Below are 57,671 nucleotides of genomic sequence, written 5' to 3'. Positions count from 1 at the left end.
ATTTATAATGATCCAGAAAATTGGCTTAAAAAACCTGTTTATGCCGCTATTCTTAGCGCTGAAGACACAGATGAAGTAGAGTGGACCATTCATAATATACCCCCGGGTTCCTACGCTTTAGCCTGTTTTCATGATCGGGACATGAGTGGCGATTTTTATATGGGAATTTTGGGGATTAATAGAGAAAGATACTGCTTTTCCCATAATGTACAAGCATTTTTTGGTCCACCCCATTGGGATCAAACTAAATTTGATGTAGAAGATCATATGATCAAAGAATTTAATATACGGCTACGCTAAGTTGTGTAATTTACTTTAAATACATTTAATTTATGGATTGGGAAGGAAGAAGACAAAGCGATAATGTAGAGGATCAAAGGGTAAATCCGACCGGTGGGTTAGTCACTGGAGGTGGTATTGTTGGGTTGGTTATCTATTTATTAGTTACTTTCCTTGGGGGTAGTCCTCAAACTGCTAATCTAGCTTCCCAAGTTGGAGGTAAACTAGCAAACGAGTTTATTACGACCCACGCTAATCGTCAGCTTACTCCTGATGAAAAGAAAATAGGGAAGCTTGTAGCTACTGTTTTTGCCGATACAGAAGATGTGTGGACTGAACTACTAAAAAACACTAAAACTCCTTATAGGTATCCTAAATTAGTATTATTTACTGGACAGGTATCTACAGGTTGTGGGGGGGCTAGTTCAGCAGTAGGTCCTTTTTATTGCCCAGTAGATGAAAAAGTATATTTAGATTTAGATTTTTATAATGAGCTAAAACATCGATTTGGTGCCATAGGTGGGGATTTTTCCATTGCCTATATTATTGCTCATGAGGTAGGTCATCACGTGCAAAATATTTTAGGCACTAGTAGCCAAGTCAGAAAAGCACAGCAAGGAACCTCCCAAATAGGTAAAAATAAACTCTCGGTAGCTTTAGAATTACAAGCTGATTTTTACGCAGGCATATTTGCCCATTATGAGCAAAAATACCTTGATGCAGGAGATATTGATGAAGCTTTAAGTGCTGCCCAAGCGGTAGGTGATGATGCGATTCAAAGAAGAGTACGAGGGCAAGTAAATCCTGATTCATTTACCCATGGCACCTCAGAGCAAAGGAAATATTGGTTTACTAAAGGGTACCAAACGGGAGATATTAATCAAGGCAATACATTTGCACAACTTAAATGACTGCTTTCCTGTTCTAGTTATTGATTATAATAATTTTCTGTCCTTGGAGAAGTATGTCTAGAAATAACCAACATTGGGACCCTCAAAGCTATAAAGAACACGCCTGCTTCGTGCCTACCTTTGGTGCCTCTCTTATAGAATGGTTAAATCCAAAACCAAAAGAACATATTCTTGATTTAGGTTGTGGCGATGGTATCTTAACAGAAAAAATAATCTCTTTGGACTGTACTGCTGTTGGAATAGATAATAGCCTAGAATTTGTCCGTGCAGCTTGCTCTCGAGGTATTAATGCAAGACTAATGAATGGAGCGGATTTACAATTTAATGAGGAATTTGATGCTGTCTTTAGTAATGCAGCATTACATTGGATGAGGGAGAGTGATTCCGTAGCAAAAGGGGTGTGGAATGCACTTGTTCCTAATGGGAGGTTTGTTGGGGAGTTTGGTGGAAAAGGAAATATTCAAACCATAGTTATGGCACTATACGAAGTGCTAGAGGAGTATAGCGTTAACGCTCACTCTCTTAACCCTTGGTATTTTCCTAGTGTAGAGGAATATCAAAATGTACTCGAATCGGTCGGATTTGAAATAACAAGAATCATCCAATTTGAACGCCCTACGGTGCTCACAACAGGTATCCAACAGTGGATTAAAGTCTTTGCTCAATGTTTTATTTCTGCTCTTCCAAAATCTGATCAAATAGCTTGTATTAATACAATACAAAGTAGACTCTATCCTTTATTGTATAAAAATAATCAATGGGTAGCTGATTATGTGCGTCTACGATTTGAAGCTAGAAAAATTTAGATGTAAATGTCACTAACACCACTGATTAGCACTTACTCTATAAGCAAATCTTATGGATCCCGTGCTTTATTTTCTAATATTTCCCTAAATTTTTTCCCTAATGAGCGTTTAGGATTAATAGGGCCCAATGGTGCTGGCAAATCCACTTTATTAAAAATTCTTGCAGGGGTAGATAGCTCAGATTCTGGGAAGATTATTCAAAAAAATAGCCTCTTTACTACCTATCTTCCTCAAACCGATCAGCTCGATTCTAACCAAACTATTGAAGAAGTTTTGCTTACCTCTCTACCTAAAGAGGCAGAAAAGAGTGATTATACTCAGCGTATTATCCATATTACCCAACAAGCTGGATTTATTTATTTAAATCAAAGAGTAGCAGAATTATCGGGTGGTTGGCGTAAAAAATTAGCAATTAGCAGAGGATTACTGCAAAAACCGGATTTATTACTCATGGATGAACCCACTAACCATCTAGACTTAGAAGGTGTATTATGGTTAGAGCAAGTGCTACAAACAGCATCTTTTGCCTTTATTTTGATTAGTCATGATCGCTATTTTTTAGAAAATGTAACCAATAGAATTATTGATTTGAATCAGCAATACCCTGAAGGATATTTAAAAGCAGAGGGTAGCTACAGTACTTTTCTTGAACAAAGAGAGGCAATTATTCATCAGCAGCTACAAAAAGAGGAGATACTGTCCAATAAGGTACAAAGAGAACTAGCTTGGTTACAAAGAGGAGCAAAAGCCAGAACTTCAAAAGCTAAATTTCGCCTTGATGGTGCAGAGCAACTTAAAAATGAATTAAAAGATGTTCAAACCCAAAATCGACAGAGTAAAACTGCTGCCATTGATTTCAGTACTACTGAGAGAAAAACTAAAAAATTATTAGAAGCACAGAGTGTTAGTGTAAGCCGAGGAGAAAAAGTTCTTTTTAAAAATATAAGCCTACAACTCTCTCCAGGGCAATGTTTAGGCATCCTAGGGCGTAATGGCAGTGGAAAAACAACGCTGATTCAAATTTTAAGGGGAGAACTTAGTCCTGAATCTGGTCAAGTAATTCACGCTGAGGGGTTAAAAATAGTTACTTTCGATCAGCGAAGAGAACAACTAAACCCTACCGATACATTAAAACAAGCTTTATGCCCCTTAGGGGATAATGTCTTATTTCAAGGTAATTCAATCCATGTCACAGCTTGGGCAAAACGCTTTTTATTTTCCGAAGAAAAGTTAAACCTTCCCATTTCTCAGCTATCTGGTGGGGAACAGGCACGAATTTTAATTGCAAACTTAATGTTAAAGCCTGCGGATATTTTACTACTTGATGAACCTACTAATGATCTAGATATTCCCACTCTTGAAGTATTAGAAGAAAGTTTAAAAGAATTTTCAGGAGCTATCGTTTTAATTACCCATGATCGTTATTTCTTAGATCAACTCAGCAATCAAATACTTTATTTAGATGGCAATGGAAAAGCAGAGTTTTTTGCAGACTATCATCAATGGTTCACACTAAATAATAATCAACTTGTTAAGAAGAATAATCTAATTAGTAAATCATCCAAATCTCAAGAAAAAAAGATAGCACAAGGCCTAAGCTATGAAGAGAGAAAGGAGTTGAACCGGATAGAGCAAAAAATCACTAAAGCAGAGCAAATAATTACTGATCTACAGCAACAGCTCTACGGATCAGAAATTAACAATGACTCAGAGTATTTAGCAGGCTTGCACGCACAGATCCAACAAGCACAAGCTCAAACAGATCAACTTTATCAAAGATGGGAAACTCTAGAAGCATGTAATAAAGATAGTTAAATACTAGGTAGCATAACGTACTACTCTAAGCTAAGTTATAATAATAAGTTCAATGATAATGAGAATAGATGTAGATTGATATAACAACTGCTTTTTTAGGAGGAAAATGAATGAAAAAACGGGTACTTTACCTAGCACTTGCTATGAGTGCTGTTTATAGTAGTACTTCTTTTGCTGAAGATACATTAATGGAACAAGCTCAGTCCCAATTTAAACCAATTCCTAATAGTCCTCCAGCATTACGTAATGGAAAAACGATTACTCCAGAGAAAATTGAGCTAGGGAAATGGTTATATTTTGACCCAAGGCTTTCTAAGAGTTGGCTTATTAGCTGTAATACTTGCCATAGTATAGGCCTTGGTGGCGTAGATTTAGAACAAACCTCTATTGGTCATGGATGGGCAAAAGGACCTCGTAATGCACCAACAGTGCTTAACTCAGTATTAAATGCTACTCAGTTTTGGGATGGGCGAGCAAAAGATTTAGCTGCCCAAGCACAAGGACCTGTACAAGCAGGGGTAGAAATGAATAATACACCAGCACGAGTAGAGCGTACCCTAAGAAGCATGCCAGCCTATGTAGAGAGCTTTAAAATAGCTTTCCCTGGAGAAAATAACCCTGTCAATTTTGATAATATGGCAAAAGCGATAGAAGCATTTGAAGCAACTTTATTAACTCCAAATGCTCCTTTTGATCAATATCTTAAAGGAGATAATAGTGCTTTAACCGATAATGAGAAATCAGGCTTAAAACTTTTTATGGATAAAGGTTGCTCAAGTTGCCATAACGGAGCAAATTTAGGTGGAGATAGCTATCGTATTTTTGGAGTGGCAGAAAAACCAAGTAATAAAATTCTTCCTGAAAAAGACAAAGGGCGCTTTAATGTGACTAAAAAATCAGAAGATGAGTATGCTTTTAGAGTATCTCCTTTAAGAAATATTGCCCTTACTCCTCCTTACTTTCATTCAGGACAAGTATGGGATTTAAAAGAGGCAGTTGATATTATGGCAACTACTCAACTTGGGATTCATCTAACTGATAAAGAAAACACATCTATTGTTGCCTTCTTAAAAACGCTCACCGGAGATCAGCCAAAAGTAGAATACCCAACTCTACCTCCTCAAACTAAGGGAACACCTCTACCTATTACTAACTAATAAAGTATGTAGAAGGCTAGGTGGCAATGGATTGCCACCTTTAACCAAAGGTGGTTATGTCCCTATTTTTTTATAAAAACTCTAAGCGAAACCAAAAAAATTCGCTAGACTTTCCAGATTATGATGCAGATCTCTGTGTTATGTGTGGATTATGCTTGCCCCATTGCCCTACCTACCAATTAACTGGTGATGAAAATGAATCTCCTCGAGGGAGAATTGCTTTAATGCGGGCAGTTACTCAAGGGAAAATATCTCCTACCCCAAAATTGCTAGGACACTTAGATCGTTGTTTAACATGTAGAGCTTGTGAATCTGTATGTCCTTCTCTTGTACCTTATGGGAAGCTTATTGATTCAGTGCGTAGTAAGCTTTATACGTATCAATCAGTAAAGAAGAAAATAAGTAAATATTTTATTCATAAATGGGTTATTTCCTACCCAATAGTGTTACGTAGTCTTGGGAGATTAGCAAGAATTTCCCAAATTATAAAAGCAGATAAATTACTGCAGTTTTCAGGGCTAAAACCGTTGATAACACTTATGCCTAAACTCTCTGCCTTGCATCCTTGGCAAGAATTTTACCCAACCCGAGAGGTAGAACAAGGAAAAGTTGCTTTATTTAAAGGCTGTATCGCAGACATTATAGAGCAATCTTTACTATTAGATAGTGTGCAGCTTTTGAATCAATTAGGATATAGTGTTTATGTGCCCAAAAAACAGGTATGCTGTGGTGCTTTAGCAAAACATGATGGAAACACAGAACAAGCCTTATCTTTAGCACTACAAAATACAGAGGCTTTTAAAGATTTTGCTACTGAGAAGATTATCTGTACTGCAAGTGGTTGTACTACAAGTCTGATAGAATATCCTCAATGGGCTGGAAAAGCACAAAAAGGGACTCAAACTAATATTCATAAATTCTCTACTAATATCCAAGATATTAACCAGTTTTTATCTGAAATACATTGGGCTACTAGAGTAAAAATTAAACCACTTGCAAAACGTATTGCAATTCATGAGCCTTGTAGTTTACGCAATACTCTTAACCAACAAGGGGTAATCCATAATTTATTAAAACATATTCCTAGTGCTGAAATTTTTTCATTGCCCAATAATCACCGATGCTGTGGTGCTGCGGGAAGCTATATGATTACTCAGCCTAAAATTGCCCACACTCTTCGTCAAGATAAAATCGATTCATTAAAAAAAATGAGTCCTGATATATTAGTAACAGCAAATATAGGCTGCTCTTTATACTTATCTGCAGGCATAAAGGCTGCTAATCTACCTATAGAAATTATTCATCCTGCACAATTATTAGCTCGCCAAATTAGTTTGCAGTAGAATCTATATCTTATACAAACAAATAATTCCCTCGAGTTTTTATATATCAAATACAGACCATCTTCAACAAGGCAAATTTATAAGGTAATTCAATGGAAGAGATAAAGTTCTCACAAATTGACCAATTTATTATTAGTTTTGATAATGCACTGAAAACAATTTTTGGTCCACTTAAACCTACAGATCGCCCTAGTCCAGCTATGAATATAGAGGAGGGAGTATTAAGTGAAGCAGAAAAAAATATCTCTGGGAAATTAATGAGAGTAAATCATGCAGGAGAAATTGCGGCACAAGCTCTATATCGGGGACAAGCACTCACTGCTTATCTTGAAGAAGTAAAAGAGGTCATGGATCATTCTGCTCAAGAGGAAAATGATCACTTGGTGTGGTGTAGATATCGGGTACAGGAGCTGGGTACCCATACTAGCTATTTAGATATTTTTTGGTATAGCGGATCATTTATGATCGGTGCACTAGCAGGGATTGCTGGAGATAAATGGAGCTTAGGTTTTGTTACTGAGACAGAATATCAAGTAGTAAAGCACCTAGAGGAGCATTTAAAAAAACTTCCTGTCCACGATATGCGTACCCGAGCAATTGTAGAGCAAATGAAAGAGGATGAGTTTGAGCATGCTATTACAGCAATAGAATCAGGTGGTGTAGAACTTCCTGCTTTTATAAAAAAAATAATGCAAATCACCTCAAAAATCATGACGCAAACCGCTTATTGGGTATAGTATTTTAATATTTGTTAAACAGCCATCTAATAAACTATAGGAGTAAACTATGAGTCCTAATGAGAATAACCCACAAGAAAGACCTGAGTATAGTAAACGCCCCATTCCTAACCGTCCAAGCTATAGGCAAGTAAAGAATAAGAGTCGTTTTATGTCTATGGCCTTGCTTACTCTACTTGTTATTGTAGCTTTAGGTGGTGCAGGGTGGTGGTATTTAAATAAAGGAAATATTGGAAATAACGAATCCTTAATTGCCTCTTCCGGAGAAGAAGATACCTCGTGGAGTGATGATGAAGAAGTAGCTATTAATAGACAAGTTCAAAATGATACTAATGAAGTAGAAAATAATCTCTCTAATGATGATTTTTATTCCCCTGCTATTAGTGCTCAATCATCTACTTCTGATGAGGATGATTTTAAGAGTATTATGGATCAATTAGATAATCCTAACCTAAATAGTGAAGATAGCACTGATACTCTAGTAGATTTAGATAAAGAATTAAACGAATCTAATATAGATAGTGGTATTAGTAGTACTGCCTCATTGCAAGATAAAGTAAAAGAGCAGGGACTGAACGCAGTATCAGATGCTAAAAGTATAGCTTCTAAAACTAAAGAATCTGCTCAAAATAGCCTTTCTTATTTGAAAGAACAAGGAGAAAAAGCAAAAGAATCCGCACAAAATTTGCTTACTAAAAAAGAAGCTGAATCTAAACCTATACCACCTATTTCTGTACCAGAAATGGGAATCACATCTACCTCAAAATCAGCCTCTAATAAAGTGAGTAACCAATCGACATCTAATTATCAGAATAGCTCTTCCACAGATATAGTTACTGTAATGCCCGGGGATAGCTTATCTTCTATTGCTCGACAAGTTTATGGCGATGGTACGAAATGGAAGATCATCTATGAGGCTAACCGAGATAAGTTAAAAAGCCCTAATGCTATATTTGCTGGAATGAAATTAGTTATTCCTGAAAACTAATTTTTTAAACCTAAATAAAGAAGTAAAAAAATAAGGGTAGATTAGGATAAATCTACCCTTATTTCTCTTATGTAATAAATTAATAAGTTAAGGAACCTGCTGATTAATTACTATAGCTACTGGATCGGCTGGAGTAGCTGGAAGCGTTCCTTCTGCATACCCTTCAAAATCTCCACTTTGAGAAACTGGATTTCCTGAGAAAGAAATTCTTGCCCCAACTTTAAATTCATTAAAATTCGACATTTTAAAGTTAGGTGCCATAGATTTAGAATCATCTAGAACTACGGTTAAAGGTAGATCTTTAACTTGCTTACGTACAGCAGCTAGGGGTATTGGAGGTCCTTTTGCTGCTTTTGCAAAAATAAATACAGTAGCAGAATTATCTACTTTTTTACCAATTTCGGAATCCAAAGAGACCTGAACTTCGATTCTTGGTGGCTCAGTACTTGCGGTTGTGCTTTCTGAATTCCCTTCACTACTCATTAGGTTACTATTTTCCATATCTCCTATTTCAGAATTGGTAAGCTGTACTAAGTGAGCGCGCACCATTTTTTCTTCTTCACTCCCCGGGGTTAATTGAGAAGCTAATTGTTGTAAATAACCCTTCGCTTCTTCTTTACGGTTAGTTTGAAGTGCACTGATTGAAGCAAACCAAAGTGCTTTCGGATAATCAGGTGCTACTATTAAAGCCCGCTGAATTAATTTCTGCGGAGCTCCTTGGAGGCTTCTACCTTGATTTCCCGCTAGCGCTTCTGCTAGATCTAAAAGAACATCTGGGTTTTGATCATCTAAAATATAGGCATGACTTAGTGCTTCTGCAGCATTTGAAAATTCATTGGTTGAGAGATAACTGCGCCCTAGCATTCGCCATCCTTGGATATCATCAGGATTTTCAGCTAGTCTATCTTGAAGACTGCCAATAGCGTGGTGCATGGAATTCATTTCCTGCTTAGAGTTCTCTTCTATTACAAGTTGTTCACCAACTTCGTCACCAGATCCTAACTTCCAATATATTAAAGAAGCTAGGGAAGGGAGCATAAACACAAGCATCAATGCTACTAACCAATGACGCTTCACCTCTAAATGAGTTTGAGGATGAGTAGCAGCCAAATCTGATGCCATCGCTTCTTCTAGCTCATGGCGAGCTTGAGAAAATTGACTTTCTGTTATGGTACCGCTTTTTAAGTCAGCTTTTAATTCTTGCAACCGCTTCTTGTAAATAGCGATCTCTGCAGTTGTTTCATCATCTTCCTTTAACGTACTGCGTCGCAATAGAGGAGTAAGTAAAAATCCTAATGCCAATAAAGACATTACCCCTGCAATAATCCAGAATGTTGAAAAAGGGGTCATTAATTAATCCTCATCCTCTAAAATTTTAGCCATCCGCTGATGCTCTGAATCAGACAGGGTTGGCGTTAACATTTGGTTACGTTTTCGCATCGTAACAATAAATACTCCAAATCCAAATAAAAAAAGTAGTCCTGGTCCAAACCAAAGCAAATATGTGTTCCATTGAACAGGAGGGCGAAAGAGTACAAAATCACCATAGCGATCGACTAAAAAATCCACAATTTCTTGGTCGCTTAATCCTTTCACCATTTGTTGATAGACTTCTCTTCGCATATCTCCTGCTAAATCAGCATGGGAATCTGCAAGAGACTGATTTTGGCACACAAGACACCTTAACTCACTGGTTAATTCCCTAAATCTAAGTTCTTGCTCTGGGCTTTTAAAATCATAAGCACCTAAATCAGTTGCAGCAAAGATTAGATGATTTATCCCTACTAGGGTAAATATAAAGAATAGTATTCGTATCATCGCTATCCCTTATTTGTATTTAACGATTCAATTAAAGGAAGTATTTTCTTCTCAAGAACAGGCCAAGTTAAAGGACCAATTTGTTTATACCGAATGACCCCCCCTGAATCGACAATAAAAGATTCAGGTACACCATAAACACCCCAATCCATACCTACTCGTCCATCAATATCTACCGCAATCATAGTGTAGGGATTACCTAAATCAGCGAGCCAATTTAATGCTGCATCTCGTTTATCTTTGTAGTTTAAGCCAATAATGGGTAGTTGGGGTCTTTCTTTTGCTAGTCGAAGCAAAACTTCATGCTCTGCTCGACAAGCAACACACCAGCTTGCCCACACATTAACAATACTTATTTTACCTAAAAGAGTACTTCGAGATATATTCTCATTAGAAGCGTGGAGTCTAGGTACTGTAAACTCGGGAGCATCCTTTCCAATGAGAGGAGAGGGAATCTTACGGGGATCTCTCTGTAACCCGAAAGCAAAAAATACAACTAAGATAACAAAAATCACTAAAGGCGTAGTATAACGTAACATTAAGCTTTTGCTGCCTCTATCGGTTGTTGAACTTTTAATTTAGCGTGCTTTTGCACACCTATCCGATATCTTCTATCGCTAATTGCAATTACACCACCTATAGCCATAAATAAACCACCAAACCAAATCCAGCGGACAAAAGGCTTATATTGGACTCTTAAGCTCCATTTTCCTTCTCCAAGGTCTTCCCCTAAAGCAACAAATAAATCCTTAAATAACCCACCGTAAATACCAGCTTCAGTCATAGGAGAAGTTTGTACTAGATAAGTTCGTTTTTGCGGTTTAAGAGTAGTTACTAATTCGCCATTTTTTAGAATAGAAACATCACCTTCAATTGCATTATAGTTAGGACCTCTCACTCTATGAATCGAGTCAAGGCGAAATTCATAAGCACCCAGCGTTGCTGATTCCCCTTTATTCACACTCACATCTCGCTCTAATCCATAAATAGAAGTAACGGTTACTCCAATGATAGACATAGCAAACCCTAAGTGAGCTAAAGACATTCCTGCAAAACTTCGTGGGATTGCAAAAATTCCTGAAGAGATTTTTTCTCTATTTTGAATCCGATTCCAAATGCCAAGAAAGGTTGTTAGTATTACCCAAATAGCCACAGTAATTCCGGCTATTCCGGTTAGTGTATTTATTTCGTGGGCAAGGTAGGGGACTAAAGCACCAATCCCAATACTCACAATAAATAATAGACTTCTCTTTTTTAAGATTTCCACCATTTCTTGCTGTTTCCAACGAGCAAAAGTACCAATGCCCAGAAAAAAAGCGAGAATAATCATTAGTGGAATAAAAATAGTATTAAAATAAGGCGGGCCTACTGAAATTTTACCTAGATTTAAGCCTTCAAGTAGCAATGGATAGAGGGTGCCTAAAAAAATACTGCCAGCAGCAACTATTAAAACTACATTATTAGCTAATAGAAATCCTTCTCTTGAAATCAAATTAAATCGCCCTGTATCTAAGATCTTAGGGGCACGTACTGCATAAAGTAGAAGAGATCCACCTACTGCAATTCCTAATAGAACTAAAATAAATATTCCACGGGCAGGATCAGTTGCAAAGGCATGTACAGAGGTAAGTACCCCTGATCGAACTAAGAAAGTTCCTAGTAAGCTTAAGGAAAAAGCAAAAATAGCTAATAATACAGTCCAACGCTTAAAGGCATCTCTTTTTTCAGTAACAGCCAAAGAGTGAATCAATGCTGTACCTACTAACCAAGGCATAAAAGAAGCGTTTTCTACCGGATCCCAAAACCACCAGCCACCCCAACCAAGCTCATAGTAGGACCACCAGCTTCCTATAGTAATTCCGATAGATAAAAATAGCCATGCAACTACAGTCCAAGGGCGAGACCAACGTGCCCAAGCAGCATCTAATCTTTTACCAATGAGAGCTGCAATTGCAAAACTAAATACCACCGAAAAACCTACATAACCCATGTAAAGCATAGGAGGGTGCATAACTAGCCCTGGGTCTTGTAATAGTGGATTTAGATCTTGCCCATCTAAGGGAGCAGGGAATAAGCGTGAAAATGGATTTGAAGTAAAAATAATAAATGCTAAGAATCCTACATTTATCATCCCCATTACTGCCAGTACTCTTGCAATATAGACCAAAGGAATACTACGACTAAATAAGGCAACTGCTGCTGTCCAAAAACTTAAAATAAGACTCCAAAGCAGTATAGAACCTTCATGGGATCCCCAAATGGCTGCAAAGCGATAATGAAGTGGCAGAGCAGAGTTAGAATTACTTGCTACATAAGCAACTGAAAAATCATTGGTCATAAAACTAATCGCAAGACTAATAAATGCAATGACTACAAATAAACACTGACCATAGGCTGCAGTGCGTGCCACATTCATCCAACCTACAATACCACGTTGGGCACCAATTAAAGGCAGTGAAGATTGGGCAAGCGCCAAAGTAAGTGCTAGAATTAAAGCAAAATGACCAAGCTCTGGAATCATAGTTTGTTCTCCGTCTTATTTTTAGTTTTAACCAAGGAATTAGCTACTTCAGGAGGCATATATTTTTCATCATGCTTTGCTAGCACTTCCGTTGCCTCAAGTATCTTGTTTGGACCTAGCTTTCCTAAAGCTACGATTCCTTGACCTTCACGAAATAAATCAGGAAGGATACCGCTATAGACTATAGTCATTGACTTATCGTTATCAGTGATCTCAAATTTCATATCTAACTTACCACTTTCTCTTTTCACACTGCCGTTGACCACTAAACCTCCTACTCGAATCATAGTGTCCATAGGGACTTCTCCGGCAGCGACTTGACTTGGGCTATAGAAAAAAAGAATATTTTTATTAAAGGCTTTTAAACTAAGTCCAGTAGCTATAGCTACCCCAACAACTACTAGTGCGATCATAGCAAACCGTCTTTGGCGCACAGTCATGATTGTTCCTCCTCCTGCCGTATTTGGCGAATTACCTGACGATGCCGAATTTGAGCATGTATAATATTGCCTATAAGTATGAGGGCAGCAATTCCATAGGCTGTCCATACATAAAAGGCATATCCACCCATGTGGATAAACTCTTGTAATGCATTCATAAATCTATATTAAAAACTATTTCGTGCTAATTATTTAGAAAGTACTTAAGATAGAAAAAATCTATGAAGAAATTATTCTCTTGACCCACTCACTCTTACGCTCTCGCTCTAGAATTTCAGACTGAGTCCGAAATAATGCAAAGGCAGCATAATAAACCATAAAAGCAATCGCCATAATTAGTAGGGGGATTAACATTCCCCAATAAATAGAGGGGGCTCCAAATTTAGTTACAGTAGGACCCTGGTGAAGAGTATTCCACCACTCTACTGAATAATGAATAATGGGTAAATCCACTATGCCTACTAAGGCTAAAATGCCTGCTGCTCTTGCTGCTTGCCGAGGATCCTCTATCGCTGACTCTAATGCCATATATCCTAAATAAAGAAATAAAAGTACTAGCTCTGAGGTAAGGCGTGCGTCCCAAACCCACCAAGCACCCCACATGGGTTTTCCCCATAAAGATCCTGTTACTAATGCTAAAAATGTAAATGAAGCACCCATAGGAGCACTGACACTGGCTATAATTTCAGCAATCTTTACTCGCCAAATTAATGCAATAGCTCCGCAAGAGGCGATGATCATATAGATAAACAGCGACATCCAAGCACTAGGTACATGAATAAAAATTATTCGATAGCTATCTCCTTGCTGGTAATCGGTAGGTGCAATTGCTAATCCCCACACAAGACCAACAGTTGTAAGTAATAATCCAATACGTTTTAACCATGGGATTAGACGATTAGCCCATATATAGAAATATTTTGGCGATGCCAAGTGACGATAGTAGCGATGAAAAGGTAGGTAGTGCATTTTTAAATTAACCTATTCGAATACATAAGGCTGATGAGGTTGCCATTGGTGCTAGACTGATAGCAAGCACTAATAGAGCACTTAGAAGGTAAATTTGACCATCAGTAGGTAATCCTCTAGCTGCGGTTTCTACTGCCCCTGCACTAAAAATTAAAATAGGAACATACAGAGGAAGTAACAATAAAGTAAGCAATAAGCCACCTTGTCTTAATCCTACAGTTAAAGCAACACCTACTGCACCTACTAAACTAAGTGCTGGTGTACTAATTAAAAGAGTAATTAAAAGTATGACAAGAGGCCAACCTGAAATACCAAACAATAACCCAAGTAAGGGGGCAAGTAAAATTAAGGGTAGTCCCGTCACTAACCAATGTGCGAATATTTTTGCAAGAATTAGAAATGATAAAGGATGTGGGCTTAAAATAAGTTGTTCCAAGCTGCCATCATTAAAATCAGATCTAAATATAGATTCTAAGGAAAGTAAGGTTGCCAATAGAGCTGAAACCCAAATAATCCCTGGTGCAATTTGCTTTAATACTGCTGCCTCTGGACCAATTCCTAGAGGAAAAACACTGGCTATCATCAGGAAAAAAAGTAATGGGTTTGCAGCATCGCTGCGATGCCTAAACACTAAAAGCAAATCGCGCTTTACAAGCCACCAGCAAGCTTCAAATAAAGTGGACTCATTCATGAAAGTTTATAAAAATTATTATGATGAAATTGCTGAGGAAATATTCAATGCCCGAGCTCCAGCAACATTAACACTATGATGGCTTGTAAAAATCACCATTCCGCCGTTTTTTCCATGGGTTTCTAATAGAGAGGCTATTGTTTTAACCGCTTCTTTATCTAGTGCAGTAAAGGGTTCATCTAAAAGCCACAATTTTGCACGATTAACTAACAGCCTAGCTAAAGCTAGACGCCGTCGTTGCCCTGCGGAAAGAAATCGACCTGGTAGAGATCGCAATTTAAGTAAGCCAACTTGATCTAAGGCTTCTTTAATCTCTATTCCTCCTCCATTAAGGGCTTTAGCAATGGTTAAGTTTTCTAAAACAGTGAGCTCAGCTTTAATAGCATCAGTATGTCCCACATAAGTTAAAGTACTATGATAGGTTGGTTTTACTTTATTAATAGGTTGGTTACACCAAAGTATATTCCCTTTTTCTGGGATAAGTAGACCACAAAGCAAGCGGAGTAGGGTTGTTTTTCCAGCTCCATTTTGCCCAGTAACTTCAAAAATATCTCCAGAATTGAGAGTAAGAGAAATGTTTTTAAATAGCAAGCGATCCCCTCTATGGCAAGAAAGCCCTTCCACTTTTAATTGAATTTGATCTCGCTCTTGCACTTCATTGTCCATAAAGCATGGCTTGCCATTTTTACAATTTAACCTAATAAATGGGTTATTCTAGCATTTTTTAAATTTAGCTGATGTACTTTTTATTATCATAACAATGCTTAGATAGAGTGCTGTTATACTATGGCAAGAAAATTAACCTGCGCTAAATAATCACGATCTATGCACCATTCGGTTCTTACTGATTTAGTTAACTTAAAAGCTCAAATAGATACAGACTCCTCTTTAGATCTTGGGAGTATTCGCCAACGGGATCGTAATATTGGAAAAAAACTTTTCTATTTAAAAAATAAACCTCAACAGCAACTTCGCCATTGGCTATGGGCAATACAGGCAGATTTTTCAAAAAACCTTCCTGGCGATCGTATTAGTAAGATTTTCCGTCTAGCTATTTTTATCCTTTTCTTTTTAGGAATTTGGATTGGTTGGGCTACTTCCTCTAGCGTACTTGCCTATGATGGTACTCAGCCAGTTAATATATTTAATGTACTTTTAGTGTTTGTAGGACTTCAGCTTTTTTTGCTGTTGATGTCAACAATTTTAATGTTGCCTCCTAAATTATTACGTCTGTTGCCTGGTGCTTTAGCATTTCAGGAAATGCTTAGCTTATTTAGCCCAGGGAAGTTAGTACCTATAGCGGCAAAATTACTTTTATCAGAACAACGACAGGTTCTTGAAGGTATCTTGGGGGAGCAAAAAATAAATCATGTGCTTTACGGTCAAGCAAGAAAGTGGTTAATTTTACAAACCTCTCAAATATTTGCTGTGGGGTTTAATCTTGGCATACTTGCTAATTGTTTATATTTAGTCATTACGTCTGATTTAGCTTTTGGCTGGAGTACTACCTTAAACTTATCCACAGAAAGTTTCTACCAGATAGTTCAGAAATTAGCATTTCCTTGGCATTTATGGATCAAAGAAGCAGTTCCTTCATTTGATTTAGTAGAAGTTACCAAATATTATCGCCTTCATAAAGGTATTCTACCTAATGCAATCAAACTAGATCCAAAGGATGTAGCTTTACTTGGTCAATGGTGGCAATTCTTATTTATGGCAGTGAGTGCATATGGGCTACTGCCTCGCTTAGGCATGCTTGTTTTTACTTATAAGCAAGCACAGCTCGCATTAGATAATGCTCTGATCCGTATACCTGGAACACAACAGATCCTAGATCGGATGAATCATGCAGTTATAGAAACCACAGCAGATACTAGTGATACCGAAGTTGGATGGCTTCCAGAAATTATTCCATCTATCAATCGAGGGCATTTTTCAGAAATAAATAAGGAAGGATACTTGATTAACTGGAGCAGTATAGATGTTGATGAGCAACAATTTAAACAAGTATTGCATCAGGCTTTAGCTCTGGATATTAAGCATATTATTTCTGGGGGAGGTAAAAATACCATTGATCAGGATCAAAGTATCATTGAAGAGTTAAAAAATACCGCTACTCAATTAGCAATTATAATTGTTGTAAAAGCATGGGAACCACCTCTATTGGATTTCTTGGATTTTTTAGAAATGCTTCGTGCTGATATAGGATCAGAGCGACAGATTACTGTGATTCCTATTGCTTTAAACACTGATCAAAAGCTTACTCCTGCAGATGATAAAGATTTAGATATTTGGGGCAGAAAACTCCAAAGCCTTGGTGATCCTAAGCTTGTTTGTTATTCATTGAATTTTAAAGTTGCCTAATGTCTACTCCTACTTTTGTTGTTGTTGGTCACCCTAATAAAGGAAAATCAAGCATTGTTGCTACGCTAACTCAGGATGAATCAATACATATTTCACCTATTCCGGGAGCTACCGTAAAAAGCCGTTATTTTCCTATGAAAATAGATGGGCAAGAGCAGTATATTCTAGTAGATACCCCAGGATTTCAAAGAGCCCGTAGAACCTTTGCATGGATAAAATCTAAAGCTAATACTGCCGCTGAGCGTGCCAATGCAATCTCTCAGTTTATTGAAACTTATCAAAATACGGATCAATTCACAGATGAATGTGAATTACTAAGTCCTATTGTACAAGGAGCGGGAATTTTATATGTAACTGATGGTTCTCACCCCTATGGAGAAGAATATGAAGCAGAAATGGAAATCTTACAATGGACAGGGCAACCGAGTATCGCTTTAATTAATATGGTAGGGAAAGGAGATTACATTGAACAGTGGCGTGCTGCATTAAGTCAGTATTTTAAAATTGTGCGTGTATTTAATGCAGTTACAGCAGAATTTAATAAGCGTTTAGATCTACTCAAAGCATTTGGTCAGCTCAGAGAGGAGTGGCAAAATCCACTTAATAAAGCAATTAAAGCTTTAGAAGAAAGGCGAGAAAATCAAACCCATCAAAGTGCTTTGGCTATTGCTCAAATGCTGGCAACTATGATTTCTTTTAAAATTACTAAGAAAATATCCTTAAAAAAAGAAGCACATACTTATGAAGAACCTTTAGCCCAAAAATACAAAGATAAATTGCGAGATTTAGAAAAAAAAGGTCGTAGTACTATTGAAGGAATTTATGACTATCATGAATTAGAACGTAGTGAAACAGAGCTAGATATTCTAGATATTGATTTATTTTCTTTAGATAGTTGGAATATTTTTGGGCTAAACCGACAACAGCTTATCACTACAGGTGCAGCTAGCGGTGCATTAGCAGGCTTAGGGTTTGATGTAGCAGTAGGGGGTTCTTCTTTTTTGTTCGGTGCTGCCGTAGGATCAGTTGTAGGCGGAGTTACTGCTCGATTTTCTCATAAAAAAATCGCAGATGTAAAAACATTTGGTATTCCCTTAGGAGGGGTGGAGCTTCGGATAGGACCGGCTGCAAATATTAATTTCCCCTATGTAGTTTTAGGTCGTGCTCTTTATCACTATAAGGCAGTTAGCCAAAGAACCCACGCCCAAAGGGGATCTCTGGATTTAGAATCTCAAAATGAGAGTATGAGCTATATTTCTCTTATCTCTGATACACAGCGGAAAAAATTGGAAAGGCTATTTACTCAAATTCGAAGAAGCGACAATGAAAATTTTCACTCAGAAATGATAGATTCTCTTACTGATCATATTAAGGCTATTATGAAAAATTTAGAATTTTTTTAATCATCTACATCTGGTATGTTTCTACCATAGAATATTTCTAAGGTCTCTTTTCGCACTCGATCAGTAATTTCTTGTTGCTGGCCAAGACTTAGATCAGAACTACTCCCACCAAATAAATAATCATCTAAATCAAAATTTTTTAGCATCATTTTTGTGTGGAAGATATTCTCTTGGTAAATATTCACATCAATCATGTGATACCTATCTTTGGTATCTTCAGCGATAAAATTTTGAATGGAATTGATTTCATGATCAATAAAATGCTTGCCTCCATCTATGCTGCGGGTAAACCCCCGTACTCGATAATCCATCGTAACAATGTCTGACTCAAAACTATGGATTAAGTAATTGAGTGCTCTTAGAGGAGAAATACGCCCACAGGTTGATACATCAATGTCTGCTCGAAAAGTACTAATCCCGTTATCAGGATGACTCTCTGGATAGGTATGTATTGTGAGATGGCTTTTATCTAAATGACCTATCAAGCTTTCTGGTAAAGGACCTGGTGCTTCTGCGTTAGAGAGAATTTTAATATTATCATCTTTGTCTTCTGCAATCAGAATAGCAACACTTGCCCCTTGAGGATCATAGTCTTGCCTTGCAATATTTAGAATATTAGCACCAATAATTTTGGTAACTTCAGTCAGGATATTGGTAAGGCGCTCTGCATTATATTCCTCATCAATATATTCAATATATTCTTGACGCTGCCTTGAGGTTTGAGCGTAGCAAATATCATAAATATTAAAGCTCAAGGTTTTTGTAAGATTATTAAAACCATGTAGTTGAATTTTTTTATTGAAAATATTTGCCATTACCCTTTATTAATTTCTAATTATTTTGTAACTACCTTGCTTTACAGCGAATTACTAAATGTTTATAAGTCTAATTTTTCTACGGTGAAAATAAGATCATCCTGCTTAAGCAGGCGTACTCGAGTACCTTCAGGTAAATCTTCGGAGCTTGTGACTTGCCAACGTACTCCATCAATCATGACATAACCAAACCCATTAGCTATGGGTTCTTTAAGAACTGCTTCACGCCCTATCAAGTCACTGCCACGGCGATTTAAAGAACTATTTTTTGAATCTATGGTCCAGCGAAAAAATCTCCACCAAATAAACACCGATAGAATACAACCAATCGCAAAGATTACAAGCTGTAATTCCCAATTAAACCATGGTAATATAAATACTACTAACCCTGTACTTAAAGCAGAAAATCCTAGCCACATGAGGAACCCACCACCAGCAAGTACTTCAATTACAAGCAATAATAAGCCCAATAATAGCCAGTGGTGATAATCTAAGGCTTGTAAAAAGCTCATGGATTATTCTTTATTTCCTTGATGTGCCATAGCATCTTTAACAAGTTCACTAATACCACCAATAGCACCTAAAATACCTGAAGCATCAGTAGGTAGCATAAACACTTTGCTATTAGGGCTAGCGGCAAGCTGTGCAAGTGCATCTACATATTTTTGTGCTACAAAATAATTAATGGCTTGTATATTACCACCTCTAATGGCTTCAGAGACTACTTGAGTTGCCCTTGCTTCAGCTTCAGCTTGTCGTTCTCGAGCTTCAGCATCAAGAAACGCAGCCTGTCTTTCTCCTTCTGCTCGTAGAATTTCAGCTTGTTTTTCCCCTTCTGCTTTAAGAATAGCACTTTGTCGACTACCTTCCGCATCAAGCACAGCCGCTCTTTTTTCTCGCTCTGCCTTCATTTGCCTTGCCATAGATTCTACTAAATCAGTAGGAGGTTTAATATCTTTAATTTCAATTCGTGTAACTTTTGCCCCCCAAGGATTAGTTGCATAATCAACAATATGGAGTAACCTTTCATTAATCTCATCTCGCTGACTTAACATTTGATCTAGATCCATAGAGCCTAAAACGGTACGGATATTCGTCATTGTCAAATTTCGAATAGCATTTTCTAATCCACTCACTTCATAAGCTGCTTTTGCAGAATTAATTACTTGAAAAAAACAAACAGCATCAATTTTTACCATAGCATTATCTTTAGAGATAACGCCTTGGGGAGGAATGTCTAATACTTGTTCCATCATATTAACTCTATGACCAACTAGATCAATGAAGGGCACTAGAATTCCTAAACCGGGAGGTAGACTATGGGTATAGCGACCAAAGCGCTCAATGGTATATTCATACCCTTGAGGGACACGCCTGACTCCCATAGCCACTACAGCAATGACTAGACATACTAAACCAAATATCCACATAGATTCCATAGCTTTTATAACTCCAAAATATATCTCTATTAAGGTTTTTAATGATTCAATGCAATAAATTGCACTGTAGTTCCACTAGGATCGGTACAATAAAAACTACGTGCTCCATCTCGATGGGTATGTGGCTCCGTCTTCATTGTAACTTCATGGCTTTTCAAATACTCATACCAATGATCTATGAGTTCATGAGTAGATACTATAAAACCAATATGATCGAGTTTTTGTATACCGTAAGGTGTTTGATCTTTGGGCAATCGGTGCAGTGCAAGATTGTCATTTCCTGAGCTAAGATATACATTATCTGGATCTGGTCGCCATTGCACTTGCATTCCTATAATATTTACATAGAAATCTTCACAAACTTCGAGATCATTTATAAATAACGCTACATGATATAAGCCAATAACGGATGGAGTATTATTCAATAGTTATATTCCTTATTTTTCTTGATTTGTATCTACGTGAATTATTTCATAATCATGACTTATTGTAGCTACCTTTCCTAGCATAATAGAGGCGGAGCAATATTTTTTGCTAGAAAGTTCAATAGCCCGAGCTACATGATGTTCTGCTAACTGATAACCAAAAATTTTAAAATGGGCATGAATATGAGTAAATACTTTAGGATCACTTTCTGCTCGTTGTGCTGAAATTTCTACGGTACAATCTGTAATAAATTGTCTGCTTTTTTTTAAAATTTGTACTACATCAAAAGCAGTGCATCCCCCCATGCCTAGTAAGAGCATTTCCATAGGACGAATACCAAGGTTTCGTCCTCCACTTTCAGAAGGACCATCCATAACCACAGAATGCCCACTTCCAGAGTGGCCTAAAAAACTACATGCTTCAATCCATTTAACCTGTGCTTTCATAGATTCAAATATTTTTAATTTAGAAGGTTAAAAATTCTAAATTATTTTATCCTGAATAACTTTGGTATACTCTACATTTAAAAATAAACAGAGAATTTTTTAATCCATATAAGATATATAGAAATCCGATAAAACGATTATAAATTTTTAAAGGATCTACTAGGAGTATCTATTTTGAATAACAGAAATATATTAGCTTCAATTTTTTTCCTTATTCCTTTTCTTGTTACAACTGCAATCTACGCACAGGTAGAAATTAAAGATCCTTCAGAAATGGCTGGTGCCTGGTTAATGGAGATGACTGCTTTAAAGCAAGATGGAGGTGGTAGTAATAAAGAAGAGCAAACTTGGGAATTTGATCCTTCTGATGGGATAGTTATTCAATCTGGCTATAATAAATTTGTACGGAAAAATACTAAATTTACTAAAAACTATAAAATTGTTAATAACACAGTAGTTGAAATCTCTGATGCTTCAGATACCACTAAGTATAAAGTGATTGAAAAAACTCCTACTAAAATGGTACTCAAAGGTCCCTATGGTTATCATTTCTTCAAGAAAAAATAAGTAAGTTTAATTTTTAACTATACAGGTATTGGTAAGGCGATATATGAATTTTTTTATTACGGACGCTTGGGCAGAGGGTAGTAAGCAAGCAGTAAATAATGCGGATTTTCTCTTGCCTATGATTGTTTTTGCCACATTTTTTCTTGTCTATTATTTCTTTATTATCCGCCCTAGGTTAAAGCGGCAAAAAGAGCGCCTTACTATGCTTGGAACAGTAAAAAAAGGGGATGAAATTATTACTTATGGAGGGTTACTAGGAAAAGTACTTGAGGTAGGTAATAACTTTTTGCAGGTTGAACTTGCAGAAGGGATTCAAGTTAAAGTTGAAAAACATGGAGTATCAAGAGTAGTACCTAAAGGCACTATGAAAAACCTATAGATTAGGTATCTCTCAATTTTGTAATAAATAATTAAGCCAGCTTTAATCTTTGCTGATAAAAGGATGAGTATAAAATCTGATCAGTGGATCAGAGATATGTCAGAAAAATACGATATGATTGCTCCATTTGCGCCTTATCAAGTCCGAGAGATAAAAAATACGCCTGTTATTTCTTATGGCACTTCTAGTTACGGTTATGATGTGCGTTGTGCCGACGAGTTTAAAATTTTTACGAACATCAATTCAGCAATCATAGATCCTAAAGATTTTGATGAAAACAGTTTTGTGACGGTGCAATCTGAGGTGTGTATTATTCCACCTAACTCTTTTGCACTAGCTCGTACTGTAGAGTATTTCAAAATCCCTCGTAATATACTCACTATTTGTTTAGGAAAATCCACCTACGCTCGCTGTGGTATTATTGTCAATGTTACGCCATTAGAACCAGAATGGGAGGGACATATTACCCTAGAATTTTCTAATACTTCCTCGCTCCCTGCTAAAATTTATGCTAGTGAGGGAGTAGCTCAAGTCGTTTTCTTTGAGTCCGATGAATCTTGTGAAGTTTCTTATAAAGACCGTAAAGGGAAATATCAGGGGCAAACTGGGGTTACTTTACCGAAGGTGTAGTTCTAATAACTTGCCCATCCTTACTAAGGCATATCTCTTTTTTAGCAAAAGCCAAAATAGCCTGAGGATAGATTTTATGCTCTTCTTCTAAGACCCGATCTGCTAAAATTTCCGGAGTATCATGTTTATATATAGGAACTTTAGCCTGTAAAATAATAGGCCCTCCATCTACCTCCTCCGTTACAAAATGAACAGTAGCTCCATGTTCGCAAACTTTAGCTTCAAGTGCTCTTTGATGAGTATTTAGCCCAGGGAATTCTGGCAGTAGGGAGGGGTGGATGTTCATTAATCTTCCAATATAGTACTGAACAAATTCTGCAGTTAAAATTCTCATAAATCCTGCTAATACCACAAGCTCTGGAGTATAAAAATCAATAATTTTGATTAATTCTCGATCAAATATTTGACGTTGCCTATATTTACGATGGTCTAGTATATGAGTTTTTATTCCTGCCTGTTGAGCATAATGAAGCCCTTGTGCTTGAGAACAGTTACTAATCACTGCTCGAATATCTACAGGTAATTTTCCAGCCTGGACCTGTTCTAAGATAGCAAAAAAATTACTTCCTCGACCGGAAATTAAAACTACAATAGGAAGCAGTTTAGTACTCATAGTACTAAGTATTAACAAAGAGTTATTCTAGGCATTTCAGCTTGATGCTCGATTATCTTACCGATAACCCAGGCAGTTTCTCCAGCACCTTCTAAGCAGGCTAAAGTTTTTTCAGTTTCTGCTTCAGAAACACACACCACCATTCCAATACCGCAATTAAAGGTACGGTATAATTCTTCTTTAGAAAGATTCCCTTGTTGTTGCAGCCAGCGAAAAATAGAGGGGATAACCCATTTAGAAATGTTAATTTCAGCACTTAATTGTATGGGTAAAACCCGAGGCAAATTCTCTAATAATCCGCCTCCAGTAATATGGGCTACAGCATGAACTTGTACTTTACTAAACAGTTCCAATAAGGGTTTAACATAAATTCGAGTTGGTGTGATCAGTACAGAGCCTAAAGTTTGATTATCAAAAGAGGTATCTAAGCTCCAATTACCTTGCTCAATAATTTTACGAATAAGGGAGTAGCCATTTGCATGGGGGCCAGAAGAAGCAATTCCTATTAAATTATCTCCTAGCTGTACCTCGCTACCGTCAATCAAAGCATTTTTTTCAACAATACCTACACAAAATCCGGCTAAGTCATAGTCATTACCTTGGTATATACCCGGCATTTCCGCAGTTTCTCCACCTACTAAGGCAGCACCTGCTAGGGTGCAACCATGGCTAATTCCATGAATAACTTGACTAGCCTCATCTATATTTAACTTACCAGTCGCATAATAATCTAGGAAAAAAAGAGGTTCTGCCCCTTGAACAATAATGTCATTGACACACATAGCTACTAAATCAGTGCCAATAGTATCGTAAACACCTAGCTGGATAGCAAGTTTTAGCTTTGTACCTACTCCATCCGTACTTGCCACAAGAATAGGGTTTTGATAGCGATGAATAGGTAGCTCAAACAGACTAGCAAATCCTCCTAGACCTGCTAATACCTCCGGGCGCGTTGTTCGTGCTGCAGCAGGTCTAATCTGATCTACAAGGCGATTACCTGCGTCAATATCAACGCCAGCAGATCGATAACTTAAGGAAGGAGAAGACACTTTTTTTTCATTCATAGAAAGACAACTATAATTAATGGGTATTATTTTAAATGTAGCTTTAGTTACCCTATAAACAATACAAAATACCCTTGTTTTAAGGGTAAAGCTAGAGCGAACTATACAACATGATAAACTAAAACAATGAAAAAAATTCTAGGGATATCCCTATTCTTATTCACTTTAGTAAAAATACAAGCTGCTGAAATTACAAACTTATACGAAGCAGAAGTTCCTGTGCGTAGTAAGAACTTAAGTACTGCTGAACAAATCAATGCAGAGCAGCAAGGATTACAAGATATACTACTGAAAGTAGTAGGAAATAGAAATCTGCTCAATCGAACTTATCTTAATCCTATTCTCAGAGAAGCGTCTAATTTAGTACAGCAATTTCGTTATAATATTTCCGATGAAAATGTACCTATTTTTCATGTAAATTTTGATCCTCAAGGGGTAAAAAAGCTATTAGTCCAAAATAATTTGCCTGTATGGGGAGAAAACCGCCCTACTTTACTCCTATGGATTGCCATTGAAGATAGTAGAAAACGCTATCTACTCACTTCTAATCAATCTTCTCTATTCATAGATAGATTAAAAAAGCAAGCTGATATGAGAGGTATTCCTATTATTTTCCCTCTTTGGGATTTAGAAGATCAAAAACAGCTTACCTTTGGAGATGTGTGGGGCAATTTTACTACACCAATACAAGCAGCATCTCATCGCTATCCAGCGACAGTACAAATAGTTGGCAGGATATTACGTCAAGGAGGAAATACTTGGAAAGGAAGATGGAATCTTTATAGTACAGAAGAAACTCAAAACTGGAATGTATCAGGAGGGATGACTCAAGTACTCGACAGTGGATTAAACAAATCTGTAGATATTATTGCGAATCATCTTGTATCTGGAAGTAGCACGCTACAATCAGTTATTATTCAGGTAAGCAATGTGAATTCATTTACAGACTATGCAAAATTATCCAACTATTTTAAGACTCTTAGTCAAGTAAGCAAAGTACAGCCTATCCAGCTATCTCAAAAAAATGCTAAATTTTTCTTGGAAATACATAGCTCTATATCAGATCTCGCTTCAGCAATTTCCTATGGAAGAGTACTTACAGAGGATACTCAAAAGAAATATGATACTGATAATATTGATGGTAATCCTAATAATTCTATAGAATCCAAAAAAAATGAACTATTAAATTATCAATTTATTCATTAAATCAATTCTTTAGGTAGAGGTCTTTTGATCAAAAAACTATTTTTAAATCTGACGATAGTTGTTCCTGGACTGGCTGAAATACTACCAGAGATAATATCCACTGATAATACACAGTTCCCTTTTCTTAAGAAATTAATAAAAAAAGCAATCCAAAAACAAGTTAATATCTATTCCTACGAAGCCTTACTGCTAAATTTATTTGGTTTTTCTCAAAGCGAATCTAGAGATGTTCCTATCGCTACTATCATGTATCCTTGGGATAAGGGGAAGCCACAACCTCAATCATCTTGGATAATTAGGGCAGATCCAGTACATCTACGCCCAGATCGGGATGAATTAGTACTATTTGGTTCCCATCAACTAGCATTAAATCAAACAGAAGCTCAAGAACTAGCTAATCATATTATTCCCTTATTTACTGAATATGGCTGGAATCTCGAAGTACTTATACCTGATCGATGGTACCTTATATTACCTCAACTAAGTCAGGTCAATTTTACCTCTCTAAGTGAAGTTGAAGGAAAATATATTAGTGCTGCTTTACCTACAGGGGTAGAGAAATCCCGTTGGTGTACCTTACTCAATGAAATACAAATGACTTTATATAACTGTCCTACTAACAAGAAAAGAGAAGAAGAGGGAAAATTATCGGTGAATAGTTTATGGTTTTGGGGCGCTGAAAAAAGCCCTGCAGTACTTGCACCTTCTTCGTGGGATACGATCACTACAGGTAAAGAACCTTTTGCTCAGGCACTCACAAGCTATAGCAATATTCCTTACCAAATTTTAGCTGAACAAGACATTGGCGATCGATGGATAGAACAGCTCGATATACCCGGTAATCACCTACTTATTTTGGATCAGTTACTCTTAATAAAGGATCAACCCTCTGAGCTCTATCAAGCACTTCTTCACTTAGAAGAGCATTGGTTTAGTGTCTTATATAAACTACTGCAAAAAAGACCTTTCACTCAATTAAATCTATATCCATTAGGATCGTATTACTATTCTACAAATTGGTCGCAGACTTGGTATTTTTGGCGATCTTTTAAAAAATATCGAACTTTGCTTTAACTAGATATCTATGGACATAGGTGGAAGAGTATTAAAACAAAGGAGGATTGTACACCCTTCTAAGCTACCTAATACAATACATCCTGTGCTCAGAAAGGTATATGAGGCACGCAATATTCAAAGTATCAATGATCTTGATTATAGATTAGTCCATTTACCTTCTCCATGGTTATTTTCTAATATCCACGCTGCAGTTGAATTACTTATGGAGGCACTTACTCAGGATTGGCAAATTTTAATCGTTGCTGATTTTGACGCAGATGGGGCTACCAGTTGTGCAGTTGCGGTACGTGCTCTAAGGTTAATGGGGGCAAGTCAAGTAGATTACCTTGTTCCTAACCGTTTTATTCATGGCTATGGACTTACGCCAACGATCGTGGCAGAAGCTCTTCAGGGAAACAAACCAGATTTAATTATTACTGTAGATAACGGTATCGCTAGTGTTGAAGGGGTTCAAGCGGCAAAAAAAGCAGGTATTCATGTTTTAATTACCGATCATCATCTTCCTGGGAAAGATTTACCTAATACAGAGACAATTATTAATCCCAATTTACCAAACGATTCTTTCCCAAGTAAATGCCTTGCTGGGGTAGGTGTGATTTTTTATGTCATGCTGGCATTACGTTCTCATTTAAGAGATCAGGATTGGTTTAATCTTCAAAATAGAAAAGAGCCTAATTTAGCTCAGTTATTAGATTTAGTGGCATTAGGTACGGTGGCAGATGTCGCCTCTTTAGATAAAGTAAATCGTACTTTAGTTTCTCAAGGTCTTAGTCGGATTCAGAAAAATTATAGTTGTGCTGGGATTCAGGCATTAATTTCTTGTGCTAATAGATCTTTTGAAAATATTACTTCAATGGATCTAGGTTTTTCTTTAGGACCAAGATTAAATGCAGCAGGTCGTTTAGAAGATATGCGTCTTGGTATTGAGTGTTTACTTACCGATTCTTTGGAAGAAGCACAACAATATGCAACTCAGCTTAATACACTCAACTATGAGCGCCGTAAAATTGAAGCCACCATGCAAGATCAAGCGGCTGCCTATCTAGAGGATTTAAATTTTTCAAATGAGAGAAATTTACCTTTGGGGTATTGCCTATTTAATGAAGCTTGGCATCAAGGGGTGATTGGATTACTTGCTTCTCGAATTAAGGAACAAGTGTATCGCCCAGTGATTGTTTTTGCTCCCGATGAAAAGCCGGAAAGATTAAAAGGTTCAGCACGCTCTATTCCGGGTCTTCATATTCGTGATGCTTTAGATCGAGTAGCTACAGAATATCCAGCATTATTGGATTCCTTTGGCGGTCATGCCATGGCAGCAGGATTAAGCTTAAAAAAAACAAATTTTATTTCTTTCCAAGAATCTTTTTTAGCCGTATTAGAATCTCAACTTAATGAAGAGCATCTGAAGCAGGTTATTTTAAGCGATGGTGCTATTGATAACTGGGATTTAAATCTTGCAGAGGCAATCCATGCCGGTGGACCTTGGGGCCAAGGATTTCCAGAACCACTATTTGATGGTGTATTTTGGCTTGAAAGCTTCCAAGTAGTAGGTAAAGATCATCTTAAACTTGCTCTAAGCTCACTGGATAGAAAAAAACAACTCAGTGGAATTATTTTCCGCTATGCTCCTCCAGATTGGTTTGAGCCTAATATTAAAATAAACTTGGTTTACCGGCTAAGTGTTAATGTATATAAATACTTCCGTAGTGTACAACTTATCATAGAGTATATTACTCAAGTGTAATTCTGTAATTCATGATGAAGAGGACAGGTATTATGATCAGTAATTATCCCGATTTTTTTGATTTAGCTCCTACCATTCGTATGTATGATAGCCTTGCTAAATTTTTAGGTAGCTCAGAAGATGGCTATATTGAATATCACTATAAAGATGCAGTTGCCTTAGCTGGTCATTCATGTCCTACGGTCGCATCCGCTTATCTAATGACTCGCGTAGGATTGAATGTGCTTTATCCTGATCGAATACCAGAACGAGGAGGCGTTTCGGTTGCTTGGTCTGAAGATAAAGATCAAGGAGTTACTGGTGTGATGGCCAATGTTGTACTACTCATTACTGGTAGTGCAGATGAAGGCGGATTTAAAGGTCTTAATGGGGATTTTACTAGGAATAATAAGCTCACTTTTGGTGCACCTATTCGAGGCAACGTGAAATTTACCCGCCTTGATAATAACAATAGCGTTGAAGTAGCTGTTAATGTGGGGTTAATTCCTATCCCTTTGGAGATGCGTGCTTTAATGCCAAAATGTATGGCAGGGATTGCAACTGAAGATGAACAAAGAACTTTTGGGAATGCTTGGCAATCTCGGGTAAAGTCACTACTCTTAGATCATGCAGATGATCCAAATATTATTACTGTATTTGCTTAATTTAGGATAAAACCAGTTAAATTTGTGGATAACCCTTTTTCAACGATTGGATTAATTGGTAAGCAAACAGAAAGCCACGAGGTTACAAAATCACTTATTTATATTGCTAGCTTTTTAGCAGATAAGAAGTTAAGTTTAATTATTGATCAAAATACTGCTGCTCTTTTTCCAAGTAATCAATACCAAATAGCTTCTCGAGAAAAATTAGGGCAACAGTGCAATTTAGCTATTGTAGTAGGTGGGGATGGTACCCTTCTCCATGCTGCCCGTAGTTTAGTTGATTTTCATACTCCTTTACTTGGGATTAAGCTAGGTAGATTAGGGTTTCTTGCTGATGTACTGCTTGATTCTTTAGAAAAAGATTTAGCACAAATTTTACAAGGAGAGTACCTAGAGGAATCTCGTTTTTTACTTCAGGCTGAATTATCAACCCATAACCAGCCTTACTCATTGATTGGCACTGCTTTAAATGATGTAGTAGTACATACTACTGCAGTCTGTATGATTGAATTTGAAACTTACATTAATGGAGTTTTTTTAAACAGCCAACGAGCGGATGGATTAATTATTGCTACCCCAACGGGATCTACTGCCTATGCTTTATCTGCAGGAGGCCCTATTTTAGATACTAACCTTGATGGTATGGTATTAGTTTCTATCTGTTCTCACGCTCTAAGTGATCGACCTTTAGTGTTTCATGGGGATGGAATTATCGAAATTAAGATAAATACACCCTCTATTGCAAGCCAAATAAGTTGTGATGGGCAATCTAGTATTAAGATTCATGGAGGAGATCAATTAAGAATTAGTAAATACCCAAAAACAGTTCGTTTAATTCATCCTGTAACCCATAACCACTATGATATTTTACGTACTAAGCTCCACTGGGGAAAAAATTTTGAATGATTAAAGAGCTATTTATTCGAAATTTTATTATTGTTCGAGAACTAACGATTTCTTTGCATTCTGGTATGACTGCTCTGACAGGAGAGACTGGTGCAGGAAAATCTATTCTAATTGACGCACTTGAGTTAGTGTTAGGAGGAAAAGGGGATACTAAGCTTATTTATCAAGGAGAAAAAGAGACAGAAATAAAAGTTATTTTTAAAATTAGTGGGTATACATCTCTTTTTTCCTGGCTAGAAACTCAGAAATCAAAAATTGAAATAAAGCAATCTAACTTAATTTTAAGGCGAATTTTAAATAATAAAGGGCGATCCCAAGCCTATATTAATGATCAACCTGTATCTATTAAAGCTTTACGGGAAATAGGGGAATATTTAGTTTATATTTATGGACAAAACAGCCATCAATCTTTATTAAAGATTAAGATACAAAGGGGAATAGTAGATATTTATGGTAGTCACGAATCCATTTTAAGGGATCTAAGTATAATTTATCAAGATTATCGATCTCTTATAGAAGAGCTTATAAAACTAAATCAGGCGATCCAAGGAAAAAACTCTAGGATAGAATTACTACATTATCAGCTTCAAGAACTTAATCATTTTCAGCCTAATACGGAGGAGTTAAAATCTTTAGAACAAGAACGGAAACAATCGTTTAATTTAGTAGAGCTCGTTCAAACCTCAGAAGAAATACTTAATACGCTTTATCAGGAAGATCAAATATCTATTTCTGCTCTTCTTGAGCAAGTGCATAAGCGGTTAACTCGTCTTTCCTCTCTTGATCCCATATTAAAGGAAATAGAAAACCTTGTTACTACTGCAGCTATTCAGATTGACGAAGCCACTAGCCAATTAGGTCACTATCTTACATCAATAGATGGAGACCCTAATCGTCTTGCCTGGATTGAAGATCGTTTATCTGGCTATTATGAGTTAGGGCGTAAACACCAAATTGCACCAGAAAATCTTCCTCATTTAGTTGGGCAAATAAAGGCTGAATTAGCTTCTCTAGAAAACATAGATGCTCAAATTGATCAGATAAAAACTAAATTAACTACGGTTACTAAAAAATATTTGAGCCTAGCAACTACTTTAAGCCAAAGCCGCTATAAGGCTGCTGCTGAGTTCTCTAAAAAATTAAATGAAATACTACCCAGTCTTGCTTTAACTGAAGGGGTATTTCATATTAAATTTGCTCCCGTAAAAAATGAGGAGCTCTCTTCTTATGGTATGGATCAAATTCAATTTCAAGCTAGCCTAAATCCGGGCCAACCTCTACAGTTACTAAATACAATCTCAGGGGGAGAATTATCTAGAATTGGGTTTGCTATTCAAACTCTTATCTCTGAGAAAAAGGAGTATTCTTCTCTTATCTTTGATGAGGTAGACACAGGTATTGGTGGATTGATTGCAGATACTATAGGAGCAAGACTACGGGAGCTTGCTACTCATAAGCAAGTACTTTGTATTACCCATTTACCTCAAATAGCTGCTCAAGCTCACCATCAGATTAGGATTAATAAATATTACACGGATAAAAAAACAACCGTTGATCTTGTAGAATTAAATAAAGAACAAAGAGTAGAGGAACTTGCTCGCATGTTTGGAGGAAAAGAAGTCACTAAACAGTCTCGTGCACATGCTGTTACTATGCTAGAGACTGCTCAATAAACTTTTTAGGTTAAGTGAGTTTAAATCCGACTAGCGTTTGTATTCTTTTGACATGCCGCACAAATTCCATAAATATATAGATAGTGATCAGTCATTTGATACCCAGCCCGATGTGCTAATTCCCTCTGACGATCCTCAATTGTTTTATCTACAAACTCCTCAACTTTGCCACATTGTGTACATAATAGATGATCGTGATGTTCACCACTATCCATTTCAAATACAGAATGACCTGCTCCTGCTTGCCAGCCTTCAAAATGATGGCGAGAGACTAGACCTGCAGCTTCAAATTGGGTAAGAACTCGATATACAGTAGCTAATCCTATTTCTTCACCTTGTTCGAGCAATACTTTATAAACATCTTCAGCACTCATATGCCGGTGATCACTATTTTCTAAAATTTCTAGTATCTTAAGGCGAGGTAAGGTTACTTTAAGCCCAACTTTGCGTAAATCTTGACTTTCCATAGTGCACTCTGAATTAATTAAAGATTATTTCTGTCCAATAAAAATATTTCATTATCACTACTATATTATAGGATAGGAAATATGTATAAGCTTTACATTTTTATAATTACTTGTATCAGTTTAACTCTAGGAGCTTGTAGTGTTACAAAGCATATACCTAAAGTATACAAAATTAATGTCCAACAAGGCAGTGTTGTAGATCAAGAGATGATAGAGAAACTAAAGCCAGGAATGACAAAACAGCAAGTTAAATTTGTATTAGGCACACCAACAATTATTAATAGCTTTGAATCTAATCGTTGGTATTATATTTATAGTTACAAACCTGGGCGTGGTGATCGAGAACAGCATACCATAGTAGTATGGTTTAAAAATGAGTTACTTAGCTATGTTACTGGAAATGTTAAAATAAATACGGAATTAGCAGATAAAGGGTTACAAATAGAACAGGTAGAATCAGTAACTGTACCTCCACACCAAGAATCTAAGGGCTTTTTAAGTAAAGCGAAACGCTTATTGCATATGGGTAAGGACTCTATCCAATCTCCTAAAGACAAGTCTACAGGAAGCTATGAAAGCCATGGAAAATATGATTAACTCTTACTTGCACGATCACGGCGGGCTTGCCTAGGATCAATCATTAAAGGGCAATAAATTTCTATCCTATCTAGATGGTGAAGTGGTGTGCTTAACTCTATTATTTTGCCAAAAACACCGATTTCTGCACATTCAAGGTTAATTTCTGGAAATAGATTTAAAATACCAGATTTTTCAATTGCCTCTCTAACGATTGTATTTTCCTCTACAAGAATATTGATTAACGTAAGTTTTCTTGGGTGACCATAAGCTATAGAGACACTAAAATGATTAGCGCTGTCCATAGTAATTTCTCGCACGATTACAAAATGCATCTACCATAGTAGAGGTAATCTCATTGAAAATTGGACCTAAAGCAAGACCAATCATTTTGCTGGAAAATTCAAATTCCATCGTTAAAGAAACTCGGCACCCTTGATTTTCTCCAATAGGGTTAAAACGCCATGTACCTTCTAAGTGGCTAAAGGGCCCTTCTACTAATTGCATAGTTATGGTTTTATCTTGTTCTAACTTATTATGAGTAGTAAATGATTTATGGATAGGACCTTTAGCAATTTCTATGCTAGCACGCACATGTTCTTCATCACGGCTATAGACTTGGGTAGAGCGGCACCAAGGAAGAAATTGAGAATAAGCTTCAATATCATTTACTAAAGCATACATTTCTGCTGGAGTATAAGGTACTAATGCACTGCGATCTATTTTAGTCATAGGAATAATCAATCACTTTACTAAATTTAAAGTTTGTATTTAAACTAGTTACCAATTAAGTTTAACTATAAATAACTCTTATATTTTAGCCTTTTAAACTAATAATTTTCTAATTTTTTAAAATAAAGCTACTATTGAAAACAAATTTAGCTAGCTAAAATACCCAGCATTTTATAGCATTTATTACTTAATCTACTACAGCTATTGTTCGAATTGCTTTAGGTTTTACTTTAAATTTAAGTAGATTTACTTTCTATTTCAATAGTATGATAAAAGCAATAGTATATTTAATTAAAAAATTGAGATGGGTAAAAGTAAACCTAAACAGCCTACAAAAGGTACTAATAGTACCATTGCATTAAACCGCAGGGCATACCATGAATATTTTATTGAAACTAAATATGAAGCGGGTTTAGTGCTTGAGGGCTGGGAAGTAAAAAGTTTAAGAGCTGGTCATGCTCAGCTCAATGAAAGTTATTGCCTCCTTAAAAAAGGAGAGGCTTGGTTATTTGGTGCTCATATTAGTCCACTTACCAGTGCATCTACTCATATTCACCCAGATACTCAAAGAAACCGCAAACTTCTCCTTAATTCAGAGGAGCTTAGAAAATTGATCGGCGCTGTAGAGCGGCGAGGTTATGCGCTTATTCCACTTGCTCTTTATTGGAAAAAAGGTCTAGCAAAGCTAGAAATTGCTCTGGCTAAAGGTAAGCATAAGTATGATAAACGAGCTGATGAAAAAGAAAAAGAATGGCAACGGCAAAAGGAGCGGCTTGCAAAGGTTACAGCTTATTAACGTGAGTAGCTTATAAAAAATTCTATCTTCATATAGCAATTCTTACAGGTTATGTTATTAAAAAAGGTGAGATTTGGTTATTTAGTATCCAGATTAGACCTCTAACACGGCACATCTATCTATGTTCATTCAGATTCTCAAAAGGGCTATACACTATCTTTTCCTGTAGAAGAACTGAAAAAGATAATTAATGCCGTTGAAGAAGGTAGCTATGCTCTTGTTCCTCAAGAAACCTCTTGGAAAGAAGGTCAAAACTAGAAACTGCTCTGACTAAAGATAGAAATGAATACGATGATTAGGATTACTTACTATTACTCAGTTTTGCGGTGCGTCACTATCGTTATTTAGTAAAACATCTATTATGAAAATAAAAACATGATAATGCTTATAGTGAGCAACGATATAACTTCTTGATTCGATTTAATCTCTTTTTTAAGTTAGAATAGCTTATATATCTCTTTTATACTACTTGGGGGCGACCTGGCTTCGACGTGGATCGCAAAACCTGAGGGGCATGTCGAGGTGCAGAGCCCTCGTTAATCACCCTGCAAAAATTATAGTTGCCAACGACGACAACTACGCACTCGCTGCTTAATACCCAGTAGGGTGCCGTCTAGCTGAAGCCGTGCTTGTGCGTTCAGATCTCAGGCGTCATACTCACAAGATCGCAGGAAGGTAGCCTAGGGCTAACCTGCTAAACCTTTACTAGGATCGCTAGCTATTGCCTTGCCCATCAGGCTGTAGTCTAGTTAAATTTAAAGATTGGGATAAGCATGTAGAACCAAAGGCGGAGGATTTACGGACGCGGGTTCAATTCCCGCCGCCTCCACCAAGCCTCATCAATGATTCCATTTCTTTCTATGCAGCACTAAAATTCCACTTAAGGTCATTGCAATAAAATTGCATGGCTATAAAACTGATGTGCAGATAAAAATTACCATTTATTTAAAACAACCCATTGTTGCAGAGAGTTTATCCATAAAATTAGTGTAACCCGCAGGGATTTAATCAAATAGATAAGCGATGGGTAGATAAATATATTGTACTTTGAGAAATGCCAGAGGATGTTACAAAAACTCTAAAATTCTTTACTGGTGAAATTCCTCCGATAAAATCAAACTGTCAAGATAAAAGACGGATGCTTTTAAATGAAATGAATGAAGAGGATCAAAATAAAATCGTTAATTGTTTCAAATACTTTAAACTGATTATTATGCTTGGGCATATGAAACAGCAGAAAAGCTACGCCAAGGAAAGCTTAATGAAGTGGATGTGAAACAAGTTGCCGAGGAATTACGGGAATCTAATTTATCCATTACAATATTTCCAGCAGAATTTTTTCAAACAGGCTGGACTATGGTATAAATATTAGATAGTGAATTTTATCCAAGCTTGGATAGTATATTTCCTTGAAAGCCAAATGAAGTAAGGGCATCCCTTAAATAAACAACACCCTTACTCTAAAATACTTATTTTTTCCTATTTATTTGGATTAATATGATCTGTCCATTTATCCATGGTAGTAACCGGGTGAATATTTCCTGTTTGAGTAGGTGCTAAGATTTCAAAAAACTCAAGCATGGTTTGGTAGTCTTTAGCTTGGACGGCGATATAATAAGTATGTTCTGTGGCAGCTACATAGGCACTTAGAATTTTTACCCCTTTCTTTTCAGCCTGTTCCCGTCCTGCCCAAAAATCATTGAGCATAGTAGCACCTTCTTTGCTTCTACCGGGGCAATTTTCAGGGGTATGAGTCCAATGGACCATAAATATCATTCCGTCATCTTTTGCCATAACTTACCTCCTATCTAATGGGAATTTTCTGTCTATTACAATCAATTCTATTGTACCTAATTAATATAATTCAGGTATAATTATAGATAGTTTATATGGTGAGCGTAGCTCAGTTGGTAGAGCGCAGGATTGTGGTTCCTGTGGTCGTGGGTTCGATCCCCATCGCTCACCCCACCCTTGATTTAATAACTTTGGGCCATTAGCTCAATTGGTAGAGCAGCTGACTCTTAATCAGTAGGTTCAAGGTTCGAGTCCTTGATGGCCCACCAAGTGTATCTTCCTTTTTATTTTTACCTAATCGAAGCTAGCGAAAAAAGATTTTAAGCTAGATAACTTGTAAACGTATATTTTATAGAGAAAAAATTGAAGTGCAGAGTTTGAAAATGAACAAATAAGGAAAGATGGTTCTCTCTGGCGATCATAAAGCGTTAAATAGTTTCTTATTTTTAAATGAATTTTAAGCGATAAAACTAGGCTCTATAGAGCCTCGGCTAGAGCGATAAATCCAACCTAGGCTGAATAAGCCGATACTAAATAGCCAAACAATATTGGGTTCAGGAACATCCGTAAAAAAACCATAAGTAGTACCTTCACAACAATTACTGCTGGTCACTAAACTATCAGAATGTAGGGACATGAATATATCAGATTCAGTAACGGAAAATCCAAAATTCTCAAACATGCCATTAAATGTAAAATAACCTGTTAGTTTATCTCCAAAATTAAAATCCATACTGAGACCTCCACTAAGATAGATAAGAGAATCTCCTCCTATACCTCCTCCTACTGTATTTAATCCTATATTAATACCATCGAATCCCACTTTTATTTTGTCTACTACTCCAGATCCTGTTATTAAATCATCGATATTTGACCCATGAGGATTATAATCATGGCCCCAATCAGGTACATAAACCTCAAAATTAAATTTTATTTCAGGGGCAAGTCCTAAAGCAGCTACTTTGGGCATACTAACAGGACCATCGACATCATAGCTCATAATATTTGGATTATCATAATATCTTGGATCATAAGCGGATAGTACTTGCTCAAGATCATAGTTATAGTTTCCCTGTTTAAATATTTCATCAGGTACTATAATTTCGCCTGCTACAATTTTTATATTTCCTAAATTGCTATTGCCGAGACTTGGCGTCCAACGATAAATAGTTGATCCGTAGGCTAAATTAATATCTAAAACTGTAATTATAAAAATAAATAATAGTTTTTTTATTGTCATAAGGTTGTGCTCCATAGAGAAAGAACTTCCCTGTGTAAAAAAAATAAAATCTTTCCTTGAAAGATAAAAATAGAGTTTGAAAATGAACAAATAAGGAAAGATGGTTCTCTCTGGCGATCATAAAGCGTTAAATAGTTTCTTATTTTTAAATGAATTTTAAGCGATAAAACTAGGCTCTATAGAGCCTCGGCTAGAGCGATAAATCCAACCTAGGCTGAATAAGCCGATACTAAATAGCCAAACAATATTGGGTTCAGGAACATCCGTAAAAAAACCATAAGTAGTACCTATACAACAACCATTAGAGGTGTTTAAACTATCAGAAAATAGGGATGTAAGCGTACTAGACTCAGTAACGGAAAATCCAAAATTCTCACTCATGCCATCTAATGTAAAATCACCTGTTAATTTATCTCCAAAATTAAAATTCATACTGTTAAAATAGAAAAAAATCTCTTCACTAGAATAGAAAAGAGTCCCTCCACTAGATCGAACACTATAAACAGTACCATCGAATCCCACTTTCATTTTGTCTACTCCAGGCCCTGTTATTAAATCATCGATATTCGAAGCCCCAAAATCTGCGCGATGAGGTATATAAACCTCAAAATTAAATGTTATTTCAGGGGCAAGTCCTAAAGCAGCTACTTTGGGCATATCAACATAACCACCGGTCATAATATCTGGATTATCATAATATATTGGATCATAGGCGGATAATTCTTGCCCAAGATCATAGTTATAAATTCCCTGTTTAAATATTTCATCAGGTACTATAATTTCGCCTGCTACAATTTTTATAGTTCCTGAGTTGCTATTGCCGAGACTTGGCGTCCAACGATAAATAGTTGATCCGTATACTAAATTAATATCTAAAACTGCAATTATAAAGATAAATAATAGTTTTTTTATTGTCATAAAATTACGCTCCATAGAGAAAAAACTTCCCTGTGTAAAAAAAATGAAATCTTTCCTTGAAAAATAAAGATTATGTACTACATTTATCCGATTAACTAAATGATAGCATTTTTTTATTTTTAATCGTGTAGCTAGTAAATTCTTAAAGTATTTAAAGGAGCTCTTTTTTTTACAAATTAGTTGCTTTATATTTAATGAATCCGGTTTATTTTGAGACTCATTTTAAAACACCTACTTATATAAAAAATTGGCCTAATGAATTTGCTATTATTACCGCCTATGCCACCACAGGAGAAGTATGGACTGAAGAAAGAAATAATCAGGCAGATAATAATCTTAAAAGTGAATTACTAAAACAATCAGGCTGGGTGGAGAGATTAATAGGTTATTCGCCTACTACTGGACATGCAGAGCCGGGCTGGGCTACAGCGATAAGCTTTGATATTGCCTGTAATATAGGGCAGTTATTTTATCAAGATGCGATTTATTATGTAGAAAGTAATCAGCTTTATGTGAGTTTTTGCGATCACAGACGCTTTAAAGTGTTTGTAGAGAGTTTTCAGGCTAGAATAGAAAGTAGGCTATAAAAATAGTGCTAAGGAGCTACTCAAAATACTTGAGTGCTCCTAGAGCATAGGATATGGAGAGTAGCGTTTCTTATATTACTTAATAAATTCAAATAAAGCTGGGTTAAACCAACTTCTCCCTTCACGAGAAGCAAGTAATTCAGCTGATTCCGGTCCCCAAGTACCAGCAGAGTAGTTTGGGAAATTAACTGCTTGATTATTTTCCCAAACATCAAGAATTGGCATCAATAATTCCCATGCTGCCTCTACTTGATCTGATCTCACAAAGAGGGTAGCATCGTTTCGCATAATATCCCATAACAGGGTTTCATATGCATCGGGAGAGGGTGTTTTAAAAGAATCGCTATAACTAAAACGCATATCTACAGGGCGTAAAATTAATTCTTGACCTGGTTGTTTTGCTAAAAACTTAAGAATGATTCCCTCATCGGGTTGCAACCTAATTACCAATTGAGCAGGCCGTGCATTTAATCCTGCTGAAGCAGGAAAGGCTTGATGGGGTACATCTCTAAAGCGAATCGAAATTTCTGAAACTTTAGCAGATAACCTCTTTCCTGTGCGTAGATAGAAAGGCACGCCTTGCCAGCGCCAATTGTCTACATGAAGTTGTAGGGCACAGTAAGTTTCTGTATTTGAATTAGGGTTAATTCCTTCTTCCTCTCGGTAACCCGCTACTTTAGCACCATTAATCCAACCAATCCCATATTGTCCACGAGCAGCATAACGATTCACTTGATCTTTTGAAATGGATCTCAGTGAATGCATTACCCCCATCCTACGATCTCGAATGTCATCTGCGCTGAAAGTAACTGGTGGTTCCATAGCAACTAAACATAGGAGCTGAAGTACATGATTCTGTACCATATCCCGCATCGCACCTGCTGTCTCATAAAAAGCAGCCCGATGTTCTACCCCTAGAGTTTCTGCTACAGTGATAGTAACACTATCAATATAATTCCGGTTCCAAATAGGTTCAAAAATGGGATTTGCAAAACGGAAAGCAAGGATATTTTGTACATTTTCTTTACCCAGAAAATGATCAATACGATAAATTTGCCTCTCTTTAAAATGAGTTCTTAATACATTGTTAATCTCATTAAAAGTTTCTAAATTACGACCTAAAGGTTTTTCTACTACAATTCTTGAATGTTCCCGATCCCGAGAAAGACCTGCAGCACCTAACCCTTTAGCAATTCCTGAGAATAAAAACGGTGGTGTAGCAAGATAAAAAATCTGCTCTTTGTGCTGCTGATGATGACCCCAGTTTTTATTTTGCTTTGCAATAAGATCTGCTAACTCATCATAACAAGGTTGAGCAGTAATATCTCCTTTATGATAATGAATTAGTTGAAAAAAAGATTGCCAAATATCCTCGCTACAAGTTCCATAGCGAGAATATTGTTGTATGCTTTCTCGATAATGCTCTGCTAGAGATTGATCCGTATAATCTTGACGATCAACCCCAATAATTGCAAATTGCTCTGGGAGATGCTTACCCACATGGAGATTAAACAGTGCTGGAATAATCAATCGCCAAGAGAGATCACCACCTGCACCAAACAGTACAAAGACTGTAGGTGGATGTTGAGCATTGGAATTCTTGGAATTCATAATTTACTCCGTTGTAGACCATTGAATATGAAAAGTACCTTCCTGATCTACCCGTTCAAAGGTATGGGCACCAAAGTAATCTCGTTGAGCTTGAAGTAAATTAGCAGGTAATTGGGCACTGCGATAAGTATCGTAATAACTTAAAGCAGAAGTAAATCCTGGAATAGGTAATCCCCAAGGGGTAGCGGTGGTAATTACTTTGCGTATATTTTCTTGAGTATTGACTATCTTAGCACTATAATTCGTATCTAGAATTGGGTTAATCAGATCTGGGCTATTTCGATAAACATTGCGTAAATCTTTTAGCAACTGGGAGCGGATAATACATCCCTCACGCCAAACTGCTGCGACTGTTTCTAGTACTAATCCATAATCATAAGCTTTGTTAGCTACCTGAAGCAGATGTATACCTTGAGCGTACGTGAGCATCATTGCCCCATAAAGTGCATTACCTAACTCAGCAATAAATGCAGTTTTATCTCCATTAAAAGAAATACTGGATTTAGGTCCTGCTAGCTTTTGACTTGCCTGTAGCCGTTGATCTTTAGTAGATGAAAGTACTCGTTGGGTAACTGCTGCATCAATAACGGGAGTAGGTGCTTGCAAGGTTAAACTCTCCTCTGAAGTCCAAAGCCCTGTTCCTTTTTGGTGTGCTGTATCTAAAATTTTAGGAAGAATATAACCATCCCCTAAAGGATCTTTTTGTACTAATACATCAGCAGTAATTTCCATGAGAAATCCGCCCATTGGGCCTTTGGTCCACTCCTTATAAACCTTATGAAGTTCCTCTAAATTTAAACCAAGCCCACGATGCATAATATCGTAGCTTTCAGTAATCAACTCCATTAAGCCATATTCAATACCATTATGTACCATTTTTACATAGTGACCGGCAGCACCTCTACCTAACCAGCCTACACAAGGCTCTCCATCTGCTTTTGCTGCTGCTGCTTCTAGTATAGGTTTTGCATGTTCCCAAGCAGTACGATCCCCACCGGGCATTAAGCTAGGTCCATGACGAGCACCTGATTCACCACCAGAGACACCCATTCCCATAAAATGGATATTTTTCTTTGCTAATTCCTCAACTCGACGATTAGTATCCTTAAAAAAAGAATTGCCCCCATCAATCATAATATCACCTGCTTCAAGGTGAGGAGCAAAATCATGGATAACTGCATCTACAGGAGCCCCTGCAGGCACAAGCATCAGAATAGTTCTTGGCTTTTTTAAAGCAATAATAAATTGAGTAATATCATTATAAGCATTGATTTTACTTGGATCTGAGAGCTGTTCTTGAGCCATATTTGTAAGGTGAGAACCTTTGCTAGAATCCCGATCATAGGCAACTACAGTAAATCCATTTTCAGCAATGTTCAGACCTAAGTTAGCTCCCATTACACCAAGACCTACAATACCAATATCTGCCGATGTTTTTTGTGTTTCAGCCATATTTCTCAACTCCAATTAATATTTATGAAGCTATTAGCGTATTACTAATACATATTTAATACTATTTAATTAAATTAAACCCTTAGGTTGCAAAAAGCAACTCTAAGGGTTTTAGGTAGTTTGATTTTTACCCCCTAGAAAAGGGGATGGCAGGTTATTTTAACCGAGAGTGATCGGATACCCTGTGGTTATATCTAATTCTGATTGATAGAGATTATCTCCTTCTATTTGAACCTTTAAAGTAAGCGGCCAATTTCCCTCGTCAGGTACTTCCAATACGCCTCCATAAACCCCTGGTTTTACTTCTTTAGCATCCATACGAATTTGTTGCCTAAATTCACTATCTTGAGATGATACCTGAATCCTAGCATTCTCTACAGGATGGCTCTCTTCATCTTGAAGATAAATCACCATGATATTTTTACCTATAGTAGCTTGCTTTGATTTCAAAGCCACTTTAAAGCGATAGGGACCTATATTGTAAGGTAATGCTGATTCACTTTTTGCTGAAGATTCGTTAGAAGAAGAAATTTGTTGATTATGAGCTGTATCTTTCTCTGATCCTGAGTTTTTAATTGGAGAGATGATATAACCCTTTGCAGGGTTATTTACAATGTGTACCTCATCTCCTTCTAATAAGGCAGCACTGGGGTTATCTATAATTCGATCATTTTTAGAAATTCCTTCAATTTGGAATGTTGTAGGATAAATTCTTTTGATTTTAATAGGTTTATAGTGAACTCGATTATCATCAGTAACTACCGCAACAGTAGCTCCATTCTCTACAAAAACCATAGAAGTAGTAGGGATAACTAGTGCTCCCTTACGGGTAGGTGCGTTGATACGTACAGTAGCGTAAGTACCCGGCCAGAGTAAATGATCCTTATCATCATTGTATATAACGAATTCAGTAATAGCAGTACGAGTGCTGGTATCAAATCCTTCAGCACTTGTTAAGAACTTAGCTTTAAATTGCTTATCTGGAAATTGTGGTACCATAACATCAGCAGTAAGTCCTGGCTTAAGAAAGGGACCAAATGCTTCTGGGACACTGACAAAAAGTCGCATTTTACGAATATCAGCAACCGTAAAAATATTAACCTCGCCATTTTCTCCTTCCTTTAAACTTAAACTTCCTGTTTCGTTTACATAGTCTCCCATATTAACGTTACGGGAAATGATAACCCCGTCAAAAGGAGCAATAATATGTTTAAATTGTCTTCGTGCTTGAATATTTTCAAGCTCTTGTTCTGCTTTTTTAAGCTCTGCTTTTTTTACTTTTTCATTAGCTTGTTGAACTGTTACCGACTGAATAGAAACAGCGTTAGTATTACCCAAACCTACATAACGATCCTTAGTTACTACAGCTAGGTTGTATTCCGCTTCTTTTGCAGCTACTTCTGCTTCAGCCATTTTATACTCCGCATCAATCATTGGAGTATTTAAGATAGCCAATAAATCCCCTTTTTTAACTTTCGCACCGTAATCGGTATACCACTCTTCTACGTAACCTGCTACTCGAGCATAAATAGGTGCTTGATGCCAAGCTACAAAATTACCCGGCAATTCAATGGTTTCTTCTGGTTGAACGGGAGAAGGATACAGTACAGTTACCGCAGGAGTGGCCATCTCAAGGGTTTCTTCCCGCATGGCAATCGCTTCTTTTTTAGCACTCAATACCCGATAGCCTATATAGAGACCAAGGACTAGTATAATAACAATAATTAGGATCTTGCTACGCCAAGATCCATTTGAACTAAAATTTTTACTCACGAATTATTCTCCTGATTGGGTAGCTGCAGAGCGCCGATGGTAAATAATGGCATAAACGCATGGTACGAAAATTAAAGTAAAGATAGTGGCTAGTGTTAAACCACCAATCACTGCTCGTCCTAGAGGGGCATTTTGTGAATTACCGGTTGCCATAGGAATCATACCTGCAATCATGGCAGATGCAGTCATTAATACTGGACGGAAGCGGGCAACGCCAGCCTCAAGTGCAGCCTTAATCGCTTCGCCATGTATTTCAATCCGCTCACGAGCATAAGAGACTACTAAAATAGAGTTTGCCGTTGCGGTACCCATAGTCATAATCGCTCCTGTTAAAGCAGGTACCGAAATATTAGTATGGGTCAGGAAAAGCATCCAAGCGATCCCCCCTAAAGCACCGGGAAGTGCAGTAATAATAATGAAGGGATCAAGCCAAGATTGGAAATTAACGACAATTAATAAGTAGATTAATACAATTGAGGCAACTAAACCGATAATCATTTCTGCAAAAGCACTCTCCATAAGAATAGCTTGTCCTTCTATTTCAACCGCTGCACTATGAGGGAGTTCATCTTTTACACTATCTACAATTTCTCGTACCTCCTCTAAGGTAGATCCCAAATCTCGTCCTTCTGGAGAAACATAAATATCGAATAAAGGCATAATATCTGCATGAGTAATTACCCCAGGAGTACCAATAGGGCTTACCGTGCCCACATTCCCTAGCAGCTGTAGTTTATTGCGCCCTTCTTTACCTTCATTACTTTGAATAGGTACTGCTAATAACTGGTTAACTTCCTTAAGCTTAGGCTGAGGGATACGGACATTAATCGGGTAAGCCATTCCCGTAGCCCTATCTAACCAAAAATTTAAGTCAATTTGATAACTACCTGCAGTAGCAATCAACATATTGTCGCCGAAATCTTTTTGATGAATATCTACGCCAAGCCCAAAAGCTCGATTTGATTCGACCAATAGAGTAGGGGTATTCATGGTTTGTTGGATCACCACATCTCGTGCCCCTGGGATATTTTTTAATAGACCATGAAGTTTACGTACATATTCAAAATTATCCACTTGATCAGGACCATTAATTTGTACATCAATGGGAGCAGGTGAACCAAAATTAAGAATTTTTCCTGTTAAATCTGAAGGTTGAAAAGTAAACTCGCTCCCTGGGTAAAGTTTTGTTAGCCCTTTACGTAATACTTCTCTAAATTCCCAAATTGGGGACTTAGGATTAGTTAATGACATAGTTACGTCACAATCTTGAGAGCCAATAGTAGGCGTGGGGATAAACGCAAGATTATGAGGACCTACCGGTAACCCGCAGTTATTGATAATATCTTCTACTTTGTCCGGAAGTAATTTTCTAATATCTTCTGCTATTAATGCAGAAATCCGATCAGAAACTTCAATTCGAGTACCCAGAGGGAATCGAACGTGCATCTGCATAGAATCGGTTTTAACTTCAGGGAAAAAATCTCGCCCATTAAAAGCGAATAAAACCCAAGAGCCTAAAGCAATTGCAAGCATTACAATCACAGTAAAATTACGGCGTGCCATGGATTTTTCTAGTAGACTACCATAGCCATCACGAAATCGATTAAAACCTCGATCAATACTCTGACCAATTTGAACAAAAATCCCTTTTGGCTTTTTCTCTTGTTCTAGATCAGGTACGGACTCCGCAAAATGGGTACCACCCACATTATGAAGAGCTTCTTCTTCCGTTTCCCTTTCTGTTAGCTCATAAACTTCTTGAGCAGATTTATCAATTTCTGGGCGATCGGGGTGGAGATGATCGTCAGGAGCATTTGGATCATGGAGAATATACTTTGCCATGGTTGGCACTAGAGTATAGGAAAGGAAAAAAGAAGCTAGCATGGCATAAATTACTGCTTTTGCCATAGGACCAAATAAAAATCCAGAAACACCACTTAATCCAAATAAGGGAAGCCAAACGATACCAATAGCAAGTGTTGCGACAAAAGTAGGTAGAAGAATCTGCCTCGTTCCATCTAAAATTGCAGTCTCCAGCGGTTTCCCCATGTGAATATGGGTATCCATATTTTCAATAACTACCGTAGCATTATCTACCAATACCCCTACAGATAAGGCTAATCCTCCTAAAGTCATTACGTTAATTGTTTCCTCTGTATAATAGAGAGCAATTAAAGCAGTTAAGAGAGATAAAGGAATAGTGGCAGCAATAATAACCGTGGGTCGCCATGATCCCAGTAGTACCAATACAATGGTACCTACTAAGGCAGCAGCAATAATAATTTCGTGCACCACATCATTAATTGATTCTTTTACAAAGGTAGAGGCATCATTTACCAACTTAATGTGCACATCTTTAGGAACCACAGTTTCAAGTCGTGGAATAATATCTTTTACTCCTTGAACCACAGACAAAGTAGAGGCCTCACTACTTTTCATCACTACAATCATCACAGATTGTTTACCGTCTACGATAACCGCATTTTTTAACACATTCCCCATAAGGTTCACATCTGCTACGTCACGAAGATAGACATAATTATTTCCTTCTCTTTTAAGAGGAATTTTTTCATAATCTTCGATAGTAAGTACGGAGGAGTTGGTCAATACTACCCAATCAGTAGAATAGATTTTCATATCCCCACCGGGAAGTACTAAATTTTGACGATTAACTGCTTCGTGGACATCTGCAGGGGTAAGGTGTCGGGCAAGGAGTTTATCCCGATCAATGGCAATACCTACCGTCATATCTTGTCCCCCATAAGGATGGGGGAGAATTGCTCCCTCTACAGTAACTAATAGAGGGCGAATCCGCATCACTGAAAGATTATATAGATCTGCAGGAGATAGGGTATCTGAAGTAACTTGTATAGTAGCCACCGGCACAGATGAAGGAGCCAACTTCATTACCATAGGTGGAGCAATATCAGGAGGTAAGAAATTCACTACCGTTTGAGAAATTGCAGTAATATCTGCTTCAGCTTGTGCTGGATCTACTTCGTGCTGCAAAAAGATATTAACAATACTACTACCAAAATAGGAATGGCTATGAATATATTTAATTCCTTCTACGGTAGAGGTTAAAAATCTCTCAAAAATATAAGTGATACGCCCCTCAATATCCTGTGGGAGCATTCCATCATAAGCCCATACTACTGAAGTAATTGGGATTTTGATGTTTGGGAAAATATCAGTAGCTGCTTTAAGCACCGACTGAATCCCAAGAATAATAATTAAAATAGAAAGAACAACAAATGTATAAGGCCTTTTTAAGGCAACGACAACGAGTTGATTCATAATAGATTTTTAACCTGGATATAAGTCAGGAAATTGTATTTTAAATACGTCATATACTGGCAACAACTACCTATCAAAATCATTGATTAACCTCTTTAATAGCAGGTTGTTCCTGTCTGAGGATGGTTCCTTGATCAGAAATTTTCTCTTTTTGTAACACTGGTTTTGGTGTTGCGTTATTAGGAGAAATAGGAACAGGGTGGGAAAGATCACTATAAGCTTTGTTATAGTCCCCATTTTTAGTAGCAGGTACTTTTACATCACCCGCTTGAGGAGCCTTATCTAAGTCAGTGTATTGCAGGACTTCCATAGGCTGTATTTCTTTATCTGTAGGTAATCCGTTGCGATTCCACCCACCACCTAAAGAACGTACAAGATCTACCGTAGATCGAGCCATTCTTGATTTCGCCTCTACTAAATCAATTCGAGAATCTAAGGTTTGAATTTGAGCAAGGAGCAAATCAAGACTGGTGGCTAATCCGCCGGTGTAAAGACTGGCAGTTAGATTTTGGGTTTCTACTGCAGCTTTTACTGAGTCTTCTAGTTTCCTCATCTCAGCAGTAATTAGGGTAGTTCTACTGAGATCATTTTCTACTTCTCGAAACGCATTTAACACAGTGGAGCGATATTCATCAACGGTTTGTCGATAAGCAGACCAAGTTTGTTGTACTTGAGCTCGACGATAACCTCCATTAAAAATAGGTAAAGCAAGTTCTAAGCCATAAGACCAAAGGCTGCTGGCTACCTCAAATAAATTAAATCCTCCTTCAAATCCGCCTAACATACTAAAATTTACATGGGGATAAAAAGCAGCGCGAGCGATACCAATCACTCGGTTTGCTTGTGCCATTTTGCGCTCAGAGGCAGCAATATCTGGTCGTCTTTCAAGTAAAGTAGAAGGAAGATGAGTTGGTAATTTAAAGTCAATATTAGGAAATTGCTCTATAGGAGCAACAGAAAAGGTAGAGGGTGATTGATTAACTAATACGGCAATGGCATGTTCTGTAACTTGGCGCTCTCTACGAACAGCCAATTGTCTGGCTTCAGTACTATAGAGTAAGTACTGAGTACGAGTAATATCAATTCTTGGAGCAAGGGCACCGACAAACCTATCTGTAACAAGACCAAGTAATTTTTTATAGTAATCAATAGATTGATCGTAAATAGCTTCTTGCCCATCTAAGCCCCGCAATAAATAGTAATTACTTGCAAGTTCAGCTTGTATACCTAGACGTACTAAAGCATAAGCAGCGGCTAGCTCTTCAGCATGATAAATCTCAATTCTGGTTCTATTACGAATTCTTGAGAAAAAGTCTGGCTCCCAGCCTGCACCTCCTGTAAACATAGAGGTACCCATTTCAGAGTGCTCCCCTATACCTCGCCACAGGGCATCATCAGATTGTCTATTACCTGATGCATCAAATCCCCAACCTATTTGAGGTATGAGTTTGGAGTAACTTTTCATCATCATATCCCGAGCTTGCATAAACCGCTCAGCAGCAGCATGTAAGTCTGGATTAGCCTCCATCGCTTGAGCTTCAAGCTCATCTAATGTGGGATCTTCATAGAGTTTCCACCAGTCAGGGCGTATTTCTCCATCAGAAGGATTAGCTTTAGCAAATGGACCAGACCCTCTCCAAGAGTCCGGAAGAATAAATTCTTCAGGTTTATAACCAGGTGCTAAATCGATACTCATAGCACCGTTGATGCAGCCAGTTAAGAGAAGTGCAGATAAGAATATGCAACTATTCTGAATAAAGATGCGAAAATTAGAAAAGCAAGATATTAAAATATGAACTTTTTGATATCTTTTCTTATCACAAGTATTGTGTCTACTCATAGTTTTAGTTTTTTAATAGTTAAAGTGAGCAAATCAGCTTGAGTCTGCGAAGCAGTAGATATTTGCACTGCTCCTTATAAGTGGGGTGAAATAAAGCGGAAGGTATGCTGCCTTTCATCTTTAGAAGGCATTGAAGCGGCTGAGATGGATTATTCTTAGTATGTCTCAAGGCTCAGGATTTTTTGTTGGTAAATAGATACTAGAAAAAATCCTAATCTTTATTTTCTAAATGTTGAGGTGTGCTCATACAAAAACAATCATTCTATAGTGAGAACCCACTTATAGGCTTCTAGTTAATTTATAGTTATAGAGAAAAAAATAGAGGGTTTATTTTAACTAAGGTTTTAGTTGAATTCAAACACTATATGGTGTTTTAGGCTGGTTTTTATAAAAAAAAGGTATATTTCCCCATATTTCAGTTTAAAAGAACTAATTTAGTTAGATATGGAATTTAATCTTTAATAGCGAGAGAGTATGTGATTTAGGAATCACATACTAAAATAGTTTATAAAAAAATTACTAGTTAAGTCATATCTACCTCTTCATCTAAACCTTCTACGGCGATATTACTATCGATTATGCCTTTAGCCATTGCTTCTGCATCTATTAACTCATTATCATAAATATTTGTTTTATATTCTTGGGTAGAATAATCAGCAGTAGAACTAATAAGTGGCTGTGCTTTTTCACTTACGTGAATATGGGTAATAGTAGAAAGACCAAGGCGAAGAGGATGTTGCAAAAGCTCCTCTCTCGGGAGTCCTATACGTACAGGCACTCTCTGAACAATATGAATAAAGTTACCTACTGCATTATCTGGAGGTAATAAAGCAAATACAGCCCCTGTTCCTGGAACGATACCTTCAACAGTGCCATGGTAAGTATAGTGATCTCCGTAAGTATCTACATATACAAGAACAGATTGGCCAGGACGAATTTGACGTAACTCAGTCTCTCGTACATTTACCTCCACCCATACGTGATCTAAAGGCACAATAGTCAATAACAAATTCCCTGGCATTACCCGATCTCCAACCTGGGCTTTGCGCTTAGCAACCAACCCAGTTGAAGGTGCTAGTAGATTTTGTCGTACATATTCAAGGTAGGCACTGATCATCTCATTTTTAGCAGTTATGACTGAGGGGTGCTCACGTATCGTAGTTTTTCCTACTTGAGAAACGATTGCGTCCAGCTGGGATTGAATTTCCATGACATCTGCTTGCAGCGAATTCATGTTATCCACTGCATTTTGGAGGATTTGTTTAGAAATTGCTCCGCTAGGCAGTGCTTTACGGTAACGAATAACGTCATGGCGTACTAATGCAAGCTGTGCTGATCGAGACTGAAGTCTTTGCTCCACTTCTCGTCTTTGAGCAAAAAGGCCAGCAACTTTACGCACTGTTTCTCCAAGCCTACCTTGGGTACGACCTAAATCAGCTTGTGCTACGTGTGCATCTAAAGTAATTAACAAATCACCCTTTTTTACAATTTGAGTTTCTTCAGTTAATACTTGCGTAATAATTCCATGGGCTTGGGCTTCCAAAGGGATAAGGTTACCGGTCACAAATGCATTATCTGTCCATATCCAAAAGCGTGCATAAAACCACCAGTAGCCTGCATAAATAATTGCAATTGCTAGTATAGTTAGGGTAAATAGCCCTAATCTACGATTACGCCTAGCACGAATTGCTTTGGGGTGAATTCTAGAGGGTGTTGTACTCATGTTAAAAACTTAATAGTTAAACAAATTTTTACTAATCCTTTGCAGTTACTTCTATATGCTCATTAGCATCATTTCCTGCCATTTCCTCTCTTCTTTTCTTCGCTTTCATTCTTATACGACGTTTTGGTTTAGTTGTTTCTTTAACATCTTGTGCCTTATTACTTTTTTGCTTAGCTGATTTTTTATTATTCTTTGCCTGTTGTAAATCATTTTTCTCTTTATCGTTAATCTTCTCAGGGCTTTTTATTCCCTGTTGAGTAGCCTTAATTTCTTCAGGTTCTTTTTCTTTAGAAGAATTATCTCTCTTATCTTCATCACCATGTCCATAAGCAAGCTCTTTAGTTTTGTCATCAATATAATAAGGGTAGCCACCACCTAGTGCTTCAATCACTTCTACCATGGCAGAGAGTTCATCAGACTCAATACCTCGTAGTTCATATTGTTGATTGAGTACTGCATACTGTTGTCTTAAGGCATCCCGTCTATCATTTAGTCCAGTTTGTAGTCGTACTTGGCTTAAATGCCAATCCCCACGAACAGAAACTAATAATCTATGGTGGGCTTCAAGGATTTTACGGGTTTGATGCCATGCACTTAAACTTTCTGCAATTTGTCTTAGTGCTTCAAGCAAAGTATCATTATACGTTTCTACTGCATTATCATACTCTGAGCGTTGTGCCCCTAGTTCTGCCCGGAGACGACCTCCTTCAAACCAAGGCATACGAAAAGTAGGTCCGCCACCATAAGCTAGTGAACCTTTGTTAAAAAGTGCACCAGGAAAGGCGCCAGCACCACCTGCAGCACTTATTACTGTTAATGCGTTAATCCCGACAAAACTTTGTAATTCAATAGTAGGTAGGAATCGAGTTTTCGCTACTTCTATCATCTTTGCAGCAGATTGTGCACGAAACATAGCTGCTGCTAGATCTGGACGATGGGTTAAAAGCCCACTAGGTATAGTATCAGGTAACGGAATTCCCTGAGGAATAGTTGCAGTCGAGTTGATAAAAAGTTTTTCTCCTGCATCAGGACCGCGTCCTATCAACTTAGCAATCATATATTGATAAAACTCAAGTAAATCCTTAGTTCCTGCTTCTCGCTTGTTTTCATTTTCTAACTCAGTGGCTGCTTCCACCACTGATCTAAAATCATCTACGCCTAGTTGTACCCTGATTTTAGCGAGCTGTAAAAGCTCCTTCCTAATTTCTATCATTTTATAGACCAGCTGCAGCTGTTGATAAGTGGCCAGTCCATGGAACCAAGAACGAGCAATACTAGTAGTTAGCTCTAAGCGTACTTGGGCTTTTTCTGCCATTTCTGCTAAAGAACGACCTAATGCAGCTTCCATTAAGGAACGATTTTTACCCCAAAAATCCAATTCATAACGAAATCCCACAGGGTTAATTATACCTAAATCAAAGGTAATCCCTGCAACCTCTGGATTTAATGCAGCAAACACACCATGCTCTGAAAGTCGCTCGGCAGTATATTCAGCTTCCGCCTCTAAAAATGGAAGTAATGCTGCTCCTTGAACTTTAACGAGAGAATCTGCTGCTTGAAGCCGCTCATGTGCTGCCTTAAGTCCTGGATTATCAGCAAGCGCTTTTACAATCAGATCGTTGAGTTCCGGACTTTTAAATTCTTCCCACCAATAATCTTTTGGCCAATCAGGAAAGGTTTTATCCACATGACGTTCATGGAGAACAGTTTCTTTTATCTCTGTGGGTACTAAGAATTTAGTATGGGGGTTACCTTTAGGCAACCAAGCACATCCGCTTATTAAAGCGATACACACCATGATTAAAATAGCAGACGACTTCAACCGTTGTTGGAATTGAAAGTAAACGTTAAGGCGTGTATACATAGCTTTTAATTGATAAGTTGAGCTGATCTTTGCATTCTATTTTTTTGCTCTATTTTAGTACTGATTTCTTGAGTATCAATATAATAAGGGTAACCACCTCCTAATGCTTCAATGAGGCTAATCATAGCAGTAAGTTCATCAGCTTCAATACCCCTTAAATCAAACTTCTGATCTAATACAGCATATTGGTGCTCTAAGGAATTTCGGCGATCATCTAAGCCTGTTTGCAGATTAACTTGGCTTAAATACCAATTCTCTTTTATTGAAACAAGAAGGCGATGCTGAGATTCCAAAATTTTTCGAGTTTGATGCCAAGTATTTAAACTTGTTGCAATCTCTTTTAATGCATTAAGTAATGTATCATTATAGGTTTCTACTGCGTTATTATATTCAGCACGCTGTGCTTCTAGCACTGCTCGAAGCCGACCTCCTTGAAACCAAGGTAATCTGAGACCAACACCTCCTCCATAGGATAAGCTAGGCCTTGAAAATAAAGTGCGTGGCAATGATCCTGTATCTTCAACAAGTGTTGTTGCATTAATGTCAGTGAAACTGCGTAAATCAATAGTAGGTAAAAACTGAATCTTAGCTACTTGAACTGTTTTTGCTGCTGCTTGAGCACGGAACATAGCCGCTGCTAAGTCAGGGCGATGGGTTAGAAGTCCACTAGGTATAGTATCAGGTAATGGGATACCTTGAGGAGTAGTGACTGTTGAATCAATAAAAAGATTTTCTCCTGCATCTGAACCATGTCCGATTAATTTAGCAATGAGATATTGGTAAAATGCAAGTAAGTCTTTGGTTTCTGCTTCCTGTTTATAAATTTCCTCAAGATTAGCTGCTGCCTCTACTACTGATCTAAAATCATCGATTCCTAGTTGTACTCTAATCTTAGCCAGATCTAAAAGATCTTGACGAAGACCTATCATATCATGGAGCAAATTTAACTGTTGATAAGTAGCTAATCCCTGAAAATAAGCACGGGCAATGGCTGTTGTTAAGGTTAATCGCATATGGGCAAGCTCTGCTTCCATTGCCATTGCCTGCCCTAGTGCTTCTTCTACCCGGGTACGATTTTCTCCCCAAAAATCTAGCTGATAACGAAGTCCTATAGGATTTATTTCACCTAAAGTAATTGTTTCTTGTTCGCCATCGGGTGGATTAAATTCAGTTTCGAATCCACCGCCTAAATTAGATCTAATATCTGCTCCTATATTTGGATCAAATTCAATCTCTCCTCCAGGTAAGGGATTCACTCCAACTACATCAGTAGCCTCAACTAAGCGTTCTGATTTGAACACTGCTTCTGCTTCTAAGAAGGGAAGTAACCTTGCACTTTCAACACGTACTGCTGCATTAGTCACCTGTAACCGTTCAGCGACTGCTCTAAGCCCTGGATTATCTGCTAATGCAATATCAATAAGCTCATTTAGTTCTGAGCTTTTAAATTCTTCCCACCAATGATCTTGCGGCCAGTCTGGAAAAACTTCTTCTCTACGATGATTTCGAGCAATTGTATTTTTTACATCGAAAGGTTCTATATATTGAGCTTGATATTTTTTTGCTGGAATCCAGCCGCATCCATCAGTAAGCAGTATACAACCTATAATTATACTGAAATAGTTTCGCACATTTTCTAATAAAGTGGCTTGAGTAAACATCAATTCAATTAATCAGTTACTTCTGCAGTTTCTATTTTTTCCTCAAGCAATTCTTCTTGAATAGGGGTAGGCGGGATTATAGGAGGCTTATTAGCAGGAACAAACCAAACTAAAGTAGCCAATCCGAGTAAAGTGAATGATCCAAGCAAAAATGCATCTGCTACTGTTAAAACTCCAGCCTCTTCATGGATTAACCTGCCAGCTCTTGCAATAATAGATACTTGGTCTAACCCTAACTTATCAAGCTTCTCAGAAAATTGTTCTAATACATCATAGGAAGCATATTGTCTTCCTCCAAAGTGATTTGCTAAGTGGAGCTGGTGATAAGGAGTACGGCGATACTCGATAATTCCATCGGAAACAATGCCTAGACCACCAAAGGCAATTCGAAACATATTAATGGTTTCTGCCGCTCGTATCAGTTGAACATTGGATAATCCTCGAAGAGCGATTGCTGTTAGTGGGCCCATATAGGAAAAGAAGAAAATTCCCATAAAGAAAACAGGCCAAAAAGTTTGTTCATACCATCCAGGTTGATCGTACATGCCTAACCAATAACATGTGGCTGCAAACCCTAGTAAACTTAAACTCGCAAGTAGTCGTGGATCAACATATTTACTAAACAACGCTACGCCTACTGCTGCTGGTACCGTAAGGAGTAAAAGAGGGAAAATTTCCTGTCCTGCAAGGGTAGATGTATATCCCATGATTGTTTGAAGCCGAAGTGTAAGATAGGAAAATAATCCTTGAGCCGCAAAAAAACCTATAGATACACCGATTAACCCTATGACAAATGTACGACGCTTAAATAAGCTGAGATCTATTAAAGGATGGCGTTGACCGCTTGTCCAGATGATAAAGTAGGGGAATATAATGAGAGTTAAAAGAAGCACACGACGGAGAAATGGGGATTCAAACCAATCAAAATCATTACCCATATTGATTAATGCTTGAATTCCATAGGCCAAAGCGGCAAAGAGCAGAAATCCTACAAAATCAAATGGGCGGTAAACTCGATGAAATCCCCGATCATATAATAAAGCACCTATTAATCCTGCAGGAATAAGGGCAATAAATCCGTTAATATAAAACAAATAACGCCAATTAACCTCGTCAGCTAGCCAACCTCCTATAGGAGGTCCCATGCCAAAGAGCATGACGCTAAGTATCCCCCAGATAATTACACCAGTTATTTTGGATCGAGCAGGATACTCATTAAGCATTAATTCTTGGCCCAAGAGTAAACTAATGCCTGCACAAAGCCCAAGTAAAATTCGGCTATACATAAACTCTAGATAGCCTGGGCTAATGGCACAAAAATAACAAGCAACCGCAAGTATTAACATTGAGACAATATAGACTCGATAATTTCCATACCGCTCTGCTAAGACACGACCAACTGGAAAACCAAGCGTCATCGCAAGGAAGAAATAAGTTTGCGACCAAATGACAAAACTAACGAATGTTCCTTCTAAATCGCCTGCAGTATGAGGCTCTATAGCAAGATAGGTAGGTGCCATAAAAGCTGCTGAGATATTTCCAAGACCTAGGGCAAAGTTGAATAAAACAAAGCGCCAACCACGGAGTCTTCTAGAAAAAATTGCTGTTAATTTGGCCATATTTTATATTTTTATGTAAGAGTGATAACTAATTAAATCAATTAGTTACTTATTATTCTTATATTTACTATTTACTATATTTTTAAAATTTAAAAATATAGTTAAACATTTGAATAAAAGCAAGTATCTTATAGGGTTATATTAAGAAAATAATATATAGGAGTATCTATTGCCAATTCAGGCTATATTACTCCTATATTATATGTTAAGGGTAAAGGGGTAGAAGTTAAATCTTAATTAGTTGTTTTATTAACAATCTCTGCTTCATCGGCAACTCCTATTTCTTCTTCTACTAACTCTTCTTGATTCACTAGAGGTGCAGATGATTTATTAGAAGGTACTAACCAAATAAAAGCAGCAAGCCCTATAAGCGCATAGGATCCAATTAAGTAAGCATCTGCCATTGCTAAAATATTTGCTTCCTGCACTATTAATCTACCTGCTCTTGCAGCAATTGCTCCAGAGGCTACCCCAATTTTTTCAAGCTGATTAGAAAACTGCTCAAGTACATCATAAGAGGCATATTGTCTTCCTCCAAAATGATTTGCTAAATGGAGCTGATGGTAAAATTCCCGGCGATAGAGAATAATTCCTTGGGAAGTAATCCCCATACCACCAAGAGCAATTCGGAACATATTTAGCATTTCTGCAGCTCTTAATAGTTCTAAATTAGAAAGCCCACGGAGAATAATTACTGTTAGGGGTCCTAACAAGGCAGCTAAGAAAAACCCCATGAAAAAGAGGGGCCAAAAAATTTGCTCGTACCAACCAGGCTGGTCATACATGCCAATCCAATAACATACTGCAGAAAAACCAAGTAAGCTAAGACAGGCGAGTAATCTCGGATCTACATATTTACTAAATAGAGCCATTCCAATGGCAGTTGGAATAGCTAAAATCACAATGGGTAAAAACTCAAGACCGGCAAGAGTAGATGAATAATCCATTAAGGTTTGAAGTTGAACGGTCATTAAGGAAATCAATCCTTGGGCAACGAAAAAGCCTAACAAAATACTGATCATTCCAACGGTAAAAGATCGATATCTAAATAAATTTAAATCAATGATAGGGTGGCGTCTATCTTTGATCCAAATAATCAGAAAAGGTAGTGCGATCAAGGTAAGAATGAGAATACGACGAACAAATGGAGATTCAAACCAATCAAAATCATTGCCTAAGTTTAAAATATTTTGGATTCCATACATTACAGCTGCATATAAAAGAAAGCCTACAAAATCAAATCGATGATAAATGCGGTGAAATCCACGATCATACAATAAAGCACCTACAAGTCCCGCAGGAATAAGGGCTAGAAACCCATTAATATAGAATATATAGCGCCAATTGACTTCATCAGCAAGCCAACCTCCTACAGGTGGGGCAATCCCAAAGGGAATGAGACTTAAAATCCCCCATCCAATCACTCCTAAAATCTTTGTTTTAGGAGAGCACTCATTTAAGATAAGCTCTTGACCTATAAGGAAAGTAATACCTCCAGAAAACCCAAGTAAAATCCGACTATATAGAAACTCTAAGTACCCAGGACTAACCGCACAAAAATAAGAAGCAACTGCAAATACTAAAAAAGAAACGATATAAACCCGGTAAGCTCCATAACGCTCTGCAAGGGTACGACCAATTGGAAATCCAAGTGCCATGGCAAGCATAAAGTTTGTCTGCGACCAAGCTAGAAAACTTACAAAGGTTCCCTCTAAATCACCAGCGGCATGAGGCTCAATGGCAAGATAGCTTGGCCCCATAAAGGCCACACATATATTTCCAAGGCTTAGAGCAAAATTAAAAAGTACAAAACGCCAGCCACGAAGACGCTTAGAGAAGACTATTTTTGA

General features: G+C 37.3%; 54 protein-coding genes, 2 tRNA genes, 1 other RNA gene and 1 pseudogene (2 of these 58 only partly in view). 26 read left to right on the top strand and 32 right to left on the bottom strand.

What is annotated here, in order from left to right; all coding sequences use genetic code 11:
- The 8 genes from NSCAC_RS06015 to NSCAC_RS05980 form a co-directional block, all read left to right on the top strand.
- On the top strand, positions 1–300 hold the 3' portion of the coding sequence (locus tag NSCAC_RS06015) for a DUF2141 domain-containing protein (protein WP_197743932.1). It extends 219 nt beyond the left edge of the window; the window shows 300 of its 519 coding nt (coding positions 220–519); its start codon lies beyond the left edge, outside the window; its stop codon occupies positions 298–300.
- Positions 301–332: 32 nt separating this feature from the next.
- Positions 333–1,190 (top strand): KPN_02809 family neutral zinc metallopeptidase, encoded by an 858-nt coding sequence (gene ypfJ / locus NSCAC_RS06010; RefSeq protein ID WP_197743931.1) that lies wholly within the window; start codon positions 333–335, stop codon positions 1,188–1,190.
- 53 nt (positions 1,191–1,243) lie between these two features.
- On the top strand, positions 1,244–1,996 hold the full coding sequence (locus tag NSCAC_RS06005; protein WP_197743930.1) for a class I SAM-dependent methyltransferase: 753 nt from the start codon (positions 1,244–1,246) through the stop codon (positions 1,994–1,996).
- A gap of 6 nt (positions 1,997–2,002) precedes the next feature.
- Positions 2,003–3,811 carry a ribosomal protection-like ABC-F family protein gene (gene abc-f / locus NSCAC_RS06000; RefSeq protein ID WP_197743929.1) on the top strand — a complete coding sequence of 603 codons (1,809 nt, stop codon included), beginning with the start codon at positions 2,003–2,005 and terminating at the stop codon, positions 3,809–3,811.
- 110 nt (positions 3,812–3,921) lie between these two features.
- Entirely contained in the window at positions 3,922–4,968 is a 1,047-nt protein-coding gene (locus NSCAC_RS05995) for a cytochrome-c peroxidase (protein ID WP_197743928.1), read from the top strand.
- A gap of 56 nt (positions 4,969–5,024) precedes the next feature.
- Positions 5,025–6,311 (top strand): (Fe-S)-binding protein, encoded by a 1,287-nt coding sequence (locus NSCAC_RS05990; protein WP_197743927.1) that lies wholly within the window; start codon positions 5,025–5,027, stop codon positions 6,309–6,311.
- A 92-nt stretch (positions 6,312–6,403) separates the two neighbouring features.
- Positions 6,404–7,048, top strand: a complete 645-nt coding sequence (gene coq7, locus NSCAC_RS05985; RefSeq protein WP_197743926.1) for a 2-polyprenyl-3-methyl-6-methoxy-1,4-benzoquinone monooxygenase — start codon at positions 6,404–6,406, stop codon at positions 7,046–7,048.
- A gap of 49 nt (positions 7,049–7,097) precedes the next feature.
- The gene (locus NSCAC_RS05980) at positions 7,098–8,036 is read left to right on the top strand and encodes a LysM peptidoglycan-binding domain-containing protein (protein ID WP_197743925.1); all 939 of its coding nucleotides are present in this window, start codon (positions 7,098–7,100) and stop codon (positions 8,034–8,036) included.
- Positions 8,037–8,123: 87 nt separating this feature from the next.
- Here NSCAC_RS05980 and ccmI read toward each other — a convergent pair whose 3' ends face one another.
- From ccmI to ccmA, 9 genes are all read right to left on the bottom strand, one after another.
- The gene (gene ccmI / locus NSCAC_RS05975) at positions 8,124–9,386 is read right to left on the bottom strand and encodes a c-type cytochrome biogenesis protein CcmI (protein ID WP_197743924.1); all 1,263 of its coding nucleotides are present in this window, start codon (positions 9,384–9,386) and stop codon (positions 8,124–8,126) included.
- A 3-nt stretch (positions 9,387–9,389) separates the two neighbouring features.
- Entirely contained in the window at positions 9,390–9,854 is a 465-nt protein-coding gene (locus NSCAC_RS05970) for a cytochrome c-type biogenesis protein (protein ID WP_197743923.1), read from the bottom strand.
- A 2-nt stretch (positions 9,855–9,856) separates the two neighbouring features.
- Positions 9,857–10,393: a DsbE family thiol:disulfide interchange protein gene (locus NSCAC_RS05965; RefSeq protein WP_197743922.1), complete on the bottom strand. Its 537-nt coding sequence runs from the start codon at positions 10,391–10,393 to the stop codon at positions 9,857–9,859.
- Positions 10,393–12,375 carry a heme lyase CcmF/NrfE family subunit gene (locus NSCAC_RS05960; protein ID WP_197743921.1) on the bottom strand — a complete coding sequence of 661 codons (1,983 nt, stop codon included), beginning with the start codon at positions 12,373–12,375 and terminating at the stop codon, positions 10,393–10,395. The genes NSCAC_RS05965 and NSCAC_RS05960 overlap by 1 nt, the downstream gene beginning before the upstream one ends.
- Positions 12,372–12,815 (bottom strand): cytochrome c maturation protein CcmE, encoded by a 444-nt coding sequence (ccmE, locus tag NSCAC_RS05955; protein ID WP_197743920.1) that lies wholly within the window; start codon positions 12,813–12,815, stop codon positions 12,372–12,374. Before ccmE ends, NSCAC_RS05960 begins: the two co-directional genes overlap by 4 nt.
- The gene (ccmD, locus tag NSCAC_RS05950) at positions 12,812–12,973 is read right to left on the bottom strand and encodes a heme exporter protein CcmD (RefSeq protein WP_197743919.1); all 162 of its coding nucleotides are present in this window, start codon (positions 12,971–12,973) and stop codon (positions 12,812–12,814) included. Before ccmD ends, ccmE begins: the two co-directional genes overlap by 4 nt.
- Positions 12,974–13,034: 61 nt before the next feature.
- On the bottom strand, positions 13,035–13,784 hold the full coding sequence (locus NSCAC_RS05945; RefSeq protein WP_197743918.1) for a heme ABC transporter permease: 750 nt from the start codon (positions 13,782–13,784) through the stop codon (positions 13,035–13,037).
- 7 nt (positions 13,785–13,791) lie between these two features.
- Positions 13,792–14,475 (bottom strand): heme exporter protein CcmB, encoded by a 684-nt coding sequence (gene ccmB, locus NSCAC_RS05940; RefSeq protein WP_197743917.1) that lies wholly within the window; start codon positions 14,473–14,475, stop codon positions 13,792–13,794.
- Positions 14,476–14,493: 18 nt separating this feature from the next.
- Positions 14,494–15,141, bottom strand: a complete 648-nt coding sequence (gene ccmA / locus NSCAC_RS05935; protein ID WP_197743916.1) for a cytochrome c biogenesis heme-transporting ATPase CcmA — start codon at positions 15,139–15,141, stop codon at positions 14,494–14,496.
- 159 nt (positions 15,142–15,300) lie between these two features.
- On the opposite strand from ccmA, the gene NSCAC_RS05930 reads away from it, so the two are divergent.
- On the top strand, positions 15,301–16,839 hold the full coding sequence (locus tag NSCAC_RS05930; RefSeq protein ID WP_197743915.1) for a DUF2868 domain-containing protein: 1,539 nt from the start codon (positions 15,301–15,303) through the stop codon (positions 16,837–16,839).
- Entirely contained in the window at positions 16,839–18,242 is a 1,404-nt protein-coding gene (locus NSCAC_RS05925; protein ID WP_197743914.1) for a GTPase/DUF3482 domain-containing protein, read from the top strand. Before NSCAC_RS05930 ends, NSCAC_RS05925 begins: the two co-directional genes overlap by 1 nt.
- On the opposite strand, the gene speD is transcribed toward NSCAC_RS05925, so the two are convergent.
- The 5 genes from speD to NSCAC_RS05900 form a co-directional block, all read right to left on the bottom strand.
- Positions 18,239–19,057, bottom strand: coding sequence for an adenosylmethionine decarboxylase (speD, locus tag NSCAC_RS05920; protein ID WP_197743913.1), 819 nt, complete (start codon positions 19,055–19,057; stop codon positions 18,239–18,241). The two genes, NSCAC_RS05925 and speD, sit on opposite strands and share 4 nt — an antisense overlap.
- A gap of 62 nt (positions 19,058–19,119) precedes the next feature.
- Complete coding sequence (locus tag NSCAC_RS05915) at positions 19,120–19,569, bottom strand: NfeD family protein (RefSeq protein WP_197743912.1); 450 nt, start codon at positions 19,567–19,569, stop codon at positions 19,120–19,122.
- A gap of 3 nt (positions 19,570–19,572) precedes the next feature.
- A complete protein-coding gene (locus NSCAC_RS05910; protein WP_232085901.1) occupies positions 19,573–20,496 on the bottom strand; it encodes an SPFH domain-containing protein in 924 nt (307 codons plus the stop codon).
- 38 nt (positions 20,497–20,534) lie between these two features.
- Positions 20,535–20,921 (bottom strand): VOC family protein, encoded by a 387-nt coding sequence (locus NSCAC_RS05905; RefSeq protein WP_197743911.1) that lies wholly within the window; start codon positions 20,919–20,921, stop codon positions 20,535–20,537.
- Between the two features lie 12 nt (positions 20,922–20,933).
- Positions 20,934–21,368, bottom strand: a complete 435-nt coding sequence (locus tag NSCAC_RS05900; protein ID WP_197743910.1) for an OsmC family protein — start codon at positions 21,366–21,368, stop codon at positions 20,934–20,936.
- A 174-nt stretch (positions 21,369–21,542) separates the two neighbouring features.
- Here NSCAC_RS05900 and NSCAC_RS05895 point away from each other — a divergent pair, with 174 nt between their 5' ends.
- The 3 genes from NSCAC_RS05895 to dcd all read left to right on the top strand — a co-directional run bounded on the left by NSCAC_RS05895 (position 21,543) and on the right by dcd (position 22,944).
- Positions 21,543–21,935 carry a hypothetical protein gene (locus NSCAC_RS05895; protein WP_232085900.1) on the top strand — a complete coding sequence of 131 codons (393 nt, stop codon included), beginning with the start codon at positions 21,543–21,545 and terminating at the stop codon, positions 21,933–21,935.
- A gap of 43 nt (positions 21,936–21,978) precedes the next feature.
- Positions 21,979–22,314 (top strand): preprotein translocase subunit YajC, encoded by a 336-nt coding sequence (yajC, locus tag NSCAC_RS05890; RefSeq protein WP_197743909.1) that lies wholly within the window; start codon positions 21,979–21,981, stop codon positions 22,312–22,314.
- A 63-nt stretch (positions 22,315–22,377) separates the two neighbouring features.
- The gene (dcd, locus tag NSCAC_RS05885; RefSeq protein WP_197743908.1) at positions 22,378–22,944 is read left to right on the top strand and encodes a dCTP deaminase; all 567 of its coding nucleotides are present in this window, start codon (positions 22,378–22,380) and stop codon (positions 22,942–22,944) included.
- Here the strand turns inward: dcd and purN are convergent.
- Positions 22,925–23,557, bottom strand: a complete 633-nt coding sequence (gene purN, locus NSCAC_RS05880; protein WP_197743907.1) for a phosphoribosylglycinamide formyltransferase — start codon at positions 23,555–23,557, stop codon at positions 22,925–22,927. The genes dcd and purN overlap by 20 nt on opposite strands.
- Positions 23,558–23,568: 11 nt before the next feature.
- On the bottom strand, positions 23,569–24,621 hold the full coding sequence (gene purM / locus NSCAC_RS05875) for a phosphoribosylformylglycinamidine cyclo-ligase (RefSeq protein WP_197743906.1): 1,053 nt from the start codon (positions 24,619–24,621) through the stop codon (positions 23,569–23,571).
- Positions 24,622–24,747: 126 nt separating this feature from the next.
- On the opposite strand from purM, the gene NSCAC_RS05870 reads away from it, so the two are divergent.
- The 6 genes from NSCAC_RS05870 to recN are packed head-to-tail and all read left to right on the top strand — an operon-like array spanning position 24,748 to position 31,871.
- A complete protein-coding gene (locus NSCAC_RS05870) occupies positions 24,748–25,827 on the top strand; it encodes a DUF2066 domain-containing protein (protein WP_197743905.1) in 1,080 nt (359 codons plus the stop codon).
- Positions 25,828–25,851: 24 nt separating this feature from the next.
- On the top strand, positions 25,852–26,901 hold the full coding sequence (locus NSCAC_RS05865) for a hypothetical protein (RefSeq protein WP_197743904.1): 1,050 nt from the start codon (positions 25,852–25,854) through the stop codon (positions 26,899–26,901).
- A 10-nt stretch (positions 26,902–26,911) separates the two neighbouring features.
- A complete protein-coding gene (gene recJ, locus NSCAC_RS05860) occupies positions 26,912–28,648 on the top strand; it encodes a single-stranded-DNA-specific exonuclease RecJ (RefSeq protein WP_232085899.1) in 1,737 nt (578 codons plus the stop codon).
- Between the two features lie 32 nt (positions 28,649–28,680).
- Complete coding sequence (locus tag NSCAC_RS05855; RefSeq protein ID WP_197743903.1) at positions 28,681–29,292, top strand: hypothetical protein; 612 nt, start codon at positions 28,681–28,683, stop codon at positions 29,290–29,292.
- 24 nt (positions 29,293–29,316) lie between these two features.
- Complete coding sequence (locus tag NSCAC_RS05850; RefSeq protein ID WP_197743902.1) at positions 29,317–30,198, top strand: NAD(+) kinase; 882 nt, start codon at positions 29,317–29,319, stop codon at positions 30,196–30,198.
- Positions 30,195–31,871 (top strand): DNA repair protein RecN, encoded by a 1,677-nt coding sequence (gene recN / locus NSCAC_RS05845; RefSeq protein ID WP_197743901.1) that lies wholly within the window; start codon positions 30,195–30,197, stop codon positions 31,869–31,871. The genes NSCAC_RS05850 and recN overlap by 4 nt, the downstream gene beginning before the upstream one ends.
- Positions 31,872–31,891: 20 nt before the next feature.
- On the opposite strand, the gene fur is transcribed toward recN, so the two are convergent.
- Positions 31,892–32,338 (bottom strand): ferric iron uptake transcriptional regulator, encoded by a 447-nt coding sequence (gene fur, locus NSCAC_RS05840; protein WP_197743900.1) that lies wholly within the window; start codon positions 32,336–32,338, stop codon positions 31,892–31,894.
- An 81-nt stretch (positions 32,339–32,419) separates the two neighbouring features.
- On the opposite strand from fur, the gene NSCAC_RS05835 reads away from it, so the two are divergent.
- Entirely contained in the window at positions 32,420–32,935 is a 516-nt protein-coding gene (locus NSCAC_RS05835) for an outer membrane protein assembly factor BamE (protein ID WP_197743899.1), read from the top strand.
- Here the strand turns inward: NSCAC_RS05835 and NSCAC_RS05830 are convergent.
- Together NSCAC_RS05830 and NSCAC_RS05825 are read right to left on the bottom strand one after the other, a co-directional pair.
- Entirely contained in the window at positions 32,932–33,219 is a 288-nt protein-coding gene (locus NSCAC_RS05830; protein ID WP_197743898.1) for an RnfH family protein, read from the bottom strand. The genes NSCAC_RS05835 and NSCAC_RS05830 overlap by 4 nt on opposite strands.
- Positions 33,206–33,646, bottom strand: coding sequence for a type II toxin-antitoxin system RatA family toxin (locus NSCAC_RS05825; protein ID WP_197743897.1), 441 nt, complete (start codon positions 33,644–33,646; stop codon positions 33,206–33,208). Before NSCAC_RS05825 ends, NSCAC_RS05830 begins: the two co-directional genes overlap by 14 nt.
- Positions 33,647–33,950: 304 nt before the next feature.
- Here NSCAC_RS05825 and smpB point away from each other — a divergent pair, with 304 nt between their 5' ends.
- The 3 genes and pseudogenes from smpB to NSCAC_RS05805 form a co-directional block, all read left to right on the top strand.
- Positions 33,951–34,442: an SsrA-binding protein SmpB gene (smpB, locus tag NSCAC_RS05820; protein ID WP_197743896.1), complete on the top strand. Its 492-nt coding sequence runs from the start codon at positions 33,951–33,953 to the stop codon at positions 34,440–34,442.
- A gap of 471 nt (positions 34,443–34,913) precedes the next feature.
- Positions 34,914–35,274: a transfer-messenger RNA gene (gene ssrA / locus NSCAC_RS05815) on the top strand.
- Positions 35,275–35,496: 222 nt separating this feature from the next.
- Positions 35,497–35,643: pseudogene (locus NSCAC_RS05805) on the top strand (hypothetical protein); the annotation flags it as partial.
- Positions 35,644–35,921: 278 nt separating this feature from the next.
- Here NSCAC_RS05805 and NSCAC_RS05795 read toward each other — a convergent pair.
- The gene (locus tag NSCAC_RS05795; protein WP_197743893.1) at positions 35,922–36,236 is read right to left on the bottom strand and encodes a DUF3303 domain-containing protein; all 315 of its coding nucleotides are present in this window, start codon (positions 36,234–36,236) and stop codon (positions 35,922–35,924) included.
- 98 nt (positions 36,237–36,334) lie between these two features.
- Here NSCAC_RS05795 and NSCAC_RS05790 point away from each other — a divergent pair.
- Positions 36,335–36,410: transfer RNA gene (locus tag NSCAC_RS05790), tRNA-His, on the top strand.
- Positions 36,411–36,429: 19 nt separating this feature from the next.
- Positions 36,430–36,505, top strand: a tRNA-Lys gene (locus tag NSCAC_RS05785).
- A gap of 188 nt (positions 36,506–36,693) precedes the next feature.
- On the opposite strand, the gene NSCAC_RS05780 is transcribed toward NSCAC_RS05785, so the two are convergent.
- Both NSCAC_RS05780 and NSCAC_RS05775 read right to left on the bottom strand, forming a co-directional pair.
- Entirely contained in the window at positions 36,694–37,476 is a 783-nt protein-coding gene (locus NSCAC_RS05780) for a hypothetical protein (protein WP_197743892.1), read from the bottom strand.
- Between the two features lie 156 nt (positions 37,477–37,632).
- Positions 37,633–38,394 carry a hypothetical protein gene (locus NSCAC_RS05775; RefSeq protein ID WP_197743891.1) on the bottom strand — a complete coding sequence of 254 codons (762 nt, stop codon included), beginning with the start codon at positions 38,392–38,394 and terminating at the stop codon, positions 37,633–37,635.
- A gap of 194 nt (positions 38,395–38,588) precedes the next feature.
- Between NSCAC_RS05775 and NSCAC_RS05770 the strand changes: the two genes are divergently transcribed.
- Positions 38,589–38,981 carry a DUF3293 domain-containing protein gene (locus NSCAC_RS05770; RefSeq protein WP_197743890.1) on the top strand — a complete coding sequence of 131 codons (393 nt, stop codon included), beginning with the start codon at positions 38,589–38,591 and terminating at the stop codon, positions 38,979–38,981.
- A gap of 75 nt (positions 38,982–39,056) precedes the next feature.
- On the opposite strand, the gene zwf is transcribed toward NSCAC_RS05770, so the two are convergent.
- From zwf to NSCAC_RS05720, 10 genes are all read right to left on the bottom strand, one after another.
- The gene (zwf, locus tag NSCAC_RS05765; RefSeq protein ID WP_232085898.1) at positions 39,057–40,592 is read right to left on the bottom strand and encodes a glucose-6-phosphate dehydrogenase; all 1,536 of its coding nucleotides are present in this window, start codon (positions 40,590–40,592) and stop codon (positions 39,057–39,059) included.
- 3 nt (positions 40,593–40,595) lie between these two features.
- Complete coding sequence (gene gndA, locus NSCAC_RS05760; RefSeq protein ID WP_197743889.1) at positions 40,596–42,044, bottom strand: NADP-dependent phosphogluconate dehydrogenase; 1,449 nt, start codon at positions 42,042–42,044, stop codon at positions 40,596–40,598.
- Between the two features lie 159 nt (positions 42,045–42,203).
- Positions 42,204–43,817 (bottom strand): efflux RND transporter periplasmic adaptor subunit, encoded by a 1,614-nt coding sequence (locus tag NSCAC_RS05755; RefSeq protein WP_197743888.1) that lies wholly within the window; start codon positions 43,815–43,817, stop codon positions 42,204–42,206.
- A gap of 3 nt (positions 43,818–43,820) precedes the next feature.
- Complete coding sequence (locus NSCAC_RS05750) at positions 43,821–47,114, bottom strand: efflux RND transporter permease subunit (RefSeq protein WP_197743887.1); 3,294 nt, start codon at positions 47,112–47,114, stop codon at positions 43,821–43,823.
- Positions 47,115–47,193: 79 nt separating this feature from the next.
- Positions 47,194–48,954: an efflux transporter outer membrane subunit gene (locus tag NSCAC_RS05745; RefSeq protein WP_197743886.1), complete on the bottom strand. Its 1,761-nt coding sequence runs from the start codon at positions 48,952–48,954 to the stop codon at positions 47,194–47,196.
- A 523-nt stretch (positions 48,955–49,477) separates the two neighbouring features.
- On the bottom strand, positions 49,478–50,677 hold the full coding sequence (locus NSCAC_RS05740; RefSeq protein WP_197743885.1) for an HlyD family secretion protein: 1,200 nt from the start codon (positions 50,675–50,677) through the stop codon (positions 49,478–49,480).
- A gap of 31 nt (positions 50,678–50,708) precedes the next feature.
- Complete coding sequence (locus tag NSCAC_RS05735) at positions 50,709–52,541, bottom strand: efflux transporter outer membrane subunit (protein ID WP_232085896.1); 1,833 nt, start codon at positions 52,539–52,541, stop codon at positions 50,709–50,711.
- A gap of 5 nt (positions 52,542–52,546) precedes the next feature.
- Positions 52,547–54,202 carry an efflux transporter outer membrane subunit gene (locus NSCAC_RS05730; RefSeq protein ID WP_232086010.1) on the bottom strand — a complete coding sequence of 552 codons (1,656 nt, stop codon included), beginning with the start codon at positions 54,200–54,202 and terminating at the stop codon, positions 52,547–52,549.
- An 8-nt stretch (positions 54,203–54,210) separates the two neighbouring features.
- A complete protein-coding gene (locus tag NSCAC_RS05725; protein WP_197743883.1) occupies positions 54,211–55,821 on the bottom strand; it encodes an MFS transporter in 1,611 nt (536 codons plus the stop codon).
- A gap of 233 nt (positions 55,822–56,054) precedes the next feature.
- Positions 56,055–57,671: the 3' portion of an MFS transporter gene (locus NSCAC_RS05720; protein WP_197743882.1), read on the bottom strand. It continues 9 nt past the right edge of the window; 1,617 of the gene's 1,626 nt are visible here — the last part of the coding sequence; its start codon lies off the right edge, out of view; it ends in the stop codon at positions 56,055–56,057.

Source organism: Candidatus Nitrosacidococcus tergens, assembly GCF_902810445.1.
Taxonomy (GTDB): domain Bacteria; phylum Pseudomonadota; class Gammaproteobacteria; order Nitrosococcales; family Nitrosococcaceae; genus Nitrosacidococcus; species Nitrosacidococcus tergens.
This window is presented reverse-complemented; position numbering and strand designations above follow the sequence as displayed.

Bases quoted from the DNA above. Each gene is read 5' to 3' on its own strand.
- speD (WP_197743913.1), bottom strand. From the start codon at position 19,057: ATGGCAAATATTTTCAATAAAAAAATTCAACTACATGGTTTTAATAAT.
- NSCAC_RS05960 (WP_197743921.1), bottom strand. From the start codon at position 12,375: ATGATTCCAGAGCTTGGTCATTTTGCTTTAATTCTAGCACTTACTTTG.
- NSCAC_RS05835 (WP_197743899.1), top strand. From the start codon at position 32,420: ATGTATAAGCTTTACATTTTTATAATTACTTGTATCAGTTTAACTCTA.
- NSCAC_RS05725 (WP_197743883.1), bottom strand. From the start codon at position 55,821: ATGGCCAAATTAACAGCAATTTTTTCTAGAAGACTCCGTGGTTGGCGC.
- NSCAC_RS05965 (WP_197743922.1), bottom strand. From the start codon at position 10,393: ATGTTACGTTATACTACGCCTTTAGTGATTTTTGTTATCTTAGTTGTA.
- NSCAC_RS06005 (WP_197743930.1), top strand. From the start codon at position 1,244: ATGTCTAGAAATAACCAACATTGGGACCCTCAAAGCTATAAAGAACAC.
- NSCAC_RS05855 (WP_197743903.1), top strand. From the start codon at position 28,681: ATGATCAGTAATTATCCCGATTTTTTTGATTTAGCTCCTACCATTCGT.
- purN (WP_197743907.1), bottom strand. From the start codon at position 23,557: ATGAGTACTAAACTGCTTCCTATTGTAGTTTTAATTTCCGGTCGAGGA.
- NSCAC_RS05750 (WP_197743887.1), bottom strand. From the start codon at position 47,114: ATGAATCAACTCGTTGTCGTTGCCTTAAAAAGGCCTTATACATTTGTT.
- ccmA (WP_197743916.1), bottom strand. From the start codon at position 15,141: ATGGACAATGAAGTGCAAGAGCGAGATCAAATTCAATTAAAAGTGGAA.
- NSCAC_RS05870 (WP_197743905.1), top strand. From the start codon at position 24,748: ATGAAAAAAATTCTAGGGATATCCCTATTCTTATTCACTTTAGTAAAA.
- NSCAC_RS05780 (WP_197743892.1), bottom strand. From the start codon at position 37,476: ATGACAATAAAAAAACTATTATTTATTTTTATAATTACAGTTTTAGAT.
- zwf (WP_232085898.1), bottom strand. From the start codon at position 40,592: ATGAATTCCAAGAATTCCAATGCTCAACATCCACCTACAGTCTTTGTA.
- fur (WP_197743900.1), bottom strand. From the start codon at position 32,338: ATGGAAAGTCAAGATTTACGCAAAGTTGGGCTTAAAGTAACCTTACCT.
- gndA (WP_197743889.1), bottom strand. From the start codon at position 42,044: ATGGCTGAAACACAAAAAACATCGGCAGATATTGGTATTGTAGGTCTT.
- ypfJ (WP_197743931.1), top strand. From the start codon at position 333: ATGGATTGGGAAGGAAGAAGACAAAGCGATAATGTAGAGGATCAAAGG.
- ccmD (WP_197743919.1), bottom strand. From the start codon at position 12,973: ATGAATGCATTACAAGAGTTTATCCACATGGGTGGATATGCCTTTTAT.
- NSCAC_RS05825 (WP_197743897.1), bottom strand. From the start codon at position 33,646: ATGACTAAAATAGATCGCAGTGCATTAGTACCTTATACTCCAGCAGAA.
- NSCAC_RS05990 (WP_197743927.1), top strand. From the start codon at position 5,025: ATGTCCCTATTTTTTTATAAAAACTCTAAGCGAAACCAAAAAAATTCG.
- NSCAC_RS05775 (WP_197743891.1), bottom strand. From the start codon at position 38,394: ATGACAATAAAAAAACTATTATTTATCTTTATAATTGCAGTTTTAGAT.
- NSCAC_RS05730 (WP_232086010.1), bottom strand. From the start codon at position 54,202: ATGTTTACTCAAGCCACTTTATTAGAAAATGTGCGAAACTATTTCAGT.
- NSCAC_RS05945 (WP_197743918.1), bottom strand. From the start codon at position 13,784: ATGCACTACCTACCTTTTCATCGCTACTATCGTCACTTGGCATCGCCA.
- recJ (WP_232085899.1), top strand. From the start codon at position 26,912: ATGGACATAGGTGGAAGAGTATTAAAACAAAGGAGGATTGTACACCCT.
- NSCAC_RS05925 (WP_197743914.1), top strand. From the start codon at position 16,839: ATGTCTACTCCTACTTTTGTTGTTGTTGGTCACCCTAATAAAGGAAAA.
- ccmE (WP_197743920.1), bottom strand. From the start codon at position 12,815: ATGACTGTGCGCCAAAGACGGTTTGCTATGATCGCACTAGTAGTTGTT.
- smpB (WP_197743896.1), top strand. From the start codon at position 33,951: ATGGGTAAAAGTAAACCTAAACAGCCTACAAAAGGTACTAATAGTACC.
- NSCAC_RS05910 (WP_232085901.1), bottom strand. From the start codon at position 20,496: ATGGAATCTATGTGGATATTTGGTTTAGTATGTCTAGTCATTGCTGTA.
- NSCAC_RS05930 (WP_197743915.1), top strand. From the start codon at position 15,301: ATGCACCATTCGGTTCTTACTGATTTAGTTAACTTAAAAGCTCAAATA.
- NSCAC_RS05745 (WP_197743886.1), bottom strand. From the start codon at position 48,954: ATGAGTAGACACAATACTTGTGATAAGAAAAGATATCAAAAAGTTCAT.
- NSCAC_RS05740 (WP_197743885.1), bottom strand. From the start codon at position 50,677: ATGAGTACAACACCCTCTAGAATTCACCCCAAAGCAATTCGTGCTAGG.
- NSCAC_RS05735 (WP_232085896.1), bottom strand. From the start codon at position 52,541: ATGTATACACGCCTTAACGTTTACTTTCAATTCCAACAACGGTTGAAG.
- NSCAC_RS05915 (WP_197743912.1), bottom strand. From the start codon at position 19,569: ATGAGCTTTTTACAAGCCTTAGATTATCACCACTGGCTATTATTGGGC.
- purM (WP_197743906.1), bottom strand. From the start codon at position 24,621: ATGAATGAAAAAAAAGTGTCTTCTCCTTCCTTAAGTTATCGATCTGCT.
- abc-f (WP_197743929.1), top strand. From the start codon at position 2,003: ATGTCACTAACACCACTGATTAGCACTTACTCTATAAGCAAATCTTAT.
- dcd (WP_197743908.1), top strand. From the start codon at position 22,378: ATGAGTATAAAATCTGATCAGTGGATCAGAGATATGTCAGAAAAATAC.
- NSCAC_RS05795 (WP_197743893.1), bottom strand. From the start codon at position 36,236: ATGGCAAAAGATGACGGAATGATATTTATGGTCCATTGGACTCATACC.
- NSCAC_RS05970 (WP_197743923.1), bottom strand. From the start codon at position 9,854: ATGATACGAATACTATTCTTTATATTTACCCTAGTAGGGATAAATCAT.
- NSCAC_RS05980 (WP_197743925.1), top strand. From the start codon at position 7,098: ATGAGTCCTAATGAGAATAACCCACAAGAAAGACCTGAGTATAGTAAA.
- coq7 (WP_197743926.1), top strand. From the start codon at position 6,404: ATGGAAGAGATAAAGTTCTCACAAATTGACCAATTTATTATTAGTTTT.
- ccmI (WP_197743924.1), bottom strand. From the start codon at position 9,386: ATGACCCCTTTTTCAACATTCTGGATTATTGCAGGGGTAATGTCTTTA.
- ccmB (WP_197743917.1), bottom strand. From the start codon at position 14,475: ATGAATGAGTCCACTTTATTTGAAGCTTGCTGGTGGCTTGTAAAGCGC.
- NSCAC_RS05995 (WP_197743928.1), top strand. From the start codon at position 3,922: ATGAAAAAACGGGTACTTTACCTAGCACTTGCTATGAGTGCTGTTTAT.
- NSCAC_RS05770 (WP_197743890.1), top strand. From the start codon at position 38,589: ATGAATCCGGTTTATTTTGAGACTCATTTTAAAACACCTACTTATATA.
- NSCAC_RS05830 (WP_197743898.1), bottom strand. From the start codon at position 33,219: ATGGACAGCGCTAATCATTTTAGTGTCTCTATAGCTTATGGTCACCCA.
- recN (WP_197743901.1), top strand. From the start codon at position 30,195: ATGATTAAAGAGCTATTTATTCGAAATTTTATTATTGTTCGAGAACTA.
- NSCAC_RS05900 (WP_197743910.1), bottom strand. From the start codon at position 21,368: ATGAAAGCACAGGTTAAATGGATTGAAGCATGTAGTTTTTTAGGCCAC.
- yajC (WP_197743909.1), top strand. From the start codon at position 21,979: ATGAATTTTTTTATTACGGACGCTTGGGCAGAGGGTAGTAAGCAAGCA.